The sequence below is a fragment of the Pseudomonas sp. p99-361 genome (assembly GCF_003935475.1).
Lineage (GTDB): Bacteria > Pseudomonadota > Gammaproteobacteria > Pseudomonadales > Pseudomonadaceae > Aquipseudomonas > Aquipseudomonas juntendi.
The window spans coordinates 1-56359 of record NZ_RHQO01000021.1; the positions used below are offsets into that span (position 1 = coordinate 1).

A 56359-nucleotide genomic window follows, 5' to 3' on the forward strand; every position below is an offset into this window, starting at 1 on the left:
GCGGGCGGCGCTCGCTCTAACAGGCGCTGCCATACCTTGTGGCAAACACCTGTCAGCCCTAAGGCGATCCCTGTGGGAGCTGGCTTGCCTGCGATGGGCCGCAAGGCGGCCCCGGTTCATTCAGGCGTATTGATACCCGCCTGCCACGCCTGCCTACACCCTAAGTCTTGCCCCCCGACCCCAGCAGGTCCCAAGACCAAATCACCGCGCCACACCCTCCGCTCCAAAGCACCCGCCAACCCACGCCAAAGCAGCGTTCCGGGTGGCCTGCCGGCTTCTGATAATCGCCTCCGACATCCTGTCCCCCGTTTGGAGCGCGCCATGCACAACAACAAAAAGCACCTGCCGCCTCGTTTTCTCGCTGCTGCCTTCGCCAGTGTTTCCGCCTTGGGCCTGAGTGGTGCCGCCGAAGCCGAGATCATGCTGTACGACAAGGACCAGACGACATTCTCTACCGATGGCTACATCAACGCCTTCTATGTCAACAGCAAGGTCGACCGCGAGGGCGAGCAGTTCGACCGGCGCCAGTCGCGGGTGAAGATGGGCTTTTTGCCCAACTACATCGGTTTCAACATGGGCAAGCAGGTAGACGACCTGAAACTCGGCGCGCGGGCGTCGTTTTGGGTCACCATCAACGACAGCGAAACCAACGGCACCGATACCGCAATCGACGTGCGCCAGTTCTACGGCACGGTGGCCAACCCTGAGTGGGGCGAAGTGCTGATCGGCAAGGACTTTGGCCTGTTCGCGCGCTCCAACATCCTGTTGGACGAGCTGCTGGCCGGTTATGGCCAGGTCAGTGACACGCTGGGCCTGGTGGATGGCGGCGGGGTGTCGTTCGGCAACATCGGCAGCGGTTACCCCTATCCGTTTCCCACCTCGCAGATCACCTACCGCACGCCGGTGATGGACGGCCTGCGCGTGGCGGTCGGCATCATGGACCCCGTGGATACCAACGACAGCAGCCCGACCGGCAAGGCCTACCAGGAAAACCCACGCACCGAGAGCGAAATCACCTACCAGTTCGACCTGGCGGGGGCGCAGATCTACAGCTGGGTCAACGGTAGCTACCAGACCTCGGACAACACCGACTCGACGGTCCAGTCCGTCACCTCCAAGGGGGTCGGCTATGGGGTGCAGGCGAAGCTGGGCGGCTGGTCATTGACCGGCTCTGGGTTCCAGGCCAAGGGCATCAACCCGTTCTTCACCAATAACGCGGGCGAGCCGGTGTTGCGTAATGTGGACAGCGACGGCTACCTGTTACAGGGCTCCTACAAGTTCGGCAAAAACCGCGTGGCGCTGTCGTATGGCAAGACCAAGGACGATGGCAACGGTGCGGTGGGCAGCGGTGCCGACTACAAGACCCGTGGCGTAGCGTTGTTCCACGACGTCAACGACAACCTCAAGCTGGTGGCCGAGTACAACCAGTTCTCCATCGATGGGCATGAGGGCAGTGCGCAGAATGAAGACACCGATACCTTGGCTGTGGGCGCGGTGCTGACCTGGTAAGCACGGGGCGGCAAGGCAGGCGCAGGTGAAGCTGGCACTTACACCCTTGGAACCGCCCACCCGCTACCCAAGTAGCATTCGCCCCACGTACCCGGCTTCGTACACTGCACCTTCAGCCGCCCTGCGCCGGAGACTTTGATGCAACAGGCCCTCAACGACGGTGTGCTCAGCGCCATGTCCCAGGCCACCGATGCCCGGTTGGCCGCCCAGGACCTGGCGCGACAGCTCCTGCACCCCCACCTGGGCCTGGTGCTGTTTTTCTGTTCCGCCGAATACAACTTGCAGGAACTGGCCCAGGCGTTGGAACAGGGGTTTGGCGGCATCCGCCTGGTGGGCTGCACCAGTGCCGGAGAAATCACCCCGCAGGGGTATGGCCGCAACTGCGTGACCGCGCTGGGCTTCGATCACCGGCACTTTTCCATCGCCACCGGGCTGATCGACGAAATGGAGCACTTCAGCCTCATCGATGCGCAACAGATGGTCGAGCGGCTGGTCGGCACCTGCCGCAGCAATTCGTTGGCGCCGATCAAGGGCCACAGCTTTGCCCTGACCCTGCTCGACGGGCTGTCCAGCCGGGAGGAAATGGTCCTCGCTGCCCTCAGCGCGGCGTTGGGGGACATCCCGCACTTCGGCGGTTCGGCCGGCGACGACAACTACCTCAACCGCACGCATGTCTACCACGGCGGCGCCTTCCACAGCGGCGCAGCGGTGGTGGTGCTGGTCAACACCTGGCTCGACTTCGAAGTGTTCACCACCCATCACATCCAGCCGCGCCAGGAAAAACTGGTGGTCACTGGCGCCGACAGCGGCCAACGCCGGGTATTCGAGCTGAATGCCGAACCCGCTGCCGAGGAATATGCCCGGCTCATCGGTGTGCCGGTGGCGGCGCTCGATTACCGGGTGTTCGCCGCGCACCCGTTGGCCGTGCGCATTCACGACCAGTACTACATGCGCGCCGTCCAGCGTGTGCACGATGACTTGAGCCTGAGTTTCTACTGTGCCGTGGAGAACGGCATCGTGCTCACGGCCATGACCCCAGGGCCGTTGCTGCCGAACCTGCATGAGCTGTTCGACGGCCTGCACCAGCGCCTGGGCCCGCTGTTGATGACCATTGGTTGCGACTGCTTCCTGCGGCGTCTGGAACTGGAGGGGCAACACAGCCTGGAACTGGTGGGGGCGTTTCTGCGCGAGCAACGGGTGATCGGGTTCAACACCTACGGAGAACAGTTCAATGGCATGCATATCAACCAGACCTTCACCGGCGTCGCCATTGCCCGCAACCGGCCTCCTGTCGGTCGCTGACCTGCAGGCCGAGGTGGCCCGGCTGCAGCAGCAGAACCACAAGCTGCAGCGCATCAATGGTGCGCTGATCGAACGTGTCGAGTCCGGGGTCACCCGCGGCAACGATCCGTACGCGGCTTTTCAGCATTCGGTGGTGCTGGCCGAGCAGGTGCGCGAGCGCACCGATGCGCTGAGCCAGGCCATGGCCGAGCTGAAGGCGGTGAACCACCTGCTCAGCGAGGCCCGGCAGCGGGCCGAGACCGCGCACCAGCACCAGATTCGCCTGATCACCGACAACGTTCCGGCGTTGATCGCCTACCTCAATGCCGACCTGGTCTATGAATTCACCAACAAGGTGTATGAGGAATGGTATTGCTGGCCGCGTGGCGTGATGCTGGGGCAAAGCCTGCGCGAGGCCCACAGCGAACAGCATTACCAACGCCTCGAGGCCTATGTGACGCGGGCATTGGCGGGGGAGAGCGTGACCTTCGAGTTTGCCGAAACCAACATCAAGGGCCAGGAGCGCTACATGCTGCGCTCCTATGTCCCCAACCGCCTGGCCAGCGGCGAGGTGGTGGGTATCTTCGTGTTGATCCGCGATATCACCGAGCGGCGCAATACCGCGCAGGCATTGCACCAGGCCTATCAGCACCTGGAGCAGCGGGTGCGTGAGCGCACGGCGGAGCTGACCAGCCTCAACGATCAGTTGCTGCGGGAAATCGAAGAGCGCAGCCAGGCGCAAGCGCGGCTGCGCGAAGCCAAGCGCGAGGCCGAACAGGCCAACCTGTCGAAAACCAAGTTTCTGGCTGCGGTCAGCCATGATTTGCTGCAACCGCTGAATGCGGCGCGGCTGTTCACCAGCGCGTTGCTGGAAAGCCGCGAACCGCAGCACAGTGCCCAGTTGGTCCGCAATGTCAGCAACTCGCTGGAGGATGTGGAGAGCCTGCTGGGCACCCTGGTCGACATTTCCAAGCTTGATGCGGGCGTGATCAAGGCCGATATCGCGCCTTTCGCGCTCAGCGAGCTGCTGGACAACCTGGCGGCCGAATATGCCCAGGTCGCGCGTAGCGAGGGCCTGGCCCTGCATTTCGTGGGGTGTTCGGCGGTGGTGCGCAGTGATATCCAGCTGTTGGCGCGCATTCTGCGCAACCTGCTCAGCAATGCCATCCGTTACACCCGCAGCGGGCGGGTGGTGCTGGGTTGCCGGCGCCTGCGTGGCGGCCTGCGGATCGAGGTGTGGGACAGCGGCATCGGCATCGCCGAAGAACACCTGGAGGAAATGTTCCAGGAGTTCCGGCGCGGTGATGTGCAGCGCCCCGAGCAGGATCGCGGGCTGGGCCTGGGCCTGGCGATCGTGGAGAAGATCGCCGGTATCCTGGGCCATCGCATCCGCGTGCGGTCATGGCTGGGCAAGGGATCGGTGTTTGCCGTCGAGGTCCCGTTGAGCACCGTTGCGCCCAAGGCGCAGCCGAGCCAGCCTGTGTGCGAGCCGATGTTCGAACGCCTGCGTGGGGCGCAAGTCTGGGTGCTGGACAACGATGCGGCCATTTGTGCCGGCATGCGCACGCTGCTCGAAGGCTGGGGGTGCAAGGTGATCACCGCGCTGTCGGAGGAAGACCTGGCGCGCCAGGTAGACAATTACCACGCCGAGGCCAACCTGCTGATTGCCGACTACCACCTGGACAATGACTGCACCGGCCTCGACGCGGTGGCGCGGATCAATGCCCGCCGCACCCAGCCGCTACCGGCACTGATGATCACGGCCAACTACAGCAACGACCTCAAGCAGCAGATCCGTGAGCTGGGCCATACCCTGATGCACAAGCCGGTGCGGCCGTTGAAATTGAAGACTGCAATGAGCCATTTGCTGAGCACCCAAGGCTAGGGCCGGGGGTGCTATGGGGGCTGCAACGCGGCCCCCATGAAGCTGGAGACGGTCAGCGCCGCAGGTAGTCGGCGAAGTCGATATCGCCCGCACTGAGAATGGCCTGCACGCGGTTGTGCACATTGAGCTTGCGCAAGATCGCCGACACATGCGCCTTGACCGTGGTCTCGGCGATATCCAGGGTGTAGGCGATCTGCTTGTTCGATTCCCCCTTGGTCATGCGTTCCAGTACCAGCAACTGCTTGCGGGTCAAGGCCTGGAGCATTTCCGGCGGGAAGCTCGGCGCATCGTTCTGGCGCCGGCCGGTGCTGCTTTTCTGCGCGCGGATGATGTCGGGCGGCAGGTAGACATTACCGTTGAGGATCTGCTCGATCGCCTCGATCATCTGTGCGCGCGGCGAGGACTTGGTGATGAAACCCACCGCGCCGTAGGTGATGGCCTGCAGCACGATCTGTTTCTCCTGTTCGGCCGACACGATCACCACCGGCGTGGTCGGTGCTTCGTTGCGCAGGGTGATCAGGCCGTTGAGGCCGTGCATGCCGGGCATGTTCAGGTCGAGCAGGATCAGGTCGAGGTCGTCATGCGCCTGGGTCAGCGCCAGGGCGCTGTCCAGGTCGGCGGTTTCCATGACCTCGCTGCCTTGGAACCCATCGCTGATGACGTTGTGGATGGCTTCGCGAAACAGGGGGTGATCGTCGGCAATCAGAATTTTGTACATGGCCTTTTCACCTTGTTTTTATTGGATGGAGCAGGGCACGCAGTGGCAGTTGAACAGATCAGGGCAAAGGCACCGGTTGCGCCGGCTGCAGCGGCAGGTTGGCCTGCTGCCACGCGTCAACGCCGTCGCGGTACCAGTACAGGTTGTGGTAACCCAGGGCTTTAGCGCGTTTTACCGCGTTCCAGCTCAGCCAGCAATCGGCGCGGCAGTAGAACACCACAGGCTGGTCGGGGTGCCCGGCGGTGGCGCTTTGCAGGTTGTGCGCAAAGTACGCCTGCCAGGCCGGGCTCAGCTCGCCATCGCCGGTGTTGGCCAGCCACAGGCTGCCGGGAAGGTTGGCGTGCGGCTCGTCTTCGATGAAGCGGCCCTGCAGCCACTGGCGGCGGTACACGTCGATCAGTACCGGCCGCGGCTGCTGGCTGAGCAGGCGTTGCAATGTGGCGGTGTCTACCACCTGGCCGCCCTCGACCTGGGCCGGGGTCGGGCTGCGGTAAAGGGTGATGCGGTAACCGTCGGCAGAGAACAGCGGCGCCGTGTCGGCCTGGGCGGTGCCCAGCGTCAGGCTCAGTGAAAGTGCCGCCAGCAAGGGGCGTGGCAGCCGGGGCAGGGCACGTGGCATGGGGTTCTTCCTTTTTGTTATGAACCCATTACATGCCAGTAGCGGTGCTTTGTGAATGCGACGATAGACAGTAAATGCAGTACTAAAGTAGTAGGTGGCTTGGCGCCGCCCGTCAGCCTGGGCCGCGCCAAACCACAGGATCATCGCGGCTTGCGCAACGCTGCGTGCTGGGGGTTGAAGGTGGCAATCGCCAGCAGCGTGAACAGCACCGTCAAGCCCAGGCACACCGCCAGCGCCAACAGGTTCAGGCGCTGGTACAAGGCAAACCGCACCAGCTCCACGGCATGGGTGAACGGGTTCACCGCGCACAGCCAGTACAGCCACTCGCTGGCTTCGCGCATCTTCCACAGTGGGTACAGCGCCGAAGACAGGAAAAACAGTGGGAAGATCACGAAATTCATCACCCCGGCAAAGTTCTCCAGCTGGCGGATGGCGTTCGACAGCAGCAGCCCCAGGGCACTGAGCATGAACGCCACCAGCAGCAGCGCCGGCAGTGCCAGCAGCAACCCCGCCGCCGGCGGTTGCACACCGTACACCCAGGCGATGGCGAGGAACGCGTACACCTGCAGCAGGGAAATGAGCGAGGTCGCCAGCAACTTGCTGGCCAACAGGAACGGCCGCGGCAGGGGGCTGGTCAGCAGCACGCGCATGCTGCCCATTTCCCGGTCATAGACCATCGACAAGGACCCTTGCATGCCGTTGAACAGCAGGATCATGCAGGCCAGCCCCGGGAGGATGTACACCTCGTAGGGGATGTAGGTGTCGTACGGCTCGATGATGGCGATGCCCAGCGCTGCCCGAAAGCCGGCGGCGAACACCAGCAACCACAGCAACGGGCGCACCAGGGCACTGAGCAGGCGCGTGCGCTGCAATACGAAGCGCAGCCATTCGCGCAGCATGATGCCGTTGAAACACTGCCAGTAGGCGTTCATCGGGTGTGGGCTCCTGAAGGCTGCCGGGTCAGGTGGGCAAAGGCATGGTCCAGGTCGCCGCCGTGCTGCAGGCTCAGGGCATCGGCGGTACCGCTGGCCACCAGGCGCCCTTGATGGAGAATCAGCAGGTCGTCGCTAGGCTGCACTTCGTCCAGCAGGTGGGTGGTCCACAGCACACTCAACTGCTGCTGGCGGCACAGCTGCCGCACGTGCTGGTTGAGTGCCAGGCGGCTGGCCGGGTCGAGGCCGACGCTGGCCTCGTCGAGCAGCAGCAGGCGTGGCTCGTGCAGCAGCGCACGGGCGATTTCCACCCGTCGGCGGTGGCCGATATTCAGCTCGCGCACGCTGTGGTGGCGGCGCTCGCCCAGGCCCTGGCGCGCCAGCTCGGCCTCTACCCGCTGGTTGCCCTGGCGCCGTGACAGGCCATGCAGGGCGGCGTGGTAGCGCAGGTTCTGCTCCACGCTCAGGTCCAGATCCAGGGTGCTCTGCTGGAACACCACGCCCATCTGCCGCAGCGCCGGGCGCGGGGTGTCGCGCAACGAGCAGCCGCACACCCGGATATCGCCGTGCTGCAGGTCGTACAGGCGGGTCAGCAGGGCGATCAGGGTCGACTTGCCGGCGCCATTGGGGCCCAGCAACGCGGCAAAACGGCCCGGTGCCAGGCTGAAACCGACCTGCCGCAGCGCCTCGCGCTGGCCGTAGGCGAAGCTCACATCGGCCACCTCGAGGGCGTTCATGGGGTGACCACCACGCCCCAGGGGTAGCGCCCGACTTTCACCGATTTGAGCACCTTGAGGTTCTGCGTATCGATTACCGATACATCGCCGCTGACCCCGTTGGTGGCCAGCAAGCGGCGCTGGTCAGGGGAGAACGCCAACTGCCAGACCCGCCGCCCGACTAGCAGGTAATCGAGCACCTCGTAGGTCTTGGCATCGATCACCGCCACATGGTTGGCCGGGCCCAGGGCGACGAAGGCATACTTGCCGTCCGCGCTGAGCTTGATGCCCACCGGCTGGACCTTGTCCGGGTGCACGCCCTTGATCTGGAAGTTCAGGGTTTTCAGCACCTGGCGCGTGGCAACTTCAAGGACAGTCACCGTGCCGCCGATTTCCGCCGAGGCCCACAGCCTGGAACCGTCCTGGCTGAATTCGACGAAGCGCGGGCGCTGGTCGACCAGGGTGCTGTCGGCCAGGGTCTGGGTGCTGGTGTCGATCCAGTGCAACATGTTGGTGGTTTCGCTGGTGTTGACCGCCCATTTGCCATCGGGGCTGACGGCCATGCCTTCAGGTTCGATACCGACATCGATCTGCCCCAGTACCTGGTCGGTCACGGTGTCGATCACGGTCACCAGCGCATCGTCTTCGTTGGAAACGTACAGCCAGCGGTCGTTGGGGTGCAGGGCGAACTGCTCGGGGTCCTTGCCAGAGGGCAGTTCCTTGATGATCTTGCGGGTGGCCACGTCCATCACCTGTACCCGGTCGGAATCGCTGGCGCAGATGTACAGCAGCTTGTTGTCATGCGACAGCAGCAGCCCCCGAGGGCGTTGCCCGACCGCAAGGGTTTCGGTGACCTCCAGGGTCTGCAGGTCGATCAGGCTGAGGCTGTTGTCCTTTTCGTTGGACACCCAGGCAGTGGCGGCCAGCGCATGCCCGCAGGCCAGCGCCAGGGCGCCCGTCAGCAGGCTGGGGTAGAGCAGGGCGCGGGAAAGCAGAGGGCGGCGCATGGCGTATTCCTTATTGTTGTGGTTGTCGGCTCAGGGGTACGTGCAGGTCACTTCGGGCTTGTCGTAGCCCAGGCTGTCCATTTCGTTGAAGGGGTGCAGGAAGCCATCTTGTGGCGACGTGCTGACCAGTGCGCGAGGCTGTACCAGCGCAATCGGTTGGCGCAGCTCGCCGTTCCAGGGCCGGTAGCTGAGCTTGCGGCCCTTGAAACCGTCCAGGGGCAGTTGCTCGCTGAGCAGCAGCTGTTGCAGCGCCCGTGGGTCGGCCTGGCGCAGTTTGCTGACCGCGCTGGCAATGCTGCGCACGGCCATCCAGGCGGCGAAGTCACGGTCGTTCATCCAGCGCCCGGCCTGGGCCTCGAAACGTTTTTGCAGTTGCGCCGCGCCGAAGGTTTCCACGGTCTTGTGCCAACCGGTGGGGGTCAACCCCTGGGTGCCCGCCACTGGCCGCGGGTACCAGGTCTGGTAGGGCAGGTATTCGCCAAAGTCACCGCGTTCGTCGGCCACCAGCACCACGTCGTACTCGGCGGTTTGCGTGAACAGCGGCATGTCGGCCTGGGCGCTGCGGCGCTGGTCGTTGTCGAAGGTCCAGGCTTTTTCCGCGACCAGCTGCACGCCGAAGCGTTTAGTCGAGCGGCGCAGGGCGGCGGCGTAGGCCTGGTCATCTGCGGTCTGGCCGACCACCAGCAGCGCGCGTTGCCATTTGCGCAGCACCAGGAACTGCACCAGCGCATCGGCGAGCATTGCCCGGCCCGGCAGGCTGTGCAGCACGTTACCCAGGCACTGGCTGCTGCGCAGGCTGTCGTCGGGGCTGCCGGCATTGAACAGCAGGCTGTCGGGCAGCGCCGCGGCCAGCGCGCGCAGGCTGGTGGCCGGGGCGTTGACCACGAACAGGCGCAGGCCTTGGTCGTGTTGTGCTTGGGCCGCCTGCAACAGCGCCTCGGGGCTGTCCACGTTGGCGCGGGTCAGCTGGAACTGTTGCTTGAGAAAACGGCCGGTGCTGTTGCTGTCGACGATCGCCAGCTCGGCGCCTTGCAGGCCAGCGTCGGCCGGTTCGGGGATGATATTGGACAGCAGCGGGCCCGGGTCGGGCCGGTAGCCCAAATAGCCGATGCCCACGTGCAATAGGGCGTCGGCCTGGCCCGCAGCGGCCGACGCATGGGGCGCGGACAACACGGCGATCAGGGCCAGCAGGCAGAACAAGGCAAGGTGGGCAGGCTGGCGCATGACACACTCCACGGCAGATGGCGCCAGCATAGGAACCCCGCCGGGCGCGGGAAATATGCAGAAAGTAGCGCTCGGCCGGTACCAAGGTAGTAATTTCCCGCGCCACCTACGGTTTTACGATGGGCCTCGGCACCCCTGAAGAGAGCTCCCATGCGCCTGTTCAACTTGTCTGCGCTGTGGCGCATCAACCTTTGGGTCACCGGCTGCTTCGCCCTGGTGACGGTGGCCTGTGCCGGGGTGCTGCTGCACCAGGCTGTGGCCGACGTGGAGCGTGAGCTGCAGTCTGCCGAAGCCGTGGTGACCTACCTTGCCGAGACTGCCGAGCGTGACCCGGCCAGTTTGCAGCCGGGCCTGACCCAGAACCTGCGCCATGTGCGGGTGCATTGGCTGGCAGCTGGCGATGCCGCCCTGTTGCCGGGGGATGCCGGTGTGGATGCCTGGCTGGGCCGCCAGCTGTTCGGTCAACACCACCCAGGTGGCCGTTTACTGACACTGAGCGACGGCCGGCGGGTGCTGATTGCCGTGGATGCCCGCGATGAAATCGACGAAGTCTGGGAGTCGCTGGTGCAATTGCTGAGCTTGTGCGGCCTGGCGCTGGTATTGAGCCTGGTGACCATCCGTTGGGCGGTCGGGCGGGCCATGGGGCTGCTGGCTGAATTGCTGGGGGCGCTGCGGCAGGTGTCGGCGGGGCACCTGGCCGTGCGTTTGCGCGAGGCCAACCTGCCGGAGGCACGCCAGTTGGCTGCGCACTTCAACGCGATGGTGGCGAACCTGGAGCAGGCGCGGGCCGACAATACGCAACTGACCCAGGCCCTGCTGGCGGTGCAGGAGCAGGAGCGTACCCGGCTGGCGCAGGCCCTGCACGATGACCTTGGGCAATACCTGGCCGGTATCCGCGCCCAGGGCTGCCTGCTGCGCATGGCAGCCGACCAGCCCGCTGTGGTCAAGCAGACCACACAGCAACTGGAACTCAATTGCGAACATTTGCAGCAAGGGTTTCGTGCCCTGGTACAAGACCTGTATCCGGTGGCGCTGCAACACATGCCGCTGGCGCAGGCCATTGGCCTGCTGGTGAGCCAGTGGCAGGCCAGGCAGGGCATCGATTGCCGGCTGCGGGTTGGCGAGCATTTGCCAGACTTGCCCGCGCCGAGCAGGACGCACTTGTACCGGCTGCTGCAGGAGGCGTTGACCAATGTCGCCCGGCATGCCGGCGCCAGCCAGGTGCGGGTGCGCCTGCAGCGCAGCGCCAAGGGGTTGCGCTTGTTCGTGCGCGACAACGGGTGCGGCGCGCGCCAACCGCGCCGGCCTGGGGTTGGACTGCACTCGATGGCCGAACGCGCGCGCAGCCTGGGGGGTGAATTACGCATTTTCAGCCGCCCGGGTGGCGGTTGGGCGTTGGCGCTGAACATCCCCAAGGAGGTGTGATGAATATCGTACTGGTCGACGACCATGCTGTGGTCCGCCAAGGCTATGCCAGCCTGCTGCGGGCGGTATTGCCAGACATCCAGGTGCGCGAAGCGGCCAGTGGCGAAGAGGCGCTGGCCCTGGTGCACGAGCAGGTGCCCAACCTGGTGGTCATGGACTTCGGCCTGCCGGGCATCAGCGGCCTGGAAGCCACCCGCCGGCTGCGTCAGCGCCTGCCCCAGCTGCGGGTGCTGTTCTTCAGCATGCACGACGAGTTGCCCCTGGTACGGCAGGCGCTGGAAGCCGGGGCGTCGGGCTACCTGACCAAGAATTCGGCGCCCGAGGTGCTGATCGAGGCGGTGCAGCGTGTATTGGCCGGGCATGCCTACATTGAACAGCCGCTGGCCACGCAATTGGCCTGCACCACCCCGCACAATGAAAGCGACCCGCGCCTGCAGCGCATGACCCAGCGCGAGCTGGAGATTTTCGTCATGCTTGCCAAGGGCACCCCGGCGCGGTTGATTGCCGAGCAGTTGTGCATCAGTGCCAAGACCGTGTCCAACCATTTGACCTTGCTCAAGAGCAAGCTGCAGGTCAGCTCGCATGCCGAGCTGGTGCACCTGGGGATTGACCTGGGGCTGGTGCGGGTAGCGGGGTAGGCCTTGTGTCGCGATGGGCCGCTCCTACAGCCAGGGGCAAACAGTCATTTGTCCCAGGTTTCGGGGCAGCCTGTGCATCCCTCCATGTTGGCCTCCTGAAAATTCCCGTAATGCTGCCGTGCCCCGCGCAGGTCGGCGCGCGCCAGGTTGCTTTGGCCGAACTTGGCCTCCTGCAGGTTGGCATCGGTCAGCCTGGCCTCCTGCAGGTCGGCCTTGCTGAGCCAGGCCATTTCGAGGTCCGCAGCCTGCAGGTTGGCTTTGTGCAACTTGGCCCCGGACAACCGGGCGAACTGCAGATAGGCCGCGCTGAGGTCGGCGTTCTCGAACTGCGCGCCTTGGGCGAACAGGCCCCAGCCTTGGATGGCCACCAGGTGGCTATTGCTCAGGTCGGCCAGGCGCAGGTTGCTCTGCTGCAGGCTGGCGCGGGTCAGGTTGGCGCCTTGCAGGCGGGCTTTTTCCAGGTTGGCCAGGTCCAGTTGGGCGTGGCGCAGGTCGGCGTCGCGCAAGTCGGCGCCGGCCAGGTTCATCTTGCGCAGGTCCTGGTTAGCCAGGTTGGCGCCGCGCAGGTCGGCACCCGGGCACTGGCTGGCTTCGGCGATGACGCAGCCGTTGATGGTCAGTGGGGCATCGTCGCCAGCGTCTTCGGCATGTGCGGCCAGGGCAGGCGAGAGCGCCAACAACAGGGCAATGGGCAGGTAGTTCATGGCGAATGGCTCTCGTGGGTGTAAGCACCAGGTGAAGGGGCCGCAACGCGGCCCCGGGTATACGCCACCTCAGGCGATCACCGCTGGGCGGTCTTGTTGTCCCAGCTCGGGATCTTGAACACCCAGAACGAGCCACCCTGGGCAACGGGCTTGGTCAGTTCGGCCATGTCGCCACCCCACAGCGGCACCGCACCGCCGTAGCCGACCGTCACGCCGATGTACTGCTCGCCATCCTGCTCCCAGGTGATGGGCGGGGATACGATGCCGCTGCCGGTCTGGAACTTCCACAGCTCCTTGCCCGTCTTGGCGTCGAAGGCCTTGAAGAAACCATCGCCGGTGCCGGTGAACACCAGGTTGCCCTTGGTTGCCAGCACGCCTGCCCACAGTGGCAGGTGCTCTTTGTGTTCCCACACCAGTTTACCGGTGGTCGGGTCCATGGCGCGCAGGGTGCCGACGTGGTCGTCGTACATGCGCTTGATGCGGAAGCCCATGCCGAGGTAGGCCGAGCCTTTCTTGTAGTTCACTTCCTCGGTCCAGTATTCCTCCTTCCACTGGTTGCCGGGAATGTAGAACAGGCCGGTGTCCTGGCTGTAGGCCATGGGATTCCAGTTCTTGCCGCCGAGGAATGGCGGTGAAACCTCGACTGGCTTGCCTTTGGTTTCACCCGGCAGCGGCTTGGCCGGGCGCTGGCCGGGGTTTTCCACCGGGCGCCCGGTCTTCAGGTCGATATGGCTGGCCCAGGTGATGTTGTCGACGAAGGGGAAGGCGTTCTGCAACTTGCCATTGTTGCGGTCGACCACATAGAAGAAGCCGTTGCGGTCGGCGTGGCCGGTGGCCTTGACCACCTTGCCGTCCTTGCCTTTGTAGTCGAACAACACCAGTTCGTTGTTGCCGGAGAAGTCCCAGGCGTCGTTGGGGGTGTGCTGGTAGAACCACTTGACCTCGCCGGTGCTCGGGTCTACACCGACCTGGCCGGAGGTATACAGGCTGTCGTAGTCGTGCGGGTTGCCGTCCTTCGAGGTACGCGCCCAGGTGTTCCAAGGCCCCGGGTTGCCCGCCCCGACGATGATGGTATTGGTTTCCGGATCGAAGCTGGCGCTTTGCCAAGGGGCGCCGCCACCATGGCTCCAGGCTTCGACCTTGCCGGTTTCGGTGGTGGGGTCATCTGGCCAGGACGGTGCCTTGACGTCGCCGGTCGGGGTGCTGTCCTTGCCATTCAGGCGGCCCATGTGGCCCTCGACGAAAGGCCGCATCCACACTTCTTCCCCGGTGTCCGGGTCGCGTGCGAACAGCTGCCCGACCACGCCGAATTCATCCCCCGAGCTGCCGTGGATCAGCAGGACCTTGCCACTGGTCTTGTCCTTGATCAGCACCGGCGCGCCGGTCATGGTGTAGCCGGCACTGTGGTCGCCGAACTTCTTGTTCCAGACCACCTTGCCGGTGTGTTTGTCCAGGGCCACGACCCGCGCGTCGAGGGTGCCGAAGTAGATCTTGTCACCGTAGATGGCAGCGCCCCGGTTGACCACGTCGCAGCAGGGGCGAATGTTGTCGGGCAGGCGGTGGTTGTAGGTCCACAGGCGTTTGCCGGTCTTGGCATCGAGGGCAAATACCCGTGAGTACGACCCTGTCACATAGACCACACCGTCGCTGACGATGGCCTGCGATTCCTGGCCGCGCTGCTTCTCGTCGCCGAACGAGTAGGACCACGCCGGGGTGAGCTTGAACACGTTCTTGTCGTTGACCTGGGCCAACGGGCTCCAGCGCTGGGCATTGGTGCCCATGCCGTACTGCAGCACGTCGTTGGTGGTGAGGTGGTCGTTGGCGATGTCTTCCCAGGTGACGTTCTTGGTGGCAGGTGCCGCAGGGAGGGTGGCCGCTGTTGCCACGCTGCCCAAGGCCAGGCTACCGGCCATCAGCAGCACGCGCACGCTCAAGGCCAGAGGGGAAAGGGCGGGTAGCGATCTTATTGTCATGGTTGCAGTTCCCAGTGGAGGTTTTGGCCTGCACAGGGTGGGCCGCCGGGGCGCTCGCCGGATACGGAAAAAATCCCGCCATTGCCGGGAAGAGTTCCCGGTCGGCACCTCATTTGGCCGTTCGCCACAAGCCCTACTACCAAGGGAGTAAGGCGCGACCACCAAAGCAGCATTCGGCCGTATGCCGGGTGTTTTTAAGATGGCGGCACGGCCTCTGTGGTTGAGGCTTTGCGTGCAATGGTGAGGGCATAACAATGACAACAAAACGCAATGTGTGGCTTGCTGCAGGCTTGTTGGCCGGCGCGGTAATGACCGGTACGGCCTGGGCCCATGGCAATGTAGTCCCACAGGCGGTAGAGACCAAGGGGCTGACCCCGGTCAAGGACGCTGGGGTGAGCCTGGACGCAGACGGCTGGGCGGCGGTCAACCCTTACCGTAGCTCGCCGGAACACGACAAGGCAGTCGAGATCGGCGCCTCGGCCTATAACCAGAACTGCGCGGCCTGCCATGGCCTGGAAGCCAAGTCTGGCGGCATTGCCCCGGACCTGCGGCTGCTCGATGCCGGCGACGCCGGCGATGAATGGTTCGTCGAGCGTGTGCGCCATGGCGCGGTGCGCGACGGCCGCGTGTACATGCCGAAAATGGCCGACTACCTGAGCCAGGAGGCTTTGTGGGCGGTGCGCACATACCTGGACAGCGTGCACGTCGAGGAGTAACGGCCATGCGCCTGATGGCGGTGCTGTTCAGTGCCCTGTTGCTGTGCTGTGCGGCGGCCCAGGCGCAAGTGCGCAACTACGACACGATCATCGCCGCCGGGGAGCTCAAGGTAGCGGTGTACAAGGACTTTGCGCCCTACAGTTTCCAGGACCACGGCCAGCCGCGGGGCGTGGATGTGGACCTGGCGCAGGCACTGGCCGAGGCGATGGGCGTGCGCCTGAAACTGATCTGGGCGCCGCCTGGGGAAAAGCTCGACGACGACCTGCGGGACTACATCTGGCGCGGCAGCCCGCTGCGTCATCAGCAATTGGCAGACCTGATGCTGCGGGTGCCCTACGACCACGATTATGCGCAGAGGCGCAACGAGCTGGGCGAGCTGGAAAACGCCCAGGTGGTGATGTTCGGCCCGTATCAGCAAGAACGTTGGCAGGTGGCCTATGACCGCCGCCGGTTGCCTTCGGTGGCCAGTGTCGCGGTATTCCAGCAGCACCCGATTGGGGTAGAGGTCGATAGCGTGCCGTCGTTCTACCTGACCTCGGTGTTCAACGGCATGCTCAGCGCCAAGACCCACCATTACCCCGGCGTGCAGCAAGCCTTCGCCGCCATGCAGGCCGGTGAGGTAGACGCGGTGATGGCCATGCGCGGCGAGGTCGACTGGCAACTGCATGAGGCCGCGAACCCACAGCTGGCGTTGGCGGAAAATGCGTACCCCAACCTGGGCAAGCAGGCCTGGGACATCGGCATGGCCGTGCATGAAAGCAACCGGCAGTTGGCCTATGCGGTCGAGGAGGCGCTAGAGGTGTTGATACGGGAGGGGCGCATGCAGGCGATCTATGCCCAGTACGGCCTGCGTTACCAGGTGCCGGAAATGTACCAGTAGCCTGGGCTCGGCAGCCCGGTAAATGGGAGCTGATCATGAACCTCAAAGCAACCTTGCTGCTGGCCTGCTGGCTACCTTGGGCAAGCCAGGCCCTGGCCAGCGAGCCGCGTGCCAGCCAGGACCCGGTGCCCTCGGTGATGTGGGACTTCTACCACAAGCAACTGCTCGACCAGGCAGCGTTCGTATTCGATGAGCGGGTCAAGCTGCTGGCTCCCCCTTTTGCCGAGGACGCACGCCAGGTGCCGTTGGAAATCGATGCCCGCGCGTTCACTGGCGAGGTGGTGCGCATCATTGCCTGGGCCGAACTCAACCCGCTGCCGCGCATTGTCGACTTCCAGCCCAGCGAACGGGTACTGCCGTGGTTATCGCTGCGTATCCGTATCGAGCAGGCCACACCACTTCGCGCGGCGGTGCTCACGCGCGACGGCCTGTGGCACGTGGGCTCGACCCTGATCGATGCTGCCGGCGGTGGTTGTACCGCCCCCAGCGTGGTGCGCACCCAGCCCGGCTGGGAAGAGCACCTCGGCGAGGTGCTGGGGGGCCGCTACCCGCGTGGCGACAGCAGCCGCCTGCGCCTGCAGGTGGCGCACCCGATGGACAACGGCCTGGTCAGTGGCATTCCCGAGTTCTACCTCAACCATGCCGAGTTGCAAGGCGCCGATGGCCAGCGCCTGGCCAGCCTGACGCTGTACCCGGCGGTCAGCGAGAACCCGAACCTGAGTTTCGATATCCAGGGCCCCGGGCCGACCCGGCTGTTGTTGCAGGACAACAGCGGTAACCAGTTCGAGGCGGCAGTGCCTTGAGCGCGGTCGCCATCCACCCCTGAACCGAGGCGCCTGCCATGCGTTGGATCCTGCTGTTGCTGTTGTGCCTGGGCCTTCCGGCCCAGGCCAACCTGGATTACCGGCTCGCCCCCCGGCAGATTGCCGAGGGTACCTGGCTGCTGGAGGGCAGTACCGACAATTTCGCCAAGGCCAATGGCGGCAACGTGGTCAACACGGCCTTCATCGTGACCGACGAGGGGGTGGTGGTGATCGACAGCGGGCCGTCCAGACGCTATGGCGAGGCCTTGCGCCAGGCGATTGCCACGGTGACCGACAAGCCGGTGCTGGAAGTGCTGCTGACCCATCATCACCCGGACCATGTGCTGGGCAACCAGGCGTTCACCGACGTGCCCATCGGTGCCCTGGCCGGCACCGCTGCGTTGTTGCGCGAGCAAGGCGATGCCATGGCGGAAAACATGTACCGCCTGGTTGGTGACTGGATGCGAGGCACCGAGGTGGTGCTGCCGACCCGGGTCGTGGAGCCGGGTGTGCGCGAGGTGGGCGGGCACCGCCTGCGCCTGCTCGGGCTACGCGGGCATACCGGTGCGGACCTGGCGATCCTCGATGAAACGACCGGGGTGCTGTTTGCCGGCGACCTGCTGTTTTATCAGCGTGCCCTGACCACCCCCAACAGCCCGGGCCTCGATGTGTGGCTGCACGACCTCGACACCTTGCAGGCGCTGCCCTGGAAGCAGCTGGTAGCCGGCCACGGGCCGCTGGCCAGTGATGCGCAACCCTTTGTGCAGATGCGCGACTACCTCAGCTGGCTGGACAACCTGCTGCGCGACGGCGCCGCCCGTGGCGACGATATGGCCGAAATGATCCGCAGCCCGATACCCGAACGCTTCGCCGGCCTGAGCCTGACGCGCTACGAACTTATTCGCAGTGTCAGCCACCTATACCCGCGGTACGAACGCCAGCAACTTCGGCGGGTAGACAGTACGCCCTGAGCCAGACGCTACGGCGTGGGAGCGGCCATGCGCCGCGAGAGGGCGGCGTAGCAGCGCCGGCAATTTCCGCTGACACCAACCCAGGGGCCGCTTTGCGCCCCTTTCGTTTAAAAGGCAGCTGCTACCAAGGAACTAGAAATCTCCACACTGCGAGCAATTGTTGGCAAACACCCCGGGACCAAGAATTCCCGGCACACCGGGAAAATTTCCCGGGCACAACAAAAAAACCAAAGGTAGCCGACATGACCCGATCCCCACGTCGTCCCGCGTTCGCCGTGAGCCTGGTGCTCAGCGCCATGTTGCTGGCCGGCGCTGCCCACGCCGCCGTCAGCAATGAAGATATCCTCCAGGACCCGAAGAACCCCCAGCAGATCGTGACCAATGGCCTGGGCGTGCAGGGCCAGCGTTACAGCCCGCTGGACATGCTCAACACCAACAACGTGAAGGAACTGCGCCCGGTCTGGGCGTTTTCCTTCGGCGGTGAGAAGCAGCGCGGCCAACAGGCGCAGCCGCTGATCAAGGATGGGGTGATGTACCTGACCGGCTCCTACTCGCGGGTATTCGCCGTGGACGCGCGAACCGGCAAGAAACTGTGGCAGTACGATGCGCGCCTGCCCGATGACATCCGCCCATGCTGCGACGTGATCAACCGGGGCGTGGCGTTGTACGGCAACCTGGTGTTCTTCGGCACCCTCGACGCCAAGCTGGTGGCGCTGAACAAGGACACCGGCAAGGTGGTGTGGAGCAAGAAGGTGGCCGACCACAAGGAAGGCTATTCGATCAGCGCCGCGCCAATGATCGTCAACGGCAAGCTGATTACCGGCGTGGCTGGCGGCGAGTTCGGTGTGGTGGGCAAGATCCAGGCCTACAACCCGGAAAACGGTGAGCTGCTGTGGATGCGCCCCACCGTGGAAGGCCACATGGGGTATGTGTACAAGGACGGCAAGGCCATCGAAAACGGTATTTCCGGTGGCGAAGCCGGCAAGACCTGGCCGGGCGACCTGTGGAAGACCGGCGGTGCAGCGCCGTGGCTGGGCGGCTACTACGACCCGGAAACCAACCTGATCCTGTTCGGCACCGGCAACCCGGCACCGTGGAACTCCCACCTGCGCCCAGGGGACAACCTGTATTCCTCGTCGCGCCTGGCACTGAACCCGGACGATGGCACGATCAAATGGCACTTCCAGAGCACGCCACACGACGGTTGGGACTTTGACGGCGTCAACGAGCTGATCTCGTTCAACTACAAGGACGGCGGCAAAGAGGTCAAGGCCGCCGCCACTGCCGACCGCAACGGCTTCTTCTACGTGCTGGACCGCACCAACGGCAAGTTCATTCGCGGCTTCCCCTTCGTCGACAAAATCACCTGGGCCACTGGCCTGGACAAGAACGGCCGGCCGATCTACAACGAGGCCAGCCGCCCGGGGGCACCGGGTAGCGAAGCCAAGGGCAGCTCGGTGTTCGTTGCCCCGGCGTTCCTCGGTGCGAAAAACTGGATGCCGATGGCCTATAACCAGGACACCGGGCTGTTCTACGTGCCCTCCAACGAGTGGGGCATGGACATCTGGAACGAGGGCATTGCCTACAAGAAAGGGGCGGCGTTCCTGGGCGCCGGCTTCACCATCAAGCCGCTCAACGAAGACTACATCGGTGTGCTACGTGCCATCGACCCGGTCAGCGGCAAGGAAGTGTGGCGCCACAAGAACTATGCACCGCTGTGGGGTGGGGTACTGACCACCAAGGGCAACCTGGTGTTCACCGGTACCCCGGAAGGCTTCCTGCAGGCGTTCAACGCCAAGACCGGCGACAAGGTCTGGGAGTTCCAGACCGGCTCAGGCGTGCTCGGTTCGCCGGTGACCTGGGAAATGGACGGCGAGCAGTACGTATCGGTGGTGTCCGGCTGGGGCGGCGCGGTGCCGCTGTGGGGCGGCGAAGTGGCCAAGCGGGTCAAGGACTTCAACCAGGGCGGCATGCTCTGGACCTTCAAGTTGCCCAAGCAGTTGCAGCAGACCGCCAGCGCCAAACCCTGACCCCTACTACCAAATGACGAGAGCCCCGCTGCCAACGATGCATTCGCCTGGCAGGCGGGGCTTTTTACCATCGGCATATCGCCTGTCGTGGGACAGGCATTGACCTGCAGAGGCTCAGCATGATCTACGCACAACCCGGAACCCCAGGCGCCGTCGTTTCCTTCAAACCGCGCTATGGCAACTTCATCAATGGCGAGTTCGTGGCGCCCTTGGCTGGCCAGTACTTCACCAACAGCTCGCCGGTCAACGGCCAACCGATCGCCGAATTCCCACGTTCTAGCGCACAGGATATCGAGCGCGCCCTGGACGCTGCCCATGCCGCGGCTGACGCGTGGGGCAAGACCTCGGTGCAGGAGCGGGCCCTGGCGCTGCTGAAAATCGCCGACCGGATCGAACAGAACCTCGAAGTGCTGGCGGTCACCGAAAGCTGGGACAACGGCAAGGCCGTACGCGAAACCCTGAATGCCGACGTGCCGCTGGCGGCGGACCACTTCCGTTATTTTGCGGGCTGCATTCGTGCCCAGGAAGGTGGCGCGGCGGAAATCAACGAAACCACCGTGGCGTATCACCTGCACGAACCCCTGGGTGTGGTCGGGCAGATCATCCCGTGGAACTTCCCGTTGCTGATGGCTGCCTGGAAACTTGCCCCGGCGCTGGCGGCGGGTAACTGCGTGGTGCTGAAACCGGCAGAGCAGACGCCGCTGTCGATCACCGTTTTTGCCGAGCTGATCGCCGACCTGCTGCCGGCCGGGGTGCTGAACATCGTCCAGGGCTATGGCCGTGAGGCTGGGGAGGCGCTGGCCACCAGCAAGCGTATTGCCAAGATCGCCTTCACCGGGTCGACCCCGGTGGGCTCGCACATCATGAAGTGCGCGGCCGAGAACATCATCCCGTCTACCGTCGAACTGGGTGGCAAGTCGCCGAACATCTTCTTCGAAGACATCATGCAGGCGGAGCCGGCGTTCATCGAGAAAGCCGCCGAGGGCCTGGTGTTGGCGTTCTTCAACCAGGGCGAGGTGTGCACCTGCCCATCGCGTGCGCTGATCCAGGAGTCGATCTACGAACCGTTCATGGCCGAGGTGATGAAGAAGATCGCCAAGATCAGCCGTGGCAACCCGCTGGACACCGAAACCATGGTCGGCGCCCAGGCGTCGGAGCAGCAGTACGACAAGATCCTCTCGTACCTGCAGATTGCCCGGGAGGAGGGTGCCGAATTGCTCACTGGCGGTGCCGCCGAGCGCCTGCAGGGTGACCTGGCCAGCGGCTATTACATTCAGCCGACCCTGCTCAAGGGCCACAACCGGATGCGCGTGTTCCAGGAAGAGATCTTCGGCCCGGTGGTGGGGGTGACCACCTTCAAGGACGAAGCCGAGGCCCTGGCGATCGCCAACGACAGCGAGTTCGGCCTGGGGGCCGGCCTGTGGACCCGCGACATCAACCGTGCCTACCGCATGGGCCGCGGCATCAAGGCCGGCCGGGTATGGACCAACTGCTACCACCTGTACCCCGCGCATGCGGCATTCGGTGGCTACAAGAAGTCGGGTGTGGGCCGTGAGACGCACAAGATGATGCTCGACCATTACCAGCAGACCAAGAACCTGCTGGTGAGCTACGACATCAACCCGTTGGGCTTCTTCTGACCCCCTGATGAACCTGCGCGGTTGGCGCAGCGGCCTGGTGTCGCGGCCAGGCTGCGCAGCCACCCTCATTGCTGTAGCGGTGCAGCGAATGCCAGGCCGCCTCCCCAGGCGCCCTGGCTGGCCTGATGGCAATGTGTGGCAACCCCGTTGCTACCAATGCACCCGCCAAACTCGTTCCAAAGTAGCATTCGCCCTCACCACCGCCCATGCATTAATGCCTCTACCGGAATCGCCCGGCACAAGAAGAGGACATGCCCCATGTGGACCAAACCCGCCTACACCGACCTGCGCATTGGCTTTGAAGTGACGATGTACTTCGCCAACCGCTGATGCCTGCCCGGCCACCGTCAAGGTGGCCGGATCCCCACGCCCGGTGCCTGCCGTGAAACTGATCGACCGCCAGCAGACACTGGCCCTGGCCAAGGGCTTGCGGCTACGCTGGGACCCGTTGCAGGCATGCCATGTGCTGCTGTACCCCGGGGGCGTCATCGAGCTCAACGCCAGTGCCGGCTGGGTGCTGGAGTTGCTGGACGGCCAGCGCAGTACGGCAGCGATCATCGACCAGCTGGCACAGCGTTTTCCCGGGGTTCCCGGCCTTGGCGAGGACGTACTGGCGTTCCTGGAGGTGGCCCGCGCCAAGGCGTGGATCGAATGATGCCTGTGCCGCTTTGGTCTGGTTGCTTTCGCCGCGGGATGCTTTACGCTGGCGGTTATCTTCCAGAACAATAAGAACAGGCTTTACGATGAGCCAGAGTTTCAGCCCCCTTCGCAAGTTCGTTTCGCCTGAAATCATCTTTGGTGCCGGCTGCCGACATAATGTGGCCAACTACGCCAAGACCTTTGGTGCGCGCAAGGTCCTGGTGGTCAGCGACCCTGGGGTGATTGCCGCTGGCTGGGTGGCCGACGTCGAGGCCAGCCTGCAGGCGCAGGGTATCGACTATTGCCTATACACGGCCGTCTCGCCCAACCCCCGGGTCGAGGAGGTGATGCTCGGCGCCGAGATCTACCGGCAGAATCACTGCGATGTGATCGTCGCGGTCGGTGGTGGCAGCCCGATGGATTGCGGCAAGGCCATTGGTATCGTGGTCGCCCACGGGCGCAGCATCCTCGAGTTCGAGGGCGTGGACATGATTCGCGTGCCCAGCCCGCCGTTGATCCTGATCCCGACCACCGCCGGTACCTCGGCCGATGTGTCGCAGTTCGTGATCATCTCCAACCAGCAGGAGCGCATGAAGTTCTCCATCGTCAGCAAGGCGGTGGTGCCCGACGTGTCGCTGATCGATCCGCAAACCACGTTGAGCATGGACCCGTTCCTGTCGGCCTGTACCGGCATCGACGCGCTGGTGCATGCCATCGAGGCGTTCGTGTCTACCGGTCATGGCCCGCTGACCGACCCCCATGCGCTGGAAGCCATGCGCCTGATCAACGGCAACCTGGTGGAAATGATCGCCAACCCCGGCGACATCGCCCTGCGCGAGAAGATCATGCTCGGCAGCATGCAGGCGGGGCTGGCGTTCTCCAACGCGATCCTGGGCGCGGTGCATGCCATGTCGCACAGCCTCGGCGGTTTCCTCGACCTGCCTCATGGCCTGTGCAATGCGGTGCTGGTCGAGCACGTGGTGGCGTTCAACTACAGTTCGGCGCCCGAGCGCTTCAAGGTCATTGCCGAGGTCTTCGGTATCGACTGCCGCGGCCTCAACCACCGGCAGATCTGCGGCCGCCTGGTGGAACACCTGATTGCCCTGAAGCACGCCATCGGCTTCCATGAAACCTTGGGCCTGCACGGGGTGCGCACGGCCGATATTCCGTTCCTGTCGCAACATGCAATGGATGACCCGTGCATCCTCACCAACCCGCGCGCGTCGAGCCAGCGAGATGTCGAGGTGGTCTATGGCGAGGCCCTCTGACGAGCAGCAGCGGGCGCTGGCAGGGCTGCTAGGCCTGGGCGACCACTCGGCGCGCAAAAGCCATTACCCGGAATTGTCTGCCCGGCTGGATGAACTGGAAGCCGAGCGCAACCGCTACAAATGGCTGTTCGAGAACGCCGTGCACGGCATTTTCCAGGCCAGCCTGCAGGACGGCATGCGTGCTGCCAACCCGGCATTGGCCCGTATGCTCGGCTATGACGACCCACAGCAAGTGCTGTTTTCCCTGACCGACCTGGCGACCCACCTGTTCGATGGCGGTGCGCAAGAGCTGCAGGCGATTACCGCGATTCTCGCCCGGGAGCACAGCCTGCATGGCTATGAAACCCGGCTGCGGCGCAAGGATGGCAGCCACCTCGACGTGCTGATGAACCTGCTGCTCAAGCCCGGTCACGAAGGCCTGGTTGAAGGCTTCGTGGCCGATATCACCGAGCGCAAGCAGGCCCAGCAGCGCCTGCAACAGCTCAATGACGAACTGGAGCAACGGGTTGCTGCACGTACCGATGAGCTGATCGAGGCGCGCGATGCTGCCGAAGCCGCCAACCGCAGCAAGGACAAGTACTTGGCCGCTGCCAGCCATGACCTGCTGCAACCGCTGAACGCCGCGCGCCTGTTGATCTCCACCTTGCGTGAGCGGCCGCTGCCAGACGCCGAACATGTGCTGGTGGAGCGTACCCACCAGGCGCTGGAGGGCGCCGAAGACCTGCTGACCGATTTGCTGGATATCTCGCGGCTCGACCAGGCTGCGGTCAGGCCCGATGTGGCGGTTTATCGCCTGGACGAGCTGTTTGCGCCTTTGATTTCAGAATTCCGCTCGGTGGCCGATGCCGCGGGCCTGAAATTTCACGCCAGGGTTCCCGATTATGCCGTCAGTACGGATCTGCGCTTGCTGACGCGCATTCTGCGCAATTTCCTCAGCAATGCCTGCCGCTACACCGACGAGGGCCGCGTTCTGTTGGGGGCAAGGCGCCGCGGCGAACACTTGCGCCTGGAGGTATGGGACAGCGGGCGCGGCATCGCCCAGGACCGTTTGCAAGCCATATTCCTGGAGTTCAACCAGCTGGACGTTGGCCGCGCAGCGGACCGCAAGGGTGTAGGCCTGGGGTTGGCCATTGTCGAGCGGATCGCCAAGATTCTCGGCTACCGGATCGAAGTGCGTTCGTGGCCGGGGCGTGGCTCGGTGTTCAGCATCGAGGTGCCGCTTGGCCAGGCGCTGCCGCCGCTCCTGCAGCCCACGCTGCCCCAGCCCACTGCCGGCAACCCGCTGCCGGGCCGTCGCCTGCTGGTGCTGGACAACGAAGTGAGCATTCTCGAAAGCATGGGCGCGTTGCTGGGGCAGTGGGGCTGCGAAGTGGTCACCGCCACCGATCAGCAGGGTGCCTTGCAGGCGCTTGAAGGGCGCGCCCCGGAGCTGATCCTGGCTGACTTTCATCTGGATCACGGCGTGGTGGGCTGTGAGGTGGTGCGGCAGTTGCGCGAACATTACGCCAGCGCCATACCCGCGGTCATCATCACGGCCGACCGCAGTGACCAGTGCCGGCGCTCGTTGCGCAAGCTTGGCGCACCGTTGCTGAACAAACCGGTGAAACCAGGCAAGTTGCGTGCGGTATTGAGCCAGTTGCTGGGCTGAGGGGCATGAGGCGTATTGGGGGGCGGCACCGCCCTTTGAGGGGGCGGGCTCATCCACGAAAAGGCCGGGCCTGCTGGCCGGGATTTCCCGGCCATTCCCCCATCAGCCATACGGCGGCGCCGGCAGCTCGGCCAGCAAGGTTTTCAGGCCTTCGCCCCACTGCCGGCGAATCTGCTGGTAATAGGCATCGTCGCTGGCGATACGGATGGGCTGCGGTGCCTCCAGGGCATCGGCTCGGTACACCAGCAAGTCCAGCGGCATGCCTACCGACAGGTTGCTGCGGATGGTGGAGTCGAACGAGATCAGGCCACAGCGCAACGCCTCATCCAGCGGGGTGCGGTACTCCAGGTTGCGGTCGAGTATGGGCCGCCCGTATTTGCTTTCCCCCAACTGCAGGAAAGGCGTGTCGCGCGTGGCCTGGAAAAAGTTGCCTTGGGCATAGACGTTGTAGATCGCCATCGGCCCGCCCGCAATCTGGCCACCGACGATGAACGAGCTGCTCAGGTCGATACCGGCCGTCAGCTTGCTGCGGTCGCGGCACACCACCTCGCGCAAGGTATCGGCCACCAGCACCGTGGCATCGTAGAGCGTGGCGACATTCAGCAGGTGCGGGCCGCTGCCCTGGCTGCGTTGCTGCAGCAGGTTGACCACTGACTGCGAGGTTGCCAGGTTGCCCGCCGTCTGCAGCACGATCAGGCGCTCACCGGGTACGCTGAAGACGAACAACTTGGCAAAGGTGGAGATCTGGTCGATACCGGCATTGGTGCGTGAGTCGCTGATGAAAACCAGCCCGTCTTGCAGGTGCATGGCGACACAGTAAGTCATGCAAGTTCCCTTGTGTGGCAGAGGTAGTGGCCTTGCTGCAGGCGCGCAGCAAGGCTGGCTTGAGGGCCAGGCGTCACTGGCGATGCACGTGAACACTGGCTTGCATGGACTCGGTGCCACCCCCGCGGCGCACGCCCCTGACCGGGCAGGCGTCGAGGTAGTCCAGGCCCACGGCCAGCTTCAGGTGCCGCTCGGGCCGGGTCAGGCGGTTGGTGATGTCGAAGCTGTACCAGGCGTCGTCGACCCAGGCTTCGGCCCATGCATGGCTGGCCAGGTGCTGTTCATCCTCGGTGCACAGGTAGCCGGAAACATAGCGGGCCGGCACCCCCAGGCTACGGGCGCAGGCCAGGAAGGCATGGGTATGGTCCTGGCACACGCCCGCACCGGCATTGAACGCTTCGCTGGCCGTAGTGCCGACGGAGGTCGACCCTGGGCTGTAGGGCATGCGCTCGGCCAGCCCCTGCATCAGGTCGATCAATGCGGCGCGGTCACGGTGCGTGCCGCATTGCTGGGCGGCGAAGGCCACCAGCGCGTCATCGGCCAGGGTCAGGTGGCTGCCACGCAAGAACGGCAGGGGTGACTGGCAGGCTGCCTCCTGTTCGCAGGCCGGGTCGATTTCGACCTGGCCGCTGGCAGTAAGGGCCAGGTGCCCATGGGGTTTGTCCAGCGTCAGCACATGCAGGATGTTGCCGTACGGGTCGATCTGGCTCTTCACCTTGCAAGGCAGGTCCAGTTGCCATTCGACGATGCGCTGGCGTTCGCTGCTGCGCGGGGTAAGGCGCAGGAACTGGATGCTGTTGGACACATCACTGGCGTAGCTGTAGGTGGTGTCGTGGCGGATGGACAGTTTCATACAACCTCCAGGTAGGAGTGATGGACCGCCTGGCCCAGTTGGTTGACGCGGCCGATGAAATCGCTGAGCCAGGGATGCAGCCCGGCGTCGAGGATTTCGTCGATGGCGGTGTAGCGCAGCCGCGCGTTGAGCTCGGCGGCCAGCCGCTGGGCCGCTCGCCCGGTACTGCCAGGCAGGCCGGCCAGGATCTGGTCCAGCTCCTCGATACAGGCATGCAGCGAGCGCGGCACGTCGACGCGCAGCAACAGCAATTCGGAAACCGGCCCGGCACTGGGCGCGGCGCGGTAGATTTCATTGAAGGCTTCGTAGGAGGTCAGGGCGCGCAGCAAGGCACTCCACTGGTAAAAACCCCTGGCCGAGTCGTCGCTGACCTCGTCGGAGGCCTCGCCGAACATTTCATAGCGCGCATCGAGCAGCCGCAGGGTGTTGTCGGCCCGTTCCAGGAAGGTGCCCAGGCGAATGAAGCTGTAGGCATCGTTGCGCATGATGGTACCGGAGGTGGCGCCGCGGAACAGGTGCGAGCGCTCCTTGACCCAGTCACAGAACTGGCTGATGCCGTAGCGGCCCAGCCCGTTGCTGGCAATGTTGCGCATTTCGATCCAGGTGGCGTTGATGTTCTCCCACATGTCGGCCGTTATCCGCCCGCGCACTGCATGGGCGTTGGTTCTGGCCGCCTGCAGGCAGCAGTAGATGCTGCCGGGGTTGGTGGCATCGAGGGCGAAGAAATGCAGCATGCGCTCGGTGTCGAGCTCGGCGTGGCGACGGATGTAGTCGTCGAGCGTGCCCGAGGCCAACAGTGACATGGCCAGTTCGGCATGGCCGTCGCTGCGCCCCGCCTGCGGCATCAGTGACAGCGAGTAGCTGACCTCGAGCATGCGCGCCAGGTTTTCCGCACGTTCCAGGTAGCGGGACATCCAGTACAGATCAGAAGCAGTTCGCGAAAGCATGGTTCAGTCCTCCACCACCCAGGTGTCTTTGGTACCGCCACCTTGTGACGAGTTGACCACCAGCGAGCCTTCCTTCAGCGCCACGCGGGTCAGGCCGCCTGGCACCAGGCGGGTTTCGCTGCCCGACAGTACGAACGGGCGCAGGTCGATATGCCGCGGCGCGATGCCGCTGTCGACGAAGGTCGGGCAGGTGGACAGGCACAAGGTCGGTTGCGCGATATAGGCATGTGGACGCGCTTTGATGCGGGCGCGGAAGTCCTCGATCTGCGCGGCAGTGGCGGCCGGCCCGACCAGCATGCCGTAGCCGCCAGAGCCCTGGGTTTCCTTGACCACCAGTTCGGGCAGGTTGGCCAGTACATGGGACAGGTCGGCCGGCTTGCGGCACTGCCACGTCGGTACGTTGTTGAGGATCGGCTCCTCGCCCAGGTAAAAGCGGATCATGTCGGCGACATAGGGGTAGATCGACTTGTCGTCGGCTACGCCGGTGCCCACCGCGTTGGCCAGCACTACGTTGCCGGCGCGGTACACCGAAATCAGCCCGGGCACGCCCAGCATCGAGTCGGGATTGAACGAGAGGGGGTCGAGGTAGTCGTCGTCCAGCCTGCGGTAAATCACATCGACCCGTTGCGGGCCGGCGGTCGTGCGCATGTACACATGCTCGTCGCGCACGAACAGATCCGCGCCTTCGACCAGCTCGATGCCCATTTCGCGGGCCAGGAAGGCATGCTCGAAATAGGCACTGTTGAAGCGCCCTGGGGTAAGCAGCACAGCAGTGGGGTTATCCAGCGGGCTGGCGCTCTTGAGCGTGTCCAGCAGCAGGTTGGGGTAGTGGTCGATGGGCGCGATGCGCTGGGCGGCGAACAGCTCGGGGAACAGGCGCATCATCATCTTGCGGTCTTCGAGCATGTAGCTGACACCACTGGGGGTACGCAGGTTGTCTTCCAGCACGAAATAGCTGCCATCGCCATCGCGCACCAGGTCCACGCCGGCGATGTGCGCATACAGGCCCCGGTGCAGGTCCAGGCCCTGCATGGCGATCTGATAACCCTCGTTGGCCAGGACCTGCTCTGGTGGGATGATCCCGGCCTTGAGGATGCGCTGGTCGTGGTAGATGTCTTCCAGGAACAGGTTCAGGGCCTGCACGCGCTGGATACAGCCGCGCTCGACCGTACGCCACTCGCTGGCGCGGATGCTGCGCGGGATGATATCGAAGGGGATCAGCCGCTCGGTGTCCTGTTTGTCGCCATACAAGGTAAAGGTGATACCGGCGCGGTGGAACAGCAGGTCGGCCTCGCGCCGGCGCTGCTCCAGCAGCTCCAGCGGGGTGTTCGCCAGCCAGCGGGCGAACTCTTGGTAGTGCGGGCGGCAGCTGCCGTTCGCGTCGTACATTTCATTGAAAAAAGCCCGGGACATACCCACTCCTTGCCGCCGTTACCGGCAGCTTCATTGCCGTTCATCTGCGTCTTTCAGGGTGCTGCCTTGCTGGTAAGTGGGGGTGTCTTCAGCCTCGGTCGCGTTGGGTTGCGGGTGCATTCCGTTCACCAACCAGCATTGCAATGAAAGTGCCGAAAACCCGGTGCAGTGCCGGGCAGGCCAGGGAATGGGCGGTGGGCAGCGGTTTTGCTGGGCGGCGCCTGGTCCAGGCGGGGTGAGGTGGCGGCCGGCTGACCGGCCGGCATGCATCAAAACAGGGCGCCTGGTGTGCAGCCGCGTTTTTTGAACCGAGTTGGTGCGTACCGCCATGCCGGCCAGGCCAGGCAGGCGGTTCAACACCTCAACCCGCGTTGGCGGTCAGTTCCTGGCGAACGATGGCAGCACCGGCGCTCAACGCCTTGAGCTTGCCGCTGGCGACCGCGCGCGGCAGTGGGGCCATGCCGCAGTTGGTGCAGGGGTAGAGTTTGTCGGCGTCGACGAACTGCAACGCCTTGCGCAGGGTGTCGGCCACGGCTTCGGGCGTTTCGATGGCAGGGTTGGCGACATCGATGGCACCGACCATGACCTTCTTGCCCCGAATCAGCTCAAGCAGTTCCATCGGCACATGGGCGTTGTGGCACTCCAGCGAAATGATATCGATGCTCGACTGCTGCAACGTCGGGAACACCTGTTCATATTGCCGCCATTGCGCCCCCAGGGTCTGTTTCCAATCGGTGTTGGCCTTGATCCCGTAGCCATAGCAGATGTGCACCGCGGTTTCGCACTTGAGCCCTTGAACGGCGCGCTCCAGGGCGGCCACGCCCCAGTCGTTGACCTCATCGAAGAACACATTGAACGCCGGTTCGTCGAACTGGATGATATCGACGCCCGCCGCTTCCAGTTCCAGTGCTTCCTGGTTGAGTAGCCTGGCAAATTCCCAGGCCAGTTTTTCCCGGCTTTTGTAATGGCTGTCATACAGCGTGTCGATCATGGTCATTGGGCCCGGCAGCGCCCACTTTATTGGCTGGGCAGTTTGCTGGCGGAGGAACCTGGCATCGTCGACGAACCCCGGTGCCTGTCGCGCGACAGCACCCACCACCGAGGGCACGCTGGCGTCGTAGCGATCGCGAATGCGCACGGTCTGGCGTTGCTGGAAATCGACCCCGCTCAAGTGTTCGATGAACGTGGTCACGAAATGTTGGCGGGTCTGTTCGCCGTCACTGACGATATCGATGCCCGCGTGCTGCTGTTCCTGCAAGGCCAGGCGCAAGGCGTCCTGTTTGCCTTCGGCCAGCTGCGCGCCCTGCAATTTCCAGGGTGACCAGAGTGTTTCAGGCTCCGCCAGCCAGGTAGGCTTGGGCAAACTGCCGGCAGTGGAGGTGGGAAGTAGCGTGTTCATCAGCGGTTACCTTGTGCGTTGAGGTGATCAGCCGGCGTATTGAGCGGACCATTGCTCCAGGGTGGCCTGGTACGGTTTGACGAAGCGCTCCTCGGCAAACCTGCCTTGTTCGAGCGCCAGGCGGCTGCGCTCTTCGCGGTCGTAGACAATGCGTGTAAGCGAATAGTCCTGGTGCTGCAGGCTCGGTTGGTAGGCCATTGCGGCTGCCGCATTGGCGTTGTAGATCTCGGGGCGGTAGATCTTCTGAAAGGTTTCCATGGTGCTGATGGTGCTGATCAGCTCCAGGTTGCTGTAGTCGGCCAACAGGTCACCGGCAAAGTAGAAAGCCAATGGCGCCACGCTGCCGGGCGGCATGAAGTAGCGCACCTTGAGCCCCATCCTGCTGAAGTATTCGTCGGTCAGCGAGTGGTCGTTCTGGTGATACTCCACGCCCAGCACCGGGTGCTGGTTTTCAGTGCGGTGGTAAACCCTGCTGCTCGACACACTCAGGCAGATGACCGGCGGCTTGTCGAAGTGCGCCTTGTAGGTGGCCGAGTTGATGAAGCACTTGAACAGCTTGCCATGCAGTTCGCCAAAGTTGTCCGGCGTGCTGAAGCTTGGCCGACCCTTGTTGTGTTCCAGCAACAACACACTGAAGTCGTAGTCCCGCACGTACGAGGAAAAGTTGTTACCGACCATGCCATCGATGCGGCGGTTGGTGGTGTGGTCGACGATATGGGTCTGCAACAGCTCGATCAGCGGCAGGCCGCTGCTGCGCTGTTCACTGTGCAGGTGCAGTTCCACCGAAATGATATCCAGCTCTACGCTGTAACGGTCTGCATAGGCATTGTCCCAGTGCGCCAGGGCGTTGAAGCGGTTGTCGATCATCTGCAAGGTGTTGCGCAGGTTTTCCTGGCGGTTTTCTCCCCGCGCCAGGTTGGCGAAATTGGTGGTGATGCGCGTGTTTTCGCCGGGCTGGTAGTGCTCGTCGAATGCGATGCGCTGCACAGTGAATTGCGGTGCGTAAGCCATGTTGTACGGTGTCCTGGTGCCTCGCTCGTGCCGTTGGATAGTGCAAGCAGGCAACTATTGCCATGGCGCGAGCGACGTGATGTCCGTGTTCAGGCCGTATTCTAGGCAGGGCCATACATGAATGATATTGAAGATAAATCACTAATGATTTAGCGCTGCTCATGATGCAAGGGTATCGGGAGTAGGCAACGGCAGGGAAAGCCTGTGCATGCGGTCGAGCGCGGGTGGTTGGCCCTGTGATCTTGTTCGCAACTTTCCAGACTAAAGGTACGGAATTTTCAAGTTGGCATGAATATCCCATGTCAGTCGGGAGTCCAGTCTCCACCTACTGCACTACCTCCATCACCTCCACGGAAGAACAAGAAAGGGGGCTAACATGAGTTGTCTGATTTGCGCAGGGCACGCGGAATCCGTCGAATGCACCCTTGGATGGGAGGAGCGGCGCTGTTCCCAATGCGGGTGTTACCGAATGTCCCAGTCGCTGATCCTGTTGATGATGGAAGAGGGGCAGATCTTCGACACCGAGCGCATGCGCCAATGGCTGGTCGTGCGGCGTGGGCAGGTGCCGGTGCCCGCCATCGACCATGAGCACGCCATACTGCGCCTGTGAGTGGCGCAGACGCTCAGGTGCCTGTACAGGCAGTTGTGTACCTGGCTGGCTGACCTGCGGCATCATAGCCGCTCGGCCACCCACTGACCAAGGATGCTGGAATGCGCAAAGTTGGCGAGCGACTGCCCGACGTGAACCTGTACCCGTCCAACAACCCTGCTGGCGCCTGCACTCAGGCCCCGAACGCTTCTTCCATTGGCCAGCGTCGCCAGCAGCGCACAAGGTAAAGACGGTTGAAACTTCACCAGCTCCGGGCGCTTGTCGCCATTCACAATGCCGGTAGCATCCTCGAAGCCTCCAAGCTCCTGCACATTACCCAACCTGCCCTGAGCCGTTCGATCAAGGAGCTGGAGCGCGAGGTGGGCTTCGCTTTGCTGCAACGCTCACCCAAGGGCATGGCCCTGACCGAGGAAGGCAAGCGCGTGATCCGCCATGCCAACCTGGTGGTCGAAAGTATTCGCCGCCTGCAGATCGAAGCGGCGAGCATCCAGGACGCCACGCTGGGCGCGGTGTCGATCGGCGTCACCTCGCTCACGGCCATGCTCGACGGGGTGGATGAAAGTATCCTGGCGTTCCGGCGTAAATACCCGCGAGTCAAACTCACCATCACCGACCTGCGCCCTAGCCAGATCCTGCAACGTTTGCGCGATGGCAGCCTGGACTTCGCCATCACTTCGCAGCAGCCGCTCAGCCGCCTGAGCCTGGACTGGGAGGCGCTTGGCAGCATCAAGGGCAGCGTGATCTGCCATGTGTCGAACCAGCAGCAGTTCAGCAAATCGCTGCGCACATTGCAGTACGCCCACTGGATCAGCCTGGACGAATTGGCCGATCAGGCGTCGCAGTTTCACCAGCTGTTCGAGGCCAACGGCCTGCCCGTGCCGCAAAATACCGTGGAGTGCACCTCGGTAATGATGGCGCTCAAGCTGCTGCAGAATACCGAGGCGCTGATGACCATCAGCCAACTGGCGGTGGACCAGAGTTTCAGGTACGGCATTGGCAGCGACTTCGTGGTCATGCCGGTGCAAGAGCTGATCCCGGATTACCCGATCAACCTGGTTTGCATCGACCGCCATAGCCTCACCACACCTGCCCAGGAGCTGTATCACAGCTTGCGCGGGCGGGTGCTGAGGCAAGCCCGGGCAGGGGCGTCAGAAGTGGTAGTACATGCCTAGCGCGACGTTGACCGGGTCGTCGCCCGGCTGCTCGAGCGGGGTACCTGCGTAGGTGACCGCCGAAGCGGGCTGGTTGGCGATCAGGCCGACCCGACCATACACGGCCCAGCGCGGGGTCACGAAGTGGTCGTAGCCAACCATTGCCGCGAAGGCGTCCTGGTCCTTGGCGGTGACCTGGCGTTGCATGATTGCCAGGCGTAGCACATCGCGTTCGCCAACCGGCACCATTGCCCCTGCAGTGATCAACGTGGTGCTAGGGCTGCCGGCCTGGTCCACGTCCTGGCGTTGCCAGGTCAGGCTGGTGGCCAGCGGGCCGAAGTCGTAGAACGCCGACAGGCTCTTGTAGCGGTTGGCGGTCTGGCGCGTGTTGCCAGCGTCGTCCCATGGGTCGCTGTAGTACAGGTTGTAGGAGCCCAGCAGCATCACCCGCTCGTTGCGGTATTGCAGGCGCGCGCCACCGCCTCGCAGGGTGCGCCCCTGGCTGGCGGCATCGTCGAAACCAAGGCTCACTGCCGTGCCCAGGCTGAAACCGTTGAGGTTCGGGGTGGTGTAGGCCAGTGTGTGCTTGGGGCGCAGGTCCAGGTAATAGGCGCCCTTGCCGGCTGCTGGCAGGGCCAGGTAGGTGTAAGGCGAGCCGTACGTGGCCAGGAACGGGTCGGCGTAGGTGGGGGTGCCCATGCTGTAGGTCTTGCCGAACTCCAGTTTACCCAGGCTTCTCGAACGTAGGGCCACAGCCGCCAGGCGCAGGCTGCCGACAGTGTCCCAGCTGCCCTCCAGGGCCTGGCCATTGAGGTTGAAGTCTTCTTCGGCTACCAGCTCCAGCGCGCTGTCAGCGCTTAGCCCCTTGCGCGCATACAGCCCAAGCTTGTTGGTCCAGGCACCGCCGCCGGCCTGCCTGAAGCCCGCGTGCTGCTGCGAGTCGTGGTAGCTGGCAAAGGCGTCCACGGTGCCGTAGACCTTGAGCGTGTCATCAAAGCCGTAGTCCACCCCGTAATAACCGAAACCAGGCGCGATCCGGGCGAGTGCCGGAAAGCCCTCTGCCTGTGCCTCAGCGGCCAGGCAAGCGCTTTGGATCATCAACAGCAACGATGTAGTGCGAGTGTTCATTCACGACTCCAGGCCAGCACGATGATGGGGTGGCTGTAGCGTCGATGAATAACCCGTTGCAGTGTGATTGCTTATTCGGCCAGTGCATGCCGTTTGGTTAAGCCAATGGGCGCCTTTGCGGTGGCGCATGACCGGTGCTCATGCCCTTGGCAACGGCTGACCTGCGGCCATTGGGCAACGCCTGCAGCATCGGTTGCATGCCTGCCGGGGTGCCGACCTCAGGGCGCTGGGCTGATTAACCCCGGGTTAACCAATTGCCGAAACTGCAAGTGTATTGACTGCCCGATTGGCCGATATTCGTTGCACGCCGCGATTCGCCAACGGAGAAAAAACAATGACAACACCGCTACCCGCACCGCCAGTTCTGCAGGCGGATGCGCCTTGCAGTGCGCACTCGTCGTCCTCGCGTAAAACCTTGATTGCCTGCTCGCTGGGCAATGCGCTGGAAATGTACGACTTCACGATCTACAGCTTTTTCGCTGTATTGATCGGCAAGCATTTCTTCCCGTCCGATTCGGCAATGGCTTCGTTGTTGATGTCGCTGGCCACCTTCGGCGTCGGCTTTCTGATGCGGCCGGTCGGGGCCATGGTCATTGGCCGTTACGCCGACCGGCATGGGCGCAAGGCGGCCTTGTCGCTGACGATTGGCTTGATGACCCTGGGTACGGCATTGATCGCGTTCACCCCCACCCATGCGCAGATCGGTATCTGCGCCACGCTGCTGCTGGTGGCCGGTCGGCTGATTCAGGGCCTGTCGGCCGGTGGCGAGATCGGTACCGCATCGGTGTTCCTGATGGAGTCCAGCGCTGTTGGCAAGCGCTGCCAGAGCGTCAGTTGGCAGGCGGCCAGCCAGGGCTATGCCGCCCTGGTGGGGGCAGGGTTCGGTCTGGCGCTCAGCCAATGGCTCGAGCCGGACGCGCTGGAAAGCTGGGGTTGGCGCATCCCGTTCATTTTCGGCCTGCTGATCGGCCCGGTCGGCTGGTACATTCGCACGCGGTTGCCGGAAACCCATACCGCCGAAGCGGCGCGTTCAGGCGAGCCGGTGCTGGATGCCGCCCTGCTCAAGCGAATCGCCCTGGGCATTGGCCTGATGGCCAGCTCGACCATCGGCATGTACCTGTTCGTGTTCTACATGCCCACCTACCTGACCACCGCCTTGCATTACCCGCCAGGCAGCGCGATGGCGATCGCCTGCATCAGCAGCGGCTGCATGGCGCTCATCTGCCCACTGGCGGGCAAGTTCGCCGACAAGCACCAACTGCGCAAGCGCCTGCTGGTATGGACGGTCGCCACGCCGGTGGTGCTGACCTTGCCGGTGTTCTACCTGCTCGGGCATATCCAGCACATGGGGCTGGCAATGATGTGCGTGGCGGTGCTGATCCTGCCCACCTGCATGGGCGCCGGTGCGTTCTTTGCCCTGATGATGGAGGGGTTTCCCAAGGCGCAGCGCTCTTTCGGCACTTCGGTCAGCTACAGCCTGGGGGTAACCCTGTTTGGGGGGTTCTCACCGTTGGTGGCCACCTGGCTGATCGCTGCGCTGGGTACGCCATTGGCCCCGGCCTACTTCTTGTTGGCCGGTGGTGCAGTCAGCCTGGTCTGCCTCAACTACTTCCCTGAAAACAAAGGATGCGAGTGACATGGGTACTTTGCAGAGTGATCAGCCGTTGCAACCAACTGCAGCGCTCGATGCGTTTGTCATGCTGCGCCGGCAGATCCACGCCGCGCCGGAGATAGGCGGCGACACCCCGGGAACGGCGGCGCTGGTAGCCGACACACTGCAGGCGCTGGGCTATACGGTGCATCGGCAGGTGGGTGGGCACGGGGTGGTGGGGGTGCTGAAGGTGGGTGACAGCCCGCGCAGTATCGGTTTGCGTGCCGACATGGACGCCTTGCCCATGAACGAGAAGAACGCTTTCGCCCATGCCAGCAAGGTGCCCGGGCGAATGCATGCCTGCGGTCATGACGGGCATACCGCGATCCTGCTGGCGGCTGCAGCGCAACTGGCGGCTAGCCGCCAGTTCAACGGCACGTTGAACCTGATCTTCCAGCCGGACGAAGAGGGCCTGGCCGGCGCCAGGGCGATGATCGACGACGGGCTGTTCGAACGCTTCCCGTGTGATTCGGTGTATGCCCTGCACAACATGCCCGGCCTGCCGGTGGGCACGTGCGTGGTACAGGCCGGGCCGACCATGGCCTCTTCCCAGCGGGTCAGCATTCGCATCACCGGCAAAGGTGGCCATGGGGCGATGCCGGAACTGTCGGTAGACCCGATAATGGCGTTGCACAGCCTGATCGGTGCGATCCAGACCATCAAGTCGCGCAACCTGAGTGTCGACGACCATGCTGTGATCAGCATCGGCATGATCCAGGCTGGTACGGTGTACAACATCATCCCCGACGAGGCCTGCATGCTGCTGAGCGTGCGCACCGACACGGCCGAGACCCAGCAGAAGATCAACAGCCGGATAGAGGCGTTGGCCAGGGGGCACGCGCAAGCTTTTGGCGTTGAGATCGATGTGCAGTTTACCCAGCTGGCCCCGGCGTTGTGCAACAGCGAGCAAGAAAGTGCGCTGCTGCGCGAGAGCCTGCGACCGCTGTTCGCCGATGGCGCACTGCTGGACAAGCTGCCGAAAAAGGTCATGGGTACCGAAGACTTCGCCTACATGCTGCAGGCGCGGCCAGGCTGTTACTTCATGCTCGGCAACGGCACCGGCGAGTTTCATGGGTGTTCGGTGCACAACCCTCACTATGACTTCAACGATGCGTTGGTGAAGATCGGCGCCGATTGCTGGGTCAAGTGGGTGCAGGACGCGTTGCGCTGAGCCCGCCCGGGTACTACCGCCTGGCCGGTGGCGGCCACACGGTGGTGGCGCCACAGGCCATGGTCGTGCCTGGGGTCAGTGCGCGCTGGCCACGGTCTGCGGTTGCCAGCCGCCACCCAGGGCTTTGTAGATCGAAACGATGCCGCGGTACAGCTCGACCTCGCCTTGCGCTTGCGCATCTTCGGCACTCAGCCGTTCGCGTTCGGCATCGAGCAGCACCAGGTAGTCCACGGTCCCCTCGCGGTAGCGAATCGAGGCCAGTTGCGCCGCCTTGCGGCTGGCTTCGCTCTGGCGCATCAACGACAGCAACCGTTGTTGGGTCTTGGCGTAGTCGCTGAAGGCGTTGGCCGACTCTTCCAGTGCCAGCAACACCTGTTGCTCGTAATTGGCCATGGCGCCTTCGGCGTCGGCCTTGGCCCCGCGCAGGCGGGCCCGCACGCTGCCCAGGTCGAACGCCGCCCAGGTAATGCTGGGGCCCAAGGCCCAGGCGTTGGCCGCCGATGAGCCGAGCTGCGACCCGCGCGCGGCGGTAAAGCCCAGGAAGCCGCTGAGGCTGACACGCGGGAACAGGTCGGCGGTGGCGACGCCGACGTTGGCCGTGGCGGCTGCCAGCTGGCGTTCGGCGCTGCGAATGTCCGGGCGGCGGCGCAGCAGTTCGCCGGGGTCGCCCACCGGCAGCGCCTTGGCGATGGCCGGCAGCGCCTTGGGCGACAAGTCTACGCTCAGGGCGTCGGGGCGCTGGCCGAGGAGGGTGGCGATGCGGTGCCGCGCCCGGGCCTGTTCGGCCTGCAGTTGCGGCACGGTCGCTTCGACCCCGGCCAGGCGGGCATCGGCGCGTACCACGTCGAGGTCGTTGCCGACCCCGGCGTCGCGCAGGGTTTCGGTGATGCTGCGCGATTGCTGCTGGGTCTTGAGGTTGGCCAGGGCAATCTTCTCGCGCAGCTGTGCACCGCGTAATTGCCCATAGGCATCGACCAGTTCGGCGATCAGGCTGACCTGCAACTGCTGCAGGTCGGCGGCAGCGGCCGCTTCCTGCGCTTCACTGGCTTCGATCTGGCGCTGGATGCGGCCGAACAGGTCCAGCTCCCAGGCCATGTCCAGGCCCAGGTCATAGCGTTCGCTGTTCACCCGTTGCTCGGTCTGGCCAGGAACCTGGCCTTTGCCGATATCGCTGCTGGCACGGCTGGTGACCACCGGGAACGGGTCGTTCTCGGCGTCTTCACGGATCGAGCGGGCCGACTTCAGGCGGGCAAAGGCCACGCGCAGATCCCGGTTGCCGGTCAACGAAGCCTGCACCAGCTGGTTCAGTACCGGGTCGTCGAACTGCTTCCACCACAAGCTTTCAAAGTGGCTGCGGTCATAGGCCTTGGCCTGCGCATCGGCGCCCAGCTGGGCAGGTGCGGTGGCGGGGGCCTGGTAGTCCGGGCCGACCGCGCAGGCGGCCAGGGCCAGGGCCAGCAGGCTTGGCGTCAGGGGTTTGAGCAGGTTCATGCGTGGTTCTCCAGCACTTGCACGCGTTCGGCCTTGCGGGCCTGGCGACGCTCGACGAAACGGCGGATCAGGAAGAAGAACACCGGGGTGAGGAACAGGCCGAATACGGTCACGCCGATCATTCCGGAGAACACCGCCACACCCATGGCATGGCGCATTTCCGAGCCTGCCCCCGAGCTGAACACCAGCGGCACCACGCCCATGATGAAGGCGATGGAGGTCATCAGGATCGGCCGCAGCCGCAGGCGGCACGCTTCCAGCACGGCAGCCAGCGGGTCGAGGCCCTTGGCCTGTTCGTCCTTGGCGAACTCGACGATCAGGATCGCGTTCTTGCACGCCAGGCCCACCAGTACGATCAGCCCGATCTGGGTGAAGATGTTGTTGTCGCCACCCGATACGATCACACCGGTGATCGCCGACAGCAGGGTCATCGGCACGATCAGGATCACGGCCAGCGGCAGGCTCCAGCTTTCGTACTGGGCAGCCAGTACCAGGAAGGCCAGCAGCACGCACAGCGGGAACACGAACAGCGCGGTATTGCCCGACAGGATCTGCTGATAGGTCAGGTCGGTCCACTCGAAGGTCATGCCGTTGGGCAGTTCCGCTTTCAGCAGTTTTTCGATGGCCGCCTCGGCCTGGCCGGAGCTGTAGCCAGGGGCTGCGGCACCGTTGATTTCAGCGGTGATGAAACCGTTGTAGTGCATCACACGGTCCGGCCCGGAGGTATCGCTGACCTTGAGGAAGGTCGCCAGCGGTATCATCTCGCCCAGGTTGTTGCGCACCTTCAATTGGCCGATTTGCTCGGCATCGAGGCGGAACTGCTGCTCAGCCTGGACGTTGACCTGGTAAGTGCGGCCAAAGCGGTTGAAGTCGTTGGTGTACAGCGAGCCCAGGTAGACCTGCAGGGTGTCGAAGATGTCGCTGATCGCCACGCCATGGGTCTTGGCCTTTTCCCGGTCGATGGCGGCATCGACCTGCGGCACGTTGACCTGGTAGCTGGTGAACAGGCCCGCCAGCTCCGGCACCTCGTGGCTTTTGGCAATGATGTTCTGGGTTTCCTTGTACAGCGCTTCGTAGCCCAGGTTGCCGCGGTCTTCGATCTGCAGGCGGAAGCCGCCGATGGTGCCCAGGCCTTGTACCGGCGGTGGCGGGAAGATCGCGATGTAGGCGTCCTGAATGTCGGCGAACTGGGCATTGAGCGCGGCAGCGATGGCGGCAGCCGACTGGCTTGGGTCCTTGCGCTCGTCAAACGGCTTGAGTGGAGTGAACACGATGCCGCTGTTCGGGCTGTTGGTGAAGCCGTTGATCGACAGGCCAGGGAAGGCGACCGAGTCGGCCACGCCAGGTTGCTTGAGGGCGATTTCGCTCATGCGCTTGATCACCGCCTCGGTGCGGTCGAGGCTGGCGGCGTCGGGCAACTGGGCGAAGGCCACCAGGTATTGCTTGTCCTGGGCCGGTACGAAGCCGGTGGGGGTAGACGAGAAACCCAGGTAGGTCAGGCCCATCAGGCCGGCGTACACGAACAGGGCGATGCCGCTGGAGCGAATGACCCGGCGCACGCCGCCCACGTAGCGGTGAGAGGCACGGTCGAAAAAGCGGTTGAACGGGGCGAACAGCCAGCTGCCCAGGAGTTTTTCCAGTAACCGCGAGAAACGGTCCTTGGGCGCATGGTGTTCCTTGAGCAGCACGGCAGCCAGCGCCGGTGACAGGGTCAGCGAGTTGAATGCCGAGATCACCGTGGAAATGGCGATGGTCAGCGCGAACTGCTTGTAGAACTGCCCGGTCAGGCCGGAAATGAAGGCCGCAGGCACGAACACCGCACACAGGACCAAGGCGGTGGCGATGATCGGCCCGGTCACTTCGGCCATGGCCTTCTGCGTCGCCTCCAGGGGTTTGAGGCCCAAGCCGATATTGCGCTCGACGTTTTCCACCACCACGATGGCGTCGTCCACCACGATACCGATGGCCAGCACCAGGCCGAACAATGACAGGGCGTTGAGCGAGAAGCCGAACAGGTGCATGACCGCAAAGGTGCCGATCAGCGATACCGGCACCGCCAGCAACGGGATGATCGAGGCGCGCCAGGTTTGCAGGAACAGAATGACTACCAGCACCACCAGCACCAGCGCTTCGAACAGGGTGTGCACCACCGCCTCGATGGAGCCGCGCACGAACACGGTCGGGTCATAGACGATGCTGTAGTCCATGCCTTCGGGGAAGTCCTTCTTCAGCTCGGCCATTTTTGCCCGTACTTCGTCGGAGATCTCGATGGCGTTCGAGCCTGGGCGCTGGAAGATCGGCAGTGCCACTGCCGGCTGGTTGTTCAGCAACGAGCGCAGGGCATATTGGCTGGAGCCGAGCTCGACCCGGGCGATGTCTTTCAGCCGGGTGATTTCGCCGTCGGCGCCGGCGCGGATGATGATGTTCTCGAACTCTTCCTCGTTGACCAGGCGGCCCTGGGTGTTGATCGACAGCTGGAAACTGGTCGAACCCGGGGCGGGCGGGGCGCCCAACTGGCCGGCGGCGACCTGGCGGTTCTGTTCGCGAATGGCTGCGACCACGTCACTGGCGGTGAGGTTGCGCGAAGCAGTTTTGTTCGGGTCGAGCCAGACGCGCAGCGAGTAGTCGCCCATGCCGAACAGCTGCACATCACCCACGCCGCCAAGGCGTGCCAACTCGTCCTTGATATTGAGGATGGCGTAGTTGGACAGGTAGAGCATGTCGTAGCGGTTGTCCGGCGAGGTCAGGTGCACGACCATGGTCAGGTCGGGCGAGGCCTTGTCGACGGTGATACCGATGCGGGTTACTTCTTCCGGCAGCTTGGGCTGGGTGCGGGTGACGCGGTTCTGCACCTGCACCTGGGCGTTGTCCAGGTCGGTGCCCAAGGCGAATGTGATGGTCAGCGTCAGTTTGCCGTCAGCGGTGGACTGGGAAGACATGTACAGCATGTTCTCCACACCGGTAATGGCTTGCTCCAGCGGCGCAGCCACGGTTTCGCCGATGACTTTCGGGTTGGCACCCGGGAAGTTGGCGCGTACCACCACGGTTGGCGGCACTACCTCGGGGTATTCGCTGATGGGTAACTGGAACAGCGAGATCGAGCCGGCAATCAGCAGCACCAGCGACAGCACGGCGGCGAAGATCGGCCGGGTTATGAAGAATTTGGAGAAGTTCATCGGTCTGGTCCCTTAACCGCGTGGCGCCTGGGCGCTGGCGTTTTTCACGTTGTTGCCCGCCACTTTGGGCGCCGGGTTGCTGGCCTCCAGGGCCTGGCGCTGTTGGGCGAGGGCGGCGAGGGTCTGCTCGCTGGCCATCTGGGTTTCCTGCGGCGTTACCGGCGAACCCGGGCGTACGCGCTGCAGGCCCTTGACCACGATGCGCTCGTCCTTGCCCAGGCCGCTGCGCACGATGCGCAGGCCTTCGAGTTTCGGCCCCAGTTCCACGGCGCGGTAGGCGGCCTTGTTGTCCTTGTCCATGACCAGCACGAACTTCTTGCCAAGGTCGGTGCCCACGGCCTCGTCGTTGATCAGTACGGCGTCGTACTGGGCGCTGCCCACCAGCTTCAGCCGGGCATACAGGCCCGGGGTGAACTGGCCGTCGCGGTTGTCGAACACGGCGCGGCCACGGATGGTGCCCGTGCGCGGGTTGACCTGGTTGTCGACGAAGTTCATCTGGCCCAGGTGAGGGGTGCCGGTTTCGTTGGTCAGGCCGAGGTACACCGGGGTGCTCTGGCCGCGTTGGCCCTCGCGCGCCAGCTGGGTGTACTTGAGGTACACGCGCTCGTCGGCGTCGAAGTAGGCGTAGACCTTGTCGGTGGAGACCACGCTGGTCAGCGGGGTCACGTCGGCGCTGACGATGTTGCCGGCCGTGAACGCGGCGCGGCTGACCCGGCCGCTGATCGGCGCGGTAACCCGGGTAAAGCTGAGGTTCAGGCGGGCGAGGTCCAGTTGAGCCTGGATGGCGTCGACCCCGGCCCGGGCTTCGGCAGCGGCGCTGCTGCGCGATTCGGCCAGCTCGGCGGAAATGGCGTTGCTGTCGCGCAGGCGCTCACCACGGCGGGCTTCATTGGCGCTGCGGATGGCGGTGGCCTTGGCTTGTTGCAACTGGGCTTCGAGGCGGCGGACTTCTGCCTGGAACGGGCGCGGGTCGATCTGGAACAGCAGGTCGCCTTTCTTGACCTGGGCGCCCTCGGTGAAGGCGACCTGGTCGATCTGGCCGGACACCCGCGGGCGCACCTCGACGGTTTCCGGGGCTTCGAGGCGGCCGGTGAACTCGTCCCATTCATTGATCGGTTGCTCGATCACCTTGGCCACGGTGACTTTCGGCGCGGCGGGAGCCTGCACGGCGTCGGGGGTTCGGCCGCAAGCGCTGATCACCACCACAGCCAGGGCTGCGAGGGGGAAGCGCAAGGGTTTGAGTGATTGTTCCATGGAGAACTCCGCCAATGTATTAGTGATGGGCGGAGTGTGAGTGTCTTGCGCGAGAGGCACGAATCGAACGGGCCGAAATCTATTATCACGCTGAATGATAGGTCGGGATCAGCGGGTGGTGAATCGAGGGTGCGGGCCTGCACCCGAAGCCGGTGCCAGGGCCCGCTGCCACGGGCTTAGCGTTGGCTGCCGCCAGCGCCGCCTGCGTCGGCACCACCGGTCCCTTCGGACCCTGTGCCGTCCATGCCTGGCAAGTCACGACTGTCGTTCTGCTGGGCGGGCGGGCTGTCCGGGTCATTGCCCTTGATGCGCGGGTCGGTATCCCGCGGCATGGGTTTTTCGATCGGGTTGAGGGTGCTGTCCACGCCGGGCTGCGGCGCGTTGTTGTGCGGGTCGTCGGGGTAGGTCGGGCCAGTGCCGGCGGCAAGCGCCAGTGGCGAGGCGAGCAGGGCAATCAGCAGCACGCTTGAGCGGTTCATGGCAGTCTCCATTGCGTCGGGTGGGGCGTACTCCTTTTCGGCCCCACCCGTGGCGCTAACGTGCCATTGTTGCGCTCATTGTTCCGATCAGCGGTTACACCACCATCGACAACAACATGATGAAGATGATGCCGACGATTGAAAGAATCGTCTCCATCATGCTCCAGGTCTTGAAGGTTTCGGCCACGGTCATGTTGAAGTACTGCTTCACCAGCCAGAAGCCGGCGTCGTTCACATGCGACAGGATCAGCGACCCGGCGCCGGTGGCCAGCACCAGCAACTCACGGTTCACCCCCGGTACCAGGTCGATCACCGGTGCCACGATACCCGCGCCGGTGATGGTCGCGACGGTGGCCGAACCGGTGGCGATACGGATCACCGCCGCTACCAGCCAGGCCAGCAGGATCGGCGAAATTTCCGCTTGCACGGCCATTTGCCCGATCACATTGCCCACCCCGGTGTCCACCAGCATCTGCTTGAAACCGCCGCCGGCACCGACGATCAGCACGATCGCAGCGGTTGGCGCCAGGCTCTGGTCGAGCATTTTCATGATTTGCTGGCGGTTGAAACCGCGGGCCGAGCCAAAGGTGTAGAAGGCCAGCAGCAAGGCAGCGAGCAGGGCGGTGATCGGGTGGCCGATCAGGTCCATCCACTGGCGCACGATGTGCTCGGCAGGCAGCACCACGTCGGCGAAGGTTTTCAGCAGCATCAAGGCCACCGGCAGCAGCACGGTGATCAGGGTGATGCTGAAGCTCGGCAGGTTGCCCTGGTCGGACTCCTTGGCGATCTGGTCCATCAGCTCCTGCGACGGGTTGCCGGGAATGTAGCGGGAGATGAAGTTACCGAACAGCGGGCCGGCGATGATGGCGGTAGGCAGCGCCACGATCAGGCCGTAGAAAATGGTCTTGCCGATGTCGGCGTGGAAGATGCCGATCGCCAGCAACGGGCCCGGGTGCGGCGGTACCAGGCCATGCACGACCGACAGGCCGGCCAGCAATGGAATGCCGATTTTCACCAGCGAAACCCCGGAGCGCCGGGCCACGATGAACACCAGTGGAATCAGCAGCACGAAGCCGATTTCGAAAAACAGCGGAATGCCCACCAGGAAAGCGGCGAACATCATGGCCCAGTGCACGTTCTTCTTGCCGAAGGCGCGAATGAGGGTTTGCGCGATCTGGTCGGCGCCGCCGGAGTCGGCCATCAGTTTGCCAAGCATGGTGCCCAGGGCGAGCACGATGCCGACAAAGCCCAGCACACCGCCAAAGCCGTCCTGGAACGACTTCATGACCTTGGCCACCGGCATGCCGGAGGTCAGGCCCAGAAAGCCGGCCGCCAGGGTAAGGGCGACGAAGGGGTGAACCTTGAAGTGGGTGATCAGCAGGATCAGCCCGACGATCGTCACGAGCGCGTCGAGCAACAGGAAGGTATCAGTAGCCAGTCCGAACATGGTTTCAGGGCCTCGGTCTTATCGTTGTTTTGGGCGTAGCGTTGTGGGAACTTTTCGCGCTTTCGCGGGGTCGGGTAGCGCTGTCTTTGGTGAGCCGGGAAACCGCTGGGTCAAGCGGTCTGCGCCAGGCCCTGCTCACCGCGGCACTTTAGCCAGCGGTCTACCGCTTCGGCCAGGGCTTCGATGGGCTGGGTAGCGTCCAGGGCCAGGGTCAGGGGCTCGCCACGCGGCGATTCCAGTGCGTCGAACTGGCTGTCGATCAGGCTGGCCGGCATGAAATGCCCAGGGCGTGCCAGCACGCGCTTTTCGGCTTCGGCAGGCGACAGTTCGAGGAAAACGAACACCAGCCCAGGCATGGCCTGGCGCAGGGTTTCGCGGTAGCGGCGCTTGAGCGCCGAGCAGGTCAGGATCGGGCGTTCGCCGGCCTGGCTGATGGCTTGCAACTCTTCGCCCAGGCGCACCAGCCAGCCGGCGCGGTCGGCGTCGTCCAGGGGGATGCCCGCGCTCATCTTGCGGATGTTTTCGGCAGGGTGGAAAGCGTCGCCTTCGATCAGGCGACCGCCGCTTCGGGCAGCGATGGCAGCACCGATGCAGCTTTTGCCGCAACCGGCCACGCCCATCACCACGATGGCGGACAGGGGAGAATTCATCAGTACCTCCTGCGGGGTGAGGTAGCGCTGTCTCGTCGCTGACGAAAAGCCACCTCCCCGGTGTTATTGGTCTTGTCCTTACGCAGTATGGACGCCTGGCAGCACGCGTGTAGCGGCAGCTACCAAAGATTACATTGCCTGCATCCTGAGACAGCGCTACCTTAGTGGCCGTTCCCCATCCTTGCAAGTAGTAAAATTACAACATCCATGTCCCGCACCGGCTCCCGTACCACAGGTCGTCCTACCCTGGCTGAAGTGGCCAGGCTTTCCGGGGTTTCCCCGATCACCGCTTCGCGCGCGCTGCGCGGCGTGAGCACGGTTGCGCCAGAGCTGGCCGCAAAGGTCATGGCTGCCGCCGCCAGCCTGGGCTACGTGGCCAACCCTGCGGCCCGGGCGTTGGCCTCGGCGCGCAGCCAGTCTGTCGTGGTACTGATCCCGTCGCTGTCCAACCAGCTGTTCATCGACACCCTGGAGGCCATCCACGACGTCATGCGCCCGCGTGGGCTCGAGGTGCTGATCGGCAACTATCACTACGACCTGGCCGAAGAAGAGAACCTGATCCGCAATTACCTGGCCTATCAGCCCTGCGGCATGTTGCTGACCGGGTTCGACCGCAGCGATGCGGCCCGCCAGATGCTGGCCGCCAGCGGTGTACCCTGCGTGCACATGATGGAGCTCAAGGGCGAGCCGGGGGCAGTATCGGTCGGTTTTTCCCAGGAGCAGGCGGGGCGGGCTGCCGCGCGGCACCTGCTCGAACGCGGGCGCAAGCGCCTGGCATTCATAGCCGCGCAACTCGACCCGCGGGTGATGCAGCGGGCGGAGGGCTTCCGCCAGGCCCTGGCCGAGGCGGGCCTGCACGCTGCGGAACTGGAAGTGTTGGCCCCGGAGCCTTCTTCGATTGCCTTGGGCAGCACACTGTTCAGCCGCCTGATGCAGCAGGCCCCGGATGTGGACGGCATCTTCTTCTGCAACGACGACCTGGCCCAGGGCGCTGTCTTGCAGGCGTTGCGCCAAGGTGTGGAGGTGCCTCGCCAGGTGGCCATGGTGGGCTTCAACGACCTGCCGGCTTCGGCGCACATGGTGCCGCGCCTCACCTCTATCCGTACCCCGCGGGCTGCCGTCGGTCGGGGCGCGGCCCAGGCCTTGCTCGCGTTGCTGGACGGCAAACGGGTGGCCAGTGCCCAACAGGACCTGGGTTTTGAGCTGATGGTGCGGGAAAGTACATGATTCGCTCCCCTGTGCAATGGCGTTGACCACGCCCTGGCGGCCTGCCGGCGTAACAGAAATGGAGTAATCACAAAGCGATGGCACTGTGCTTGCACCGCGCATACGGCCATCTATGCTCATGAAACCGCGCATAAAGGAGGCCCGGCGTCATGTTCGATTTCCATCGCAAATCCGATTTGGTCGAGATCCAGCGCAGCCATCAGGCATTGGCCGACGCACAGGCCAAACTGGCTGCCATCAGTCGCTCCATGGCAATGATCGAATTCGCCCCGGATGGCACCATTCTCGACGCCAACGACCGCTTCTGCCAGGCCATGGGTTACAGCGCTGAAGAGCTGCGCGGCAAGCACCACCGGCTGTTCTGTGAGCCGGGCTATGCCCAGAGCGCCGAGTACCAGCAACTGTGGCATGAGCTCGGCCAGGGCAAGGCCATCAGCGGCACGTTCGAGCGCGTCGACAAGGCCGGCCGTGAAGTCTGGCTGGAGGCCAGCTACATGCCCGTGCTGGATGCCCAGCGCCAGGTCAGCAGCGTGATCAAGGTGGCGTCCGACATCAGTCAGCGCGTCGCCCTTGAGCATGAAAGCGAAAGCCTGCTGAAGGCGATCAGCCGCGCCATGGCAGTGATCGAGTTCACCCCGCAAGGGCGGGTGATCAAGGCCAACCAGAACTTCCTGGACACCATGGGTTACCGGCTCGACGAGGTGGTAGGCCGCCACCATGGCCTGTTCTGCCTGCCGCACGAGCGTGAGTCGGCCGAGTACCGCCAGTTCTGGGCGTCGCTTAACCGTGGCGAATACCACTCGCACCGCTTCGAGCGGGTGAACAAGCAAGGCCAGACGGTGTACCTGGAAGCCTCCTACAACCCGATTTTCGACAGCAAGGGCCGCCTGTACAAGGTGGTCAAGTTCGCCAGCGACATCACCGACCAGGTCTGTACCCAGCAAAGTGCCGCCGATGCGGCCCATGCCAGTTCGGTGCAGACCGATGCCTGCGCGCGCAAAGGCACCGAAGTGGTACAGCAGACCGTGCAGGTGATCGAGCAGATTTCCGTGGAGCTCAACGACGCAGCGCGCAGCATCGATGCGGTGAGCAAACAGTCGGATGTGATCGGGCAGATTGTGCTGACCATTCGTGGTATCGCCGACCAGACCAACTTGCTGGCGCTGAATGCGGCCATCGAAGCCGCCCGTGCGGGCGAACACGGGCGCGGTTTTGCCGTGGTCGCCGACGAGGTGCGCAACCTGGCCGCGCGCACCAGCAAGGCTACCCTGGAAATCGTCGATGTGGTGCGGCAGAACCACGACCTGTCGCTGCTGGCTGTGGCCAGCATGCAGTCAAGCCTGAACCGCACCGGCCATGGCGTGGCGCTGGCCAATGAAGCCGGCACGGTGATCATGGAGATTCAGCAAGGCTCAAGGCACGTGGTCGATGCCATCAGCCAGATCAGTTCGACGCTGCAATTGCATTGAGCGCAGCACGCATATCGTCCAGCAGGGCCTGCAGGCTGGCTTGCAGCCGTGCGCGCGGCTCGTCGGTCGGCGAGCCTTGCGCCTGGGCCGCTTCGATCGCTTCGCAATCCTGGACCACGGTGCGTACCCTGATCATCTTGGCGCCGCCCTTGATGCGGTGGGCCAAGGCACGCAGCGCCTCTTCGGGCGCGTCCGCCGCCAGCGCATGCAGGGCCGCCAGGTCTTCACCAACGCTGATCGACAGTTGCTCGAGCAAATGCCTGGTGAGCTGCGCGTCGTCCTGAGTCAGGTGGCGTAGCTCATCCAGGTTCAAGCCGCCCGCGCGGGCTGTTGGCGCAGGTGGGCGGGCCTGGGGCAGGTGGGCTTTGAGGGTTCGCAAACCTATCGGCTTGAACAGGCAAACGTCCATCCCGCTGGCCAGGCAGCGGGTACGTTCCTCGGCCTGGGCATTGGCGGTGATGCCCAGAACCCGGCACCTGAGCAGGCTGCCCTCGGCCTCGAACTGGCGAATGCGCCGGGTGAGTTCATGGCCATCCATGACCGGCATGCTGCAATCGGTGATCACCACATCGAAGCGCCCCGCTTGCCAGCGGCCCCAGGCGACTTCACCGTTCTGCGCCAGGCTCACCTGGTGCCCAAGGGTGTGCAATTGCCGTTCCAGCAATAGCAGGTTGGCAGAGTAGTCGTCGACGATCAGCACATTCAAAGGGCCGTCGCTGTTTTCCAGTTGGGCCGGGTCCTCGGGCACGGCTGCCGGGGGCGCGCAGGTGGGCAGCTGCAGGTTCACTTGCACCCGGGTGCCGACGCCTTCGACGCTTTGCAGCTTCAGCGTGCCGCCCATCAGCTCGGCAAGCGTGCGGCTGATGACCAGGCCCAAGCCTGCGCCCTGGCGGGCCCTGGGGCCGTCGGCCTGGACAAAGGCATTGAACAGGCGGGCCTGGTCGGCAGGGCTGATACCGACGCCGGTGTCGCGCACATCCAGCTCCACCGGCAACATGTCATGGCCGGCGATAACCGGCAGAAGCAGGTTGGCCTGAACCTCGCCACGGTCGGTGAACTTGATGGCGTTGCTGATCAGGTTCGACAGGATTTGCTTGAGCCGCAGCGGGTCCGCCAGCACCCAGGCCGGTTCAGCGGGCAGTTCGCCGTGCAGGTGCAGGCCCTTGGCCCGGGCGTTGCCTTCGAACACGCGCAAGGTGGCGCGCACCAGTTCGCGCAGGTCCGTGGGCACGGGTTGCAGGGTTATGTGCCCGGACTCGATCCGGGAAATATCGAGAATGTCGCCAATCAGTTCCAGCAGGCCAAGCGCTGAATCATGGGCCGTCTGCAGCGTATGGATATCGCTGCGGCCGCTACGGCAGTCCTCCAGCGCCAGTTCCAGCAACCCGATCACGGCATTCATCGGGGTGCGGATTTCATGGCTCATGGTGGCCAGGAACGTGCTTTTGGTCTGGCTGGCCTGTTCAGCGTCGTCCTTGGCCTGGCGCAATTGCTCCAGCAGCCCGCGGCTCAGCGCGAGCTGGTCCTGCAGGGCGTGTTGAGCCTCGGTGCGCTGGTTGATCAGCTTGCGCAGGTAGCTGTTCCAGAACACCACGCCGGCCAGCAGCAGCGCCGACAGCACCAGCACTTGCAGGGCGAGGGTGCGGTAGTCGCGCCACGGGCTGTCGCTGACCAGTGAGCTGGTGCGCCAGCGGTTGATCAGCTGCGCCAGTTCTTCAGGCGGAATGCTCAGCAGTGCCTTGTCGAGAATGGCCTGGAGCTGGGGCTGGTCGGCGGCCACGGCGAAGGCGGCCAGGGCCGGGTCTTCATCGAGCACACTGGCAATGCGCAGGCGGTCCTTGAATACATGGCTGATGTAGTACGCCGCATTGATGTGGTTGCTCAGGGCGACGTCGGCACGGCCATTGGCCACGGCCTCCATCAGGCCCAGCGGGTTGTCCACCTCGACCAGGCGGGCCTGCGGGTAGCGTTGCTGCAGCAAGGCGCGTTGCGGCGAGCCTTTGACCACCGCGATACGCTGGCCGTCCAGGGCCTTCAAAGGGGCGGGTGCGGTGGTGTCGCTGCGGGTGACCAACACCCTTGGGCTGACCAGGTAAGGCCGGGTGTAGCGCAGTTGCCTGGCGCGGTCTGCGCCGTAGCCCAAGGCGCCGATCATCAGCGCATCACCTTGGTTCAGCCGCTCGACCATGTGGTAGGCCGATGTGCTTTCAACGGTCTTGAACTGCAACCCAGTGCGCAAGCCGATCTGCTTGAGCAGATCCAGGGTGATGCCGTTGGCGTTGTCCTGGGCGTCGTTGAAGGTCAAGGGCGCCAGTGATGTGTTGATCAGCACGTTGACCACGGGGTGCTCGGCGATCCAGGTTTCCTCTTCGGCACTGAGGGCCGTCAGGTGGCGCTGCAACAACAGGCTGGTATTGCCACCGCTCCAGCGGCGCAGGATGTTCAGCCGTTCGCTTTCACTGATGCGGGCCAGTGCCTTGTCGACCAGCTGGCGCAAGTGCAGGTTGTCGCTGGACAGGGCGAACGCGAACGCTTCGGGGGCGGCCGGGGAAAAGTGGTCGATCTTCAACGTGCCCTGGAAGCTTTTGCCGATCATGAAGTCGGTACTGATGGCGTCGCCCAGGTAGGCGTCGGCCTCGCCCAGTTCGACAGCGGCCAGCCCGGCCAGGGTGGAGCGGTACAGGCTCAGTTGCGCCTTGGGGTACAGGCTGCGTACGGTATTGGCGGGCAGGTAGTGATCAACCATGGCCAGGCGCAGGCCGGCCAGGTCGGGCGTGGCCTTCAGGCTGCGCCCCTCCCGGGTCACGACCACCGGCAGGTCGTCGGCATAGGGTGAGCTCAGGCTGAGGTGGGCGTCTGCTGCCTCGAAGGCGTTGGAGCTGCCCAGCAGGTCGATGCGCCCCTCATGCAGGGCAGTGATGGCTTCGTGGCGGCTGGCAAAACGGCGCACTTCGATGCCAATGCCAAGCTGCTCGCCGATCAGGCCGGCGTAATCGGCGCTCAGGCCTTCGTAGTCACGGGGGCTGACATTGATCTCGAAGGGCGGGTAGTCCGGCCGCGAACTGCCCAGTACCAGTTGCCGGTGCTGCTGCAGCCACTGGCGGTCTTCGGCCGAGAGCGCCAGCGGCGCGGCAGCGCTGACCGAGCGCGCCAACAACTGCCGGGGTTCGCTGCTGGCCTGCAACCCGCTGGCATTGGCCAGGCTGATGATCATGAAGGCGCTCGCCAGCAGGAACTTCATGCTCGCCAGCCGCTCAGTAGACGCTATTGCGCTTGGCCAGGTCGACCATCTCGACCAGCGATTCGGTCTTGAGTTTTTCCATGATGCGGCCCCGGTAGGTGCTGATGGTCTTGGCGCTCAGGTTCATGCAGGTTCCAATGTTCTTGTTGTTCTCGCCGCGTGCCAGGCGCCGCAGCACTTCCATCTCACGGTTGGAAAGGCTGGCCAGGCGCACCGGTTCGCTCTCCAGGGAGTTGCTGTTGACCGACATCTGCGGAAACGTCGAATAGCCCTTCACCAACGCCTTGAGGGCGAACAGCAGGGCCTCGTGGTCTTCTTCCTTGGTGACGAACGCGCCGATACCGGCATCCAGGCAACGGCGCACGTACAAGTCGGTGGCCTGGCCAGTGAGCACCATGATCTTGGGGGTTGGCTCCAGGCACTGAAGGCGCTTGATGACCTCCATGCCGTCCAGGCCAGGCAGGCCGATATCCAGCACCACCACGTCCGGGCGCAGTTCACGGGCCACCTGCGCCACCTCGCTGCCATTGCCGACTTCGCCGACGACATGGAAGCGCTCACGCTCGAGCAGTAGGCGCAACGACAACCGCACGATAGGGTGGTCGTCGACGATCAGCACGGTTGTCATGGGGAAAACTCCTGTCAGGATGTGGTCCGCTTCCTGGAACACTCAGGAATACGTTTGCAAGCGGGTTAATCGGAAGCGCAGCACCATACGGCCAAACCTGACGTTTGGTAATCCCGAGTATAGAAGTGTTGAAAGTTTCCGGACTACTTGTCGAAAATTCCTACAAGTAGTGGAAAAACATCACCACTGCCACAGTGGTGATGTCAGACAGGAAAGGGCGCTCAGGCGCAGCCAGTGGGGTTTCGACCCTGTGCTGGGCAAGCCTGGACGTGCTCAGTCGCCAGGCCGATACAGGTGGGCGTGACCGGCACGGTACAAGGCCGATTCGGCGAACGGCGCATCCCCCAGTACATGGCCTACCAGAATCAGTGCCGTGCGCCGGAAGTGCTTGGCCGCGCTGCGCTCGACGATGTTGCCCAGCGTGCCGCGCACCCAGTCCTGGTCTGGCCAGGTGGCGCGGTGCACCACGGCCACCGGGCACTCGGTGCCGTAGTGGGGCAGCAGCGCTTCAACGATCCGTGGCAGGTGCTTGACCCCCAGGTGAATCGCCAGGGTGCTGCCGTGGCGGGCCAGGTCGGCCAGCTGTTCCCCGGGTGGCATTGGCGAACTGTCGCCGTAGCGGGTCAGAATCACGGTCTGCGCCACTTGCGGCAGGGTCAGTTCACAGCCGAGCAGGGCAGCGCTGGCGGCCGTGGCAGTGACCCCGGGGATGATCTGGTAGTCGATACCCAGTGCCTTGAGGTGGCGGATCTGCTCGCCGATGGCGCCGTACAGGCTGGGGTCGCCGCTGTGTACGCGGGCGACATCCTGGCCGTGTTCGTGGGCGGTGCGCATGGCTGCGATGATCTGCTCCAGGTGCAGTTCGGCGCTGTTGATCACGGTACTGGCCTGGTGGCCTTCGAGCACGGCAGCCGGCACCAGCGAGCCTGCGTAGATGATCACCGGGCATTGGCGGATCAGCCGCTGGCCCTTGACCGTGATCAGTTCGGGGTCGCCGGGGCCGGCGCCGATGAAGTAGACGGTCATGCAATGTCCTTGCAAAAAAAGGGTATGGCGCGTTCAGCAGGCCAGGGCGAGTGTCGCCGGGCCGAGCACCTGGCGCTTGAGCAACAGCCGTGGGCTGCCTTGTTGCCGATCGGCCAGGGCCAGTGCGGTGCTCTCGGCCACGCCCCAACACCCGGTGTGGGCATGGGCGGCGGCGGAGCGGTGGCTGAGCAGTGGCTGGTAAGCGTGCAGTTGCTGGCTATGGTACAGCACCAACGGCACACCCAGGTGCTCGGCCAGCTGCTGCAAACCCGGCTCGTCAGCCTTCAGGCTGATGCTGGCGATGCCGCGCAGGTCTGCCAGTGCCAGGCCGTGGTTGGCCAGGGCCTGGCACAGCAGGGTGTGCAGGGTGGCCGCCGGGCAACCCCGGCGGCAGCCAAAACCGGCATAGAAAGTGCCCATCAGGCCTGGCTGGAACGGCGGAACAACCACGCGCTGAGCAGGCCCAAGGCCAGCCAGAACGCCGCATTGGTCAGCCACGAGGCCAGCTTGAACTGGGCTTCCAGGGCCTGCGGGGCCAGGCTTTGGTGAACCTCGGGCTGCGGGGCGCCGAGCACATGCGGAATTACCAGCAGCACCGCGCCCAGCACTTTCAGCAGCCCGTGGCGGGCGAACACCAACAAGGCCAGGCCGAGCGCAGTGGCGCTGGCGGTGCCGACCCACCAGGCCTGGCGTTGCCCCAGGTCTGCTGCAGCGGTGCCTGGCAGTTCGGGCGGCAAGCCCAAGGTCGGGGCCAGGCAGAACACGGCGAACCCGGCCAGCCCCCACAAGGCACCGGTACTGGCGCGGGTGGGCGCGCGCAAGCTGTACAGCGCGGCGAGAACAAGGGCGAAGCCGACGGCAACCACCAGGTTGCCGCCCGTGGTGGCGAGCACCCGTTGCCAGCCATCTTCCGGCGACCAGGCTTCGGCGCTGTGTTCATGGGCAGGCACTTCACTGCCATGCTCATGGTGCGCGGCAGGTGCCGAGGACTCGTAGGTTTCCGCCTGAAGAATCAGCGGGGCCACCCAGAAGCTTTGCAGCAAGCTCAGCAGCAGGGCGGCGAGCAGCCCGCTGAAACCCGCGGTGCGGGCAATGCGCATGATCATGGGGGCGTACTCAGTGGCAGGGGAAGGCGGCGCTGTGGCGGGTGTCGTGGGCGGCGTTATGCACCGCCTCGATGTGCGAGAACCCGGCGAAGTAGACCAGGCACAGGCCCAGCAAGCTGGCACCGACGGCAATGATGACGCGCTGGCTGAGGGTAGCGGGGGTGGCAAGGCTGTGTGGCTTGGTGCTGGCGACGGGCATGACGCGTTCCTCTGCTTTTTGTGGGCAATGGGCAGGCGCGGCAGCCCCGGGCGCGGTTACCCAGGGGAATGCAACAGCGCCCGCCCACCGCGGGTTGTTCATGAACGCCAGGCCGGTCTCCGGGCTTGCGAGGAGGAGCAGGGCTCCTGGCAAGCGTCACCTTCCCATGCCGCACTACATGGCACAGTGGTACAGACGCTTCGCTCGCTTACCGTTGCGGGGGCAGCACCGGCATTGTCGGGCCCTGGTCAGGGCCTGCGACGCACCGGTTTCCCGTTTCACCCCATGAAGGGGCACCTGAACGTGAGGCGTAAGGAGAGCATGGGGCGGCCCTGGCGTCAATTACCCGGTGGGCTGCGCATGTGCCTGGGCCGGCTGGAGCAACCGTTAGCCCCGCGCGAATGCCGCCAGCTTGTCCCCGTCCAGGCGGTAGCGTACCCACTCATCCTGGGCCTCGGCGCCCAGCTTCTGATAAAAGCCGATTGCCGGTTCGTTCCAGTCCAGCACGCTCCACTCCAGGCGCCCACAGTTGTTGGCCACCGCCTCGCGGGCGATGTGCTGCAGCAACTGGCGGCCAGCCCCGTCACCGCGCTGTTCGGGGGTGATGTACAGGTCTTCCAGGTAGATGCCGTTGCGCCCCAGCCAGGTGGAATAGCTGTAGAAATACACGGCAAAGCCGATCGCCTGGCCATCGCGTTCGCAGATCAGGCTGTGCACGGTACTGCCTGCACCGAACAGGCTGTGCTCGATATCGGCCAGGGTCGCGACCACCTCGTGGCGCGCGCGCTCGTACTCGGCCAGCTCGGTGATGAAGTTGAGGATCTGCGCGGCATCGGCAGGCGCGGCAGGGCGAATGGAAAGGCTCATGAGACGGCTTCCTTGATCCAGGATGGCAGTACAGTGAAGTGTATCTGCATAATTTGTTGTAACTGTATTGGTCGCCGAGGAGGACGACTCCGGTAGTGTGGCAGCACCCTCAATGAAAGTGGAATGCCCGCCATGCTTGCCTCTGTCGACCTGCTGAGCGCCTTCGTGCTGTTCGCCTTTGTATCTTCGATCACGCCAGGTCCAAACAACACCATGCTGCTGGCCTCGGGCGTGAACTTCGGCGTGCGCCGCTCGGTACCCCATGCCCTGGGTATCAGTTGCGGTTTCATGGTCATGGTGCTGGCGGTCGGCCTGGGCCTGGGTGAAGTCTTCAAGGCCTGGCCGCCGCTGTACACGGTATTGCGCCATACAGGCGCGGCCTACTTGCTGTACCTGGCCTGGAAAATTGCCACTTCCGGGCCTGTGGATGCTGCCTCGCCTGGCGCGCGCAAGCCGCTGGGCTTCTGGGGCGCAGCCGCATTCCAATGGGTCAACCCCAAGGCCTGGGTAATGGCAGTGGGGGCCATTACCACCTACACCCCGGCGCAAGGCTACGTGACCAATGTAATGGTCATTGCCGCAGTGTTCGCGTTGGTCAACCTGCCGAGCGTGGGCGTGTGGGTGATGTTCGGCAGCGCCTTGCGCAACCTGCTGCAGAACCCGCGCTGGCTGATGCTGTTCAATGTCCTGATGGCCCTGCTGCTGGTGATTTC

The 56359-nt window shown here is 64.2% G+C and carries 50 protein-coding genes, 2 pseudogenes and 1 riboswitch (1 of these 53 cut by a window edge); of the genes and pseudogenes, 24 read left to right on the top strand and 28 right to left on the bottom strand.

From position 1 onward, the window contains the following. The first annotated feature begins 321 nt into the window (after positions 1-321). The 3 genes from EGJ22_RS11860 (at position 322) to EGJ22_RS11870 (ending at position 4675) form a co-directional block, all read left to right on the top strand. Positions 322-1509, top strand: coding sequence for a porin (locus EGJ22_RS11860; RefSeq protein ID WP_029885155.1), 1188 nt, complete (start codon positions 322-324; stop codon positions 1507-1509). A 138-nt stretch (positions 1510-1647) separates the two neighbouring features. Beyond that, positions 1648-2811 carry a nitric oxide-sensing protein NosP gene (gene nosP / locus EGJ22_RS11865; RefSeq protein ID WP_064314314.1) on the top strand — a complete coding sequence of 388 codons (1164 nt, stop codon included), beginning with the start codon at positions 1648-1650 and terminating at the stop codon, positions 2809-2811. Then, positions 2780-4675 carry a NahK/ErcS family hybrid sensor histidine kinase/response regulator gene (locus tag EGJ22_RS11870; protein WP_029885153.1) on the top strand — a complete coding sequence of 632 codons (1896 nt, stop codon included), beginning with the start codon at positions 2780-2782 and terminating at the stop codon, positions 4673-4675. The genes nosP and EGJ22_RS11870 overlap by 32 nt, the downstream gene beginning before the upstream one ends. A 52-nt stretch (positions 4676-4727) precedes the next feature. On the opposite strand, the gene EGJ22_RS11875 is transcribed toward EGJ22_RS11870, so the two are convergent. The 6 genes from EGJ22_RS11875 to EGJ22_RS11900 form a co-directional block, all read right to left on the bottom strand. Continuing rightward, positions 4728-5393, bottom strand: a complete 666-nt coding sequence (locus tag EGJ22_RS11875) for a response regulator transcription factor (RefSeq protein ID WP_009681769.1) — start codon at positions 5391-5393, stop codon at positions 4728-4730. Positions 5394-5451: 58 nt separating this feature from the next. After that, on the bottom strand, positions 5452-6012 hold the full coding sequence (locus EGJ22_RS11880; RefSeq protein WP_029885152.1) for a PQQ-dependent catabolism-associated CXXCW motif protein: 561 nt from the start codon (positions 6010-6012) through the stop codon (positions 5452-5454). A gap of 140 nt (positions 6013-6152) precedes the next feature. Beyond that, positions 6153-6944 (bottom strand): ABC transporter permease, encoded by a 792-nt coding sequence (locus EGJ22_RS11885; protein WP_029885151.1) that lies wholly within the window; start codon positions 6942-6944, stop codon positions 6153-6155. Then, entirely contained in the window at positions 6941-7681 is a 741-nt protein-coding gene (locus tag EGJ22_RS11890) for an ABC transporter ATP-binding protein (RefSeq protein WP_009681772.1), read from the bottom strand. Before EGJ22_RS11890 ends, EGJ22_RS11885 begins: the two co-directional genes overlap by 4 nt. Continuing rightward, positions 7678-8667, bottom strand: a complete 990-nt coding sequence (locus EGJ22_RS11895; protein ID WP_009681773.1) for a YVTN family beta-propeller repeat protein — start codon at positions 8665-8667, stop codon at positions 7678-7680. Before EGJ22_RS11895 ends, EGJ22_RS11890 begins: the two co-directional genes overlap by 4 nt. 30 nt (positions 8668-8697) lie before the next feature. Further along, positions 8698-9891: an ABC transporter substrate-binding protein gene (locus EGJ22_RS11900; protein WP_009681774.1), complete on the bottom strand. Its 1194-nt coding sequence runs from the start codon at positions 9889-9891 to the stop codon at positions 8698-8700. 150 nt (positions 9892-10041) lie between these two features. On the opposite strand from EGJ22_RS11900, the gene EGJ22_RS11905 reads away from it, so the two are divergent. Beyond that, positions 10042-11316, top strand: coding sequence for a histidine kinase (locus EGJ22_RS11905; RefSeq protein WP_029885150.1), 1275 nt, complete (start codon positions 10042-10044; stop codon positions 11314-11316). Next, positions 11316-11954 (top strand): response regulator transcription factor, encoded by a 639-nt coding sequence (locus EGJ22_RS11910; RefSeq protein WP_029885149.1) that lies wholly within the window; start codon positions 11316-11318, stop codon positions 11952-11954. Before EGJ22_RS11905 ends, EGJ22_RS11910 begins: the two co-directional genes overlap by 1 nt. A 44-nt stretch (positions 11955-11998) precedes the next feature. Here EGJ22_RS11910 and EGJ22_RS11915 read toward each other — a convergent pair whose 3' ends face one another. Both EGJ22_RS11915 and exaA read right to left on the bottom strand, forming a co-directional pair. Continuing rightward, a complete protein-coding gene (locus tag EGJ22_RS11915; protein WP_009682329.1) occupies positions 11999-12658 on the bottom strand; it encodes a pentapeptide repeat-containing protein in 660 nt (219 codons plus the stop codon). A gap of 77 nt (positions 12659-12735) precedes the next feature. Then, positions 12736-14631 carry a quinoprotein ethanol dehydrogenase gene (exaA, locus tag EGJ22_RS11920; protein WP_029885148.1) on the bottom strand — a complete coding sequence of 632 codons (1896 nt, stop codon included), beginning with the start codon at positions 14629-14631 and terminating at the stop codon, positions 12736-12738. 254 nt (positions 14632-14885) lie between these two features. On the opposite strand from exaA, the gene pedF reads away from it, so the two are divergent. The 10 genes from pedF (at position 14886) to EGJ22_RS11970 (ending at position 25227) form a co-directional block, all read left to right on the top strand. Then, on the top strand, positions 14886-15347 hold the full coding sequence (gene pedF, locus EGJ22_RS11925; protein WP_009682327.1) for a cytochrome c-550 PedF: 462 nt from the start codon (positions 14886-14888) through the stop codon (positions 15345-15347). A gap of 5 nt (positions 15348-15352) precedes the next feature. Beyond that, positions 15353-16228, top strand: coding sequence for an ABC transporter substrate-binding protein (locus tag EGJ22_RS11930; protein ID WP_029885147.1), 876 nt, complete (start codon positions 15353-15355; stop codon positions 16226-16228). Positions 16229-16263: 35 nt separating this feature from the next. Next, positions 16264-17031: a quinoprotein dehydrogenase-associated SoxYZ-like carrier gene (locus EGJ22_RS11935; protein ID WP_029885146.1), complete on the top strand. Its 768-nt coding sequence runs from the start codon at positions 16264-16266 to the stop codon at positions 17029-17031. A gap of 38 nt (positions 17032-17069) precedes the next feature. Further along, positions 17070-18002 carry a quinoprotein relay system zinc metallohydrolase 1 gene (locus EGJ22_RS11940; RefSeq protein WP_064314312.1) on the top strand — a complete coding sequence of 311 codons (933 nt, stop codon included), beginning with the start codon at positions 17070-17072 and terminating at the stop codon, positions 18000-18002. 242 nt (positions 18003-18244) lie between these two features. Continuing rightward, complete coding sequence (pedH, locus tag EGJ22_RS11945; protein ID WP_029885145.1) at positions 18245-20032, top strand: PQQ-dependent alcohol dehydrogenase PedH; 1788 nt, start codon at positions 18245-18247, stop codon at positions 20030-20032. Between the two features lie 119 nt (positions 20033-20151). Further along, on the top strand, positions 20152-21672 hold the full coding sequence (locus EGJ22_RS11950; RefSeq protein WP_009682322.1) for an aldehyde dehydrogenase family protein: 1521 nt from the start codon (positions 20152-20154) through the stop codon (positions 21670-21672). Positions 21673-21930: 258 nt separating this feature from the next. Further along, positions 21931-22002 carry a pyrroloquinoline quinone precursor peptide PqqA gene (gene pqqA, locus EGJ22_RS11955; RefSeq protein ID WP_003243383.1) on the top strand — a complete coding sequence of 24 codons (72 nt, stop codon included), beginning with the start codon at positions 21931-21933 and terminating at the stop codon, positions 22000-22002. A 52-nt stretch (positions 22003-22054) separates the two neighbouring features. After that, the gene (pqqD, locus tag EGJ22_RS11960; protein WP_029885144.1) at positions 22055-22327 is read left to right on the top strand and encodes a pyrroloquinoline quinone biosynthesis peptide chaperone PqqD; all 273 of its coding nucleotides are present in this window, start codon (positions 22055-22057) and stop codon (positions 22325-22327) included. Between the two features lie 88 nt (positions 22328-22415). Continuing rightward, entirely contained in the window at positions 22416-23579 is a 1164-nt protein-coding gene (gene ercA / locus EGJ22_RS11965; RefSeq protein ID WP_009682320.1) for an alcohol dehydrogenase-like regulatory protein ErcA, read from the top strand. Beyond that, the gene (locus tag EGJ22_RS11970) at positions 23563-25227 is read left to right on the top strand and encodes a NahK/ErcS family hybrid sensor histidine kinase/response regulator (protein WP_009682319.1); all 1665 of its coding nucleotides are present in this window, start codon (positions 23563-23565) and stop codon (positions 25225-25227) included. The genes ercA and EGJ22_RS11970 overlap by 17 nt, the downstream gene beginning before the upstream one ends. Before the next feature lie 102 nt (positions 25228-25329). Here the strand turns inward: EGJ22_RS11970 and EGJ22_RS11975 are convergent, their stop codons facing one another. From EGJ22_RS11975 to EGJ22_RS12000, 6 genes are all read right to left on the bottom strand, one after another. Beyond that, a complete protein-coding gene (locus tag EGJ22_RS11975) occupies positions 25330-26052 on the bottom strand; it encodes a proteasome-type protease (RefSeq protein WP_029885142.1) in 723 nt (240 codons plus the stop codon). A 73-nt stretch (positions 26053-26125) separates the two neighbouring features. Continuing rightward, positions 26126-26905 carry a transglutaminase family protein gene (locus tag EGJ22_RS11980; RefSeq protein ID WP_029885141.1) on the bottom strand — a complete coding sequence of 260 codons (780 nt, stop codon included), beginning with the start codon at positions 26903-26905 and terminating at the stop codon, positions 26126-26128. Next, positions 26902-27852 (bottom strand): alpha-E domain-containing protein, encoded by a 951-nt coding sequence (locus EGJ22_RS11985; RefSeq protein WP_009682316.1) that lies wholly within the window; start codon positions 27850-27852, stop codon positions 26902-26904. Before EGJ22_RS11985 ends, EGJ22_RS11980 begins: the two co-directional genes overlap by 4 nt. A 3-nt stretch (positions 27853-27855) precedes the next feature. Next, positions 27856-29265: a circularly permuted type 2 ATP-grasp protein gene (locus EGJ22_RS11990; protein ID WP_029885140.1), complete on the bottom strand. Its 1410-nt coding sequence runs from the start codon at positions 29263-29265 to the stop codon at positions 27856-27858. A gap of 361 nt (positions 29266-29626) precedes the next feature. Further along, positions 29627-30664: a methionine synthase gene (locus EGJ22_RS11995; protein ID WP_125920273.1), complete on the bottom strand. Its 1038-nt coding sequence runs from the start codon at positions 30662-30664 to the stop codon at positions 29627-29629. Between the two features lie 27 nt (positions 30665-30691). Next, a complete protein-coding gene (locus EGJ22_RS12000) occupies positions 30692-31675 on the bottom strand; it encodes a DUF1852 domain-containing protein (protein WP_029885137.1) in 984 nt (327 codons plus the stop codon). A gap of 469 nt (positions 31676-32144) precedes the next feature. On the opposite strand from EGJ22_RS12000, the gene EGJ22_RS26140 reads away from it, so the two are divergent. The 3 genes from EGJ22_RS26140 (at position 32145) to EGJ22_RS12005 (ending at position 33457) form a co-directional block, all read left to right on the top strand. Continuing rightward, a complete protein-coding gene (locus tag EGJ22_RS26140; RefSeq protein WP_009682311.1) occupies positions 32145-32285 on the top strand; it encodes a hypothetical protein in 141 nt (46 codons plus the stop codon). A gap of 101 nt (positions 32286-32386) precedes the next feature. Continuing rightward, entirely contained in the window at positions 32387-32512 is a 126-nt protein-coding gene (locus EGJ22_RS26525) for a hypothetical protein (RefSeq protein ID WP_256671860.1), read from the top strand. 6 nt (positions 32513-32518) lie between these two features. Continuing rightward, a complete protein-coding gene (locus tag EGJ22_RS12005) occupies positions 32519-33457 on the top strand; it encodes a LysR family transcriptional regulator (protein WP_009682310.1) in 939 nt (312 codons plus the stop codon). On the opposite strand, the gene EGJ22_RS12010 is transcribed toward EGJ22_RS12005, so the two are convergent. After that, positions 33434-34564 carry a porin gene (locus tag EGJ22_RS12010; protein WP_029885136.1) on the bottom strand — a complete coding sequence of 377 codons (1131 nt, stop codon included), beginning with the start codon at positions 34562-34564 and terminating at the stop codon, positions 33434-33436. The two genes, EGJ22_RS12005 and EGJ22_RS12010, sit on opposite strands and share 24 nt — an antisense overlap. A 334-nt stretch (positions 34565-34898) precedes the next feature. Here EGJ22_RS12010 and EGJ22_RS12015 point away from each other — a divergent pair, with 334 nt between their 5' ends. Next, a complete protein-coding gene (locus tag EGJ22_RS12015; RefSeq protein ID WP_029885135.1) occupies positions 34899-36200 on the top strand; it encodes an MFS transporter in 1302 nt (433 codons plus the stop codon). A gap of 1 nt (position 36201) precedes the next feature. After that, positions 36202-37386, top strand: coding sequence for a M20 aminoacylase family protein (locus EGJ22_RS12020; protein WP_029885134.1), 1185 nt, complete (start codon positions 36202-36204; stop codon positions 37384-37386). 75 nt (positions 37387-37461) lie between these two features. Here EGJ22_RS12020 and EGJ22_RS12025 read toward each other — a convergent pair whose 3' ends face one another. The 6 genes from EGJ22_RS12025 to EGJ22_RS12050 all read right to left on the bottom strand — a co-directional run bounded on the left by EGJ22_RS12025 (position 37462) and on the right by EGJ22_RS12050 (position 45883). After that, positions 37462-38877 (bottom strand): efflux transporter outer membrane subunit, encoded by a 1416-nt coding sequence (locus EGJ22_RS12025; protein ID WP_009682306.1) that lies wholly within the window; start codon positions 38875-38877, stop codon positions 37462-37464. Next, the gene (locus EGJ22_RS12030; RefSeq protein ID WP_029885133.1) at positions 38874-42053 is read right to left on the bottom strand and encodes an efflux RND transporter permease subunit; all 3180 of its coding nucleotides are present in this window, start codon (positions 42051-42053) and stop codon (positions 38874-38876) included. Before EGJ22_RS12030 ends, EGJ22_RS12025 begins: the two co-directional genes overlap by 4 nt. 12 nt (positions 42054-42065) lie before the next feature. Beyond that, positions 42066-43307 carry a multidrug efflux RND transporter periplasmic adaptor subunit MexE gene (mexE, locus tag EGJ22_RS12035; RefSeq protein ID WP_009682303.1) on the bottom strand — a complete coding sequence of 414 codons (1242 nt, stop codon included), beginning with the start codon at positions 43305-43307 and terminating at the stop codon, positions 42066-42068. 176 nt (positions 43308-43483) lie between these two features. Beyond that, entirely contained in the window at positions 43484-43786 is a 303-nt protein-coding gene (locus tag EGJ22_RS12040) for a hypothetical protein (RefSeq protein WP_029885132.1), read from the bottom strand. Between the two features lie 94 nt (positions 43787-43880). Continuing rightward, entirely contained in the window at positions 43881-45233 is a 1353-nt protein-coding gene (locus EGJ22_RS12045) for a GntP family permease (protein WP_029885131.1), read from the bottom strand. A gap of 110 nt (positions 45234-45343) precedes the next feature. Next, on the bottom strand, positions 45344-45883 hold the full coding sequence (locus EGJ22_RS12050; RefSeq protein ID WP_029885130.1) for a gluconokinase: 540 nt from the start codon (positions 45881-45883) through the stop codon (positions 45344-45346). 207 nt (positions 45884-46090) lie between these two features. Here EGJ22_RS12050 and EGJ22_RS12055 point away from each other — a divergent pair, with 207 nt between their 5' ends. The 3 genes and pseudogenes from EGJ22_RS12055 to EGJ22_RS26915 all read left to right on the top strand — a co-directional run. Next, positions 46091-47110: a LacI family DNA-binding transcriptional regulator gene (locus EGJ22_RS12055; protein ID WP_029885129.1), complete on the top strand. Its 1020-nt coding sequence runs from the start codon at positions 46091-46093 to the stop codon at positions 47108-47110. A gap of 149 nt (positions 47111-47259) precedes the next feature. Then, a pseudogene (locus EGJ22_RS26910) lies at positions 47260-48042 on the top strand (PAS domain-containing protein); the annotation flags it as partial. A gap of 105 nt (positions 48043-48147) precedes the next feature. Beyond that, a pseudogene (locus EGJ22_RS26915) lies at positions 48148-48579 on the top strand (methyl-accepting chemotaxis protein); the annotation flags it as partial. On the opposite strand, the gene EGJ22_RS12065 reads toward EGJ22_RS26915, so the two are convergent. The 7 genes from EGJ22_RS12065 to EGJ22_RS12095 form a co-directional block, all read right to left on the bottom strand. Next, positions 48554-51820, bottom strand: coding sequence for a transporter substrate-binding domain-containing protein (locus EGJ22_RS12065; protein ID WP_029885127.1), 3267 nt, complete (start codon positions 51818-51820; stop codon positions 48554-48556). The pseudogene EGJ22_RS26915 and the gene EGJ22_RS12065 overlap by 26 nt on opposite strands. Positions 51821-51833: 13 nt before the next feature. Further along, positions 51834-52448 (bottom strand): response regulator transcription factor, encoded by a 615-nt coding sequence (locus tag EGJ22_RS12070; RefSeq protein ID WP_009682293.1) that lies wholly within the window; start codon positions 52446-52448, stop codon positions 51834-51836. Positions 52449-52721: 273 nt separating this feature from the next. Next, positions 52722-53474 (bottom strand): precorrin-4 C(11)-methyltransferase, encoded by a 753-nt coding sequence (cobM, locus tag EGJ22_RS12075; RefSeq protein ID WP_029885125.1) that lies wholly within the window; start codon positions 53472-53474, stop codon positions 52722-52724. 33 nt (positions 53475-53507) lie between these two features. Next, positions 53508-53894, bottom strand: a complete 387-nt coding sequence (locus EGJ22_RS12080) for a cobalamin biosynthesis protein (protein ID WP_009682290.1) — start codon at positions 53892-53894, stop codon at positions 53508-53510. After that, a complete protein-coding gene (locus EGJ22_RS12085; protein WP_029885124.1) occupies positions 53894-54580 on the bottom strand; it encodes a CbtA family protein in 687 nt (228 codons plus the stop codon). The genes EGJ22_RS12080 and EGJ22_RS12085 overlap by 1 nt, the downstream gene beginning before the upstream one ends. Positions 54581-54590: 10 nt before the next feature. Then, positions 54591-54779, bottom strand: a complete 189-nt coding sequence (locus tag EGJ22_RS12090) for a CbtB-domain containing protein (protein WP_009682288.1) — start codon at positions 54777-54779, stop codon at positions 54591-54593. A gap of 92 nt (positions 54780-54871) precedes the next feature. Continuing rightward, a riboswitch (cobalamin riboswitch) is annotated at positions 54872-55095 on the bottom strand. Between the two features lie 71 nt (positions 55096-55166). Continuing rightward, positions 55167-55646 (bottom strand): GNAT family N-acetyltransferase, encoded by a 480-nt coding sequence (locus EGJ22_RS12095; protein WP_029885123.1) that lies wholly within the window; start codon positions 55644-55646, stop codon positions 55167-55169. Positions 55647-55769: 123 nt separating this feature from the next. Here EGJ22_RS12095 and EGJ22_RS12100 point away from each other — a divergent pair, with 123 nt between their 5' ends. Next, positions 55770-56359, top strand: partial view of a LysE family translocator gene (locus tag EGJ22_RS12100; RefSeq protein ID WP_029885122.1) — the 5' portion only. Its footprint extends 40 nt past the window's final position; 590 of the gene's 630 nt are visible here — the first part of the coding sequence; it begins with the start codon at positions 55770-55772; its stop codon lies off the right edge, out of view.

Bases quoted from the DNA above. Each gene is read 5' to 3' on its own strand.
- EGJ22_RS12040 (WP_029885132.1), bottom strand. From the start codon at position 43,786: ATGAACCGCTCAAGCGTGCTGCTGATTGCCCTGCTCGCCTCGCCACTG.
- ercA (WP_009682320.1), top strand. From the start codon at position 22,416: ATGAGCCAGAGTTTCAGCCCCCTTCGCAAGTTCGTTTCGCCTGAAATC.
- EGJ22_RS11895 (WP_009681773.1), bottom strand. From the start codon at position 8,667: ATGCGCCGCCCTCTGCTTTCCCGCGCCCTGCTCTACCCCAGCCTGCTG.
- EGJ22_RS12095 (WP_029885123.1), bottom strand. From the start codon at position 55,646: ATGAGCCTTTCCATTCGCCCTGCCGCGCCTGCCGATGCCGCGCAGATC.
- EGJ22_RS11950 (WP_009682322.1), top strand. From the start codon at position 20,152: ATGATCTACGCACAACCCGGAACCCCAGGCGCCGTCGTTTCCTTCAAA.
- EGJ22_RS11860 (WP_029885155.1), top strand. From the start codon at position 322: ATGCACAACAACAAAAAGCACCTGCCGCCTCGTTTTCTCGCTGCTGCC.
- EGJ22_RS11880 (WP_029885152.1), bottom strand. From the start codon at position 6,012: ATGCCACGTGCCCTGCCCCGGCTGCCACGCCCCTTGCTGGCGGCACTT.
- cobM (WP_029885125.1), bottom strand. From the start codon at position 53,474: ATGACCGTCTACTTCATCGGCGCCGGCCCCGGCGACCCCGAACTGATC.
- EGJ22_RS11910 (WP_029885149.1), top strand. From the start codon at position 11,316: ATGAATATCGTACTGGTCGACGACCATGCTGTGGTCCGCCAAGGCTAT.
- EGJ22_RS11915 (WP_009682329.1), bottom strand. From the start codon at position 12,658: ATGAACTACCTGCCCATTGCCCTGTTGTTGGCGCTCTCGCCTGCCCTG.
- EGJ22_RS26525 (WP_256671860.1), top strand. From the start codon at position 32,387: ATGCGCAAAGTTGGCGAGCGACTGCCCGACGTGAACCTGTACCCGTCC.
- EGJ22_RS12080 (WP_009682290.1), bottom strand. From the start codon at position 53,894: ATGGGCACTTTCTATGCCGGTTTTGGCTGCCGCCGGGGTTGCCCGGCG.
- nosP (WP_064314314.1), top strand. From the start codon at position 1,648: ATGCAACAGGCCCTCAACGACGGTGTGCTCAGCGCCATGTCCCAGGCC.
- EGJ22_RS12025 (WP_009682306.1), bottom strand. From the start codon at position 38,877: ATGAACCTGCTCAAACCCCTGACGCCAAGCCTGCTGGCCCTGGCCCTG.
- EGJ22_RS12065 (WP_029885127.1), bottom strand. From the start codon at position 51,820: ATGAAGTTCCTGCTGGCGAGCGCCTTCATGATCATCAGCCTGGCCAAT.
- mexE (WP_009682303.1), bottom strand. From the start codon at position 43,307: ATGGAACAATCACTCAAACCCTTGCGCTTCCCCCTCGCAGCCCTGGCT.
- EGJ22_RS11885 (WP_029885151.1), bottom strand. From the start codon at position 6,944: ATGAACGCCTACTGGCAGTGTTTCAACGGCATCATGCTGCGCGAATGG.
- EGJ22_RS11905 (WP_029885150.1), top strand. From the start codon at position 10,042: ATGCGCCTGTTCAACTTGTCTGCGCTGTGGCGCATCAACCTTTGGGTC.
- EGJ22_RS12045 (WP_029885131.1), bottom strand. From the start codon at position 45,233: ATGTTCGGACTGGCTACTGATACCTTCCTGTTGCTCGACGCGCTCGTG.
- EGJ22_RS12030 (WP_029885133.1), bottom strand. From the start codon at position 42,053: ATGAACTTCTCCAAATTCTTCATAACCCGGCCGATCTTCGCCGCCGTG.
- EGJ22_RS12050 (WP_029885130.1), bottom strand. From the start codon at position 45,883: ATGAATTCTCCCCTGTCCGCCATCGTGGTGATGGGCGTGGCCGGTTGC.
- EGJ22_RS26140 (WP_009682311.1), top strand. From the start codon at position 32,145: ATGTCCCAGTCGCTGATCCTGTTGATGATGGAAGAGGGGCAGATCTTC.
- EGJ22_RS12000 (WP_029885137.1), bottom strand. From the start codon at position 31,675: ATGGCTTACGCACCGCAATTCACTGTGCAGCGCATCGCATTCGACGAG.
- EGJ22_RS11940 (WP_064314312.1), top strand. From the start codon at position 17,070: ATGCGTTGGATCCTGCTGTTGCTGTTGTGCCTGGGCCTTCCGGCCCAG.
- EGJ22_RS12020 (WP_029885134.1), top strand. From the start codon at position 36,202: ATGGGTACTTTGCAGAGTGATCAGCCGTTGCAACCAACTGCAGCGCTC.
- EGJ22_RS11875 (WP_009681769.1), bottom strand. From the start codon at position 5,393: ATGTACAAAATTCTGATTGCCGACGATCACCCCCTGTTTCGCGAAGCC.
- EGJ22_RS12015 (WP_029885135.1), top strand. From the start codon at position 34,899: ATGACAACACCGCTACCCGCACCGCCAGTTCTGCAGGCGGATGCGCCT.
- EGJ22_RS11970 (WP_009682319.1), top strand. From the start codon at position 23,563: ATGGCGAGGCCCTCTGACGAGCAGCAGCGGGCGCTGGCAGGGCTGCTA.
- EGJ22_RS11900 (WP_009681774.1), bottom strand. From the start codon at position 9,891: ATGCGCCAGCCTGCCCACCTTGCCTTGTTCTGCCTGCTGGCCCTGATC.
- EGJ22_RS11995 (WP_125920273.1), bottom strand. From the start codon at position 30,664: ATGAACACGCTACTTCCCACCTCCACTGCCGGCAGTTTGCCCAAGCCT.
- EGJ22_RS12090 (WP_009682288.1), bottom strand. From the start codon at position 54,779: ATGCCCGTCGCCAGCACCAAGCCACACAGCCTTGCCACCCCCGCTACC.
- exaA (WP_029885148.1), bottom strand. From the start codon at position 14,631: ATGACAATAAGATCGCTACCCGCCCTTTCCCCTCTGGCCTTGAGCGTG.
- EGJ22_RS12085 (WP_029885124.1), bottom strand. From the start codon at position 54,580: ATGATCATGCGCATTGCCCGCACCGCGGGTTTCAGCGGGCTGCTCGCC.
- EGJ22_RS11935 (WP_029885146.1), top strand. From the start codon at position 16,264: ATGAACCTCAAAGCAACCTTGCTGCTGGCCTGCTGGCTACCTTGGGCA.
- EGJ22_RS11980 (WP_029885141.1), bottom strand. From the start codon at position 26,905: ATGAAACTGTCCATCCGCCACGACACCACCTACAGCTACGCCAGTGAT.
- EGJ22_RS12055 (WP_029885129.1), top strand. From the start codon at position 46,091: ATGTCCCGCACCGGCTCCCGTACCACAGGTCGTCCTACCCTGGCTGAA.
- EGJ22_RS11930 (WP_029885147.1), top strand. From the start codon at position 15,353: ATGCGCCTGATGGCGGTGCTGTTCAGTGCCCTGTTGCTGTGCTGTGCG.
- EGJ22_RS11985 (WP_009682316.1), bottom strand. From the start codon at position 27,852: ATGCTTTCGCGAACTGCTTCTGATCTGTACTGGATGTCCCGCTACCTG.
- EGJ22_RS12070 (WP_009682293.1), bottom strand. From the start codon at position 52,448: ATGACAACCGTGCTGATCGTCGACGACCACCCTATCGTGCGGTTGTCG.
- EGJ22_RS11975 (WP_029885142.1), bottom strand. From the start codon at position 26,052: ATGACTTACTGTGTCGCCATGCACCTGCAAGACGGGCTGGTTTTCATC.
- pedF (WP_009682327.1), top strand. From the start codon at position 14,886: ATGACAACAAAACGCAATGTGTGGCTTGCTGCAGGCTTGTTGGCCGGC.
- EGJ22_RS11990 (WP_029885140.1), bottom strand. From the start codon at position 29,265: ATGTCCCGGGCTTTTTTCAATGAAATGTACGACGCGAACGGCAGCTGC.
- pedH (WP_029885145.1), top strand. From the start codon at position 18,245: ATGACCCGATCCCCACGTCGTCCCGCGTTCGCCGTGAGCCTGGTGCTC.
- EGJ22_RS12010 (WP_029885136.1), bottom strand. From the start codon at position 34,564: ATGAACACTCGCACTACATCGTTGCTGTTGATGATCCAAAGCGCTTGC.
- EGJ22_RS11890 (WP_009681772.1), bottom strand. From the start codon at position 7,681: ATGAACGCCCTCGAGGTGGCCGATGTGAGCTTCGCCTACGGCCAGCGC.